Consider the following 46,491-nt stretch of genomic DNA (forward strand, 5'->3'; position numbering starts at 1 on the left):
AGATTTTTTCTCTCCGTAATTTCCCTCTGTGACAGTTAGGGGTGCGGAATGTGGGCTTTATTTCAAGGCTGGTGTTTTCCCCTGTCTAAAGAGTAGTAGAGAGGTGGTATTGCAAAACTTCACTCAACTGATAGATTTTGCTGGACAAAAATCAAAAATACGAACAATATTGACGTGAACTACCTACACCGTACCGTCAGGTCGGTGTAGGCTTCCCAATTCATTGGGGATTGCCTCAGCTGTCATGGATTTTTTACGTCCCGGCAGCTTTGGTCTTACATCCCCTCGGTGGGCAGAAGCGCTAGTTCCTAACGCCCATAATCGCAATCCTTCATTTCTAATATTCATTGCAGCATTGATGTCTCTATCATGCTGACTCTGGCAGTGTGGACAGTCTACAAACCTTACACCCAGCGAATCATATCCATTCTGTAGCATTGGGATTGGTAGTAGAGTCTCACTACAAAGTTGAGATGAAGGGAAGAAACGCCCTATCTCTTGGTAGGTATGACCAAATCTCTCAGCTTTGTATTTAAGCATGGTTAAAAACATCCCCCATCCTTGGTCACTTATTGATTTTGCCAAGTTAGGATTTTTAACCATATTCTTAACCGCCAAGTCTTCTACACAAATTACTTGATTTTCGTATGCCCGGACTGCGAGATAGCTTGTGTAGAAAGTCCTCTCTCACCCTAGCAATCTTGCTAGAGACTTTTGCAACTAGTTGTTTAGCTTTAAATCGTTTATTGGAAGTTTTGTCTGTTTTTCTGGACAACTTCTTTTGCTTACGCTTTCTATTCTTTTCTAAAGAAGCTAGTTGTTTTTTGGGTAGGTCATACTTAGAGCCATCAGAAGTTATAGCAAAGTTTTTTAACCCAAGGTCAACACCAATAGCTTCTCTAACTGCAACTACTGGTTCATCTTCTTGATTAAAAAGAATAGAGGCATAGTATCTACCGTCTGTATTTTTCGATATCGTTACACTCGTGAATTTTGCATTGCTGTATTCTTTGTGAAATACGGTTTTTACTATCCCTAAGTTACCAGGAAACTTAATATGGGTAGCGGCAATTATAACGAGCGCATTCAAGGCAACTATATCCAAGGAAATTACTACACTGCTGGGGAGAAACAAAACCTTGTTGAAGCAGCAGCAGAAATTCAAAAACTGCTTGAACAATTGGATAAGTCCTATTCTACTGATACAACTATGGGAAAGATGCAAGTAGCAGCCGAAACTATTAAGCACATTGAGAATAACCCCACTTTGGCAGAACGAATAATTAGTGCGCTAAAGGCAGGTGGTGTTCAAGCATTTGAGCAATTTCTTAACCATCCTGCAGCTAGTTTTGTAATTGGTGCTTTGGAAGATTGGCAAAAAACTAAGGACAGTTAAGTATTAACTCACTTTGTTTTTCTGTGAATTGTAGGCGTTTAATTTCCTTGACATCAAAGAGAACCACCGAGATTAGACCATGACAGAAAATAAAGACCCTGAAAATCGTAATATACCAATGGGCGATGGCAATTATAATGAGTCAATCGAGGGAGATTATGTCCAAGGTTACGCCTACAAATTAAATATCAAAAACTCAAAGATTATTCTTAGCGGGCAGACATTAGCACCTGTAGGCAACCCTGCTCGTTCAAAAAACAAGGGAATTTGGGCGAAATTGCTACCTATGCTAAAGTTACCTTCAATGTTGCAGAATCTGTTATTATTGATTCTCATTGGTTTTGGGCTAGCAATTACGGTTCATTTTATTCTTTCACTGAAACCAAAACTAGGAGTGATATCCTTGTTTGTGACGGTAATTTTAATATTGTTGCTGTTTATAAAAAGGTTTCTATCAAATTTTATAAATCAGATTTCAACAAAGTGGGATGCAGGTCAACAGCAACTGGCAGTAAATCTTGCAAATTTCATTTGGAACTAAGGTTGATGTGTAAAAAATCACGTGTGTAGAGACGCGCCATGGCGCGTCTCTACATTGTGTTCCTAATAAGGGTTACTCGCTTTTCATTTGTCAAAACATATCGCTCTTTTGTCACTCTAAGCGGAGGAAAAATAAAAATCAAACTCTCGTGAGGCTCTGTGGAAACAGCCTGCAATTTGATTCATCAGTACTAAAAACTGATGTATTCAACGATGTCCTAAAACGGGATGTGGTTTGTAAGGCTCTTCCAGATGAGCGCGTTCCTTGTCGTCGAGTTTGATATCCAAAGCGGCGATCGCATCTTCCAAATGTTGCAACTTGCTAGCACCAATGATCGGAGCAGTGACGCCAGGTTGATGCAACAACCAAGCTAGGGCAATCTGTGCTGGAGAGACACCGCGTCCTTTTGCTAAGTCTACAACTCGGTCAACAATTTCAAAATCCCCTTCATCGTAGTAAAGGTTATGGGCAAAGTCATCAGTTTTGGCACGCACAGTTTCGCCATAGCCTTCCTTTTGCCTATTACCAGCCAAAAAACCCCGCGCTAAAGGACTCCAAGGAATGATCCCGATTCCCTCAGCCCGACTTAGGGGAAGCACCTCTCGCTCTTCTTCTCTATAAACCAAGTTGTAATGGTTCTGCATCGAGACGAAGCGAGTCCAGCCATGTAGATCAGCTGTGTAAAGGGCTTTGGCAAACTGCCAAGCGTACATACTAGAAGCACCGATATAACGGACTTTTCCAGACTTGACGACATCATGCAGTGCCTCAAGAGTTTCCTCAATCGGTGTCTCATTGTCCCAGCGATGAATCTGGTACAAATCTACATAATCTGTTTGCAGTCTTTGTAGTGAGGCATCAATACTATCAAAGATGTGCTTGCGAGACAGTCCCCGATCATTAGGACCATCACCCATCGCATTGTAAACTTTAGTCGCAATGATGACTTGGTCTCTTTTAGCAAAGTCCTTCAGGGCTTGCCCAAGAATCTTCTCACTGACGCCTAGTGAGTACATATCGGCAGTGTCAAAGAAATTAATTCCCGATTCTAAGGCGCGTTTGATAAATGGACGGCTTTCTTCCTCCGTCAGCACCCATTCTCGCCATTCACGCGAGCCATAAGTCATAGTGCCAAGACACAAACGCGACACTTTTAATCCGGTTTTGCCAAGATTGACGTACTGCATAAATGAGTTACTAATTGTTAAATGGATGAATTGTGAGTGTTAATTTCGTGCTAATACCTGTCGTGAAGCTTGATAATGCTGTGATAACTCTAACGCACGACGGGATGCTTGATTGGCTTCATCAATTCGCCCCAGCTTGCTATATGTTAATCCCAAGGAGCGCTGAATTGCTGGAATATTGTTACGAGCCGTTGCACGCTTAGAAAGCAAATCAAGCGCTAAATGATTTTGTTCAGCATGAAGCAAGGCATCAAGATAGACTTGAGCGAATAAATCCCTCTGGGCATGGCTCCCGCCTGTTTCTTGCAACCTCGGTAGCACTGGTTCTAGTTCTGCCATCGCTCTTTGCCAGTTGCCTTGAGCATGAGCAATCATACCACGGGCAGCAGGTAATGCGACTTCTGTCCAAGTTCGTTGGATAGAAGGCAGCGCATTCTTGGCGTAAGCTTGCATACTCTCTAACATCTCTTTTGCCCAGTCATCTTTGCCGCCACGTACTAACGCATAGATATAGTGCAGATCCAGAAAACCTATGATGTGTTCGTGCAGTCGTGGCTGGAGGTAAGAAGCAATTTCTTGCCAGCGTGAACCCACATCTACGCCTCTTAAATCCAACCGCAGCAGCATCGAGATGGCGTTAATTTGCTCGCGTCCATTTTCTTTTCTGGCGCGTCCCCAAATGCGAGTGTCGTAAATGTCCAGCACCTTGCCAATATCCTCGGTATCAAGATGGTACAGTGCTGTGTGCCACCAAAGATGGCTGTAAAATGCTGGGTTGCTACCCTCCCAAGTCTCACACACACTCTCCATCCAGGCAATTCCCTCTTCAAGTCGCCCTTGTGTTTCCAACACATGAGCAACGGCATGATGCGCCCAACGGTTATTGTGTTTCATCTGCGTTGCCCGTCGCCCTGCTTCAAGAGCTTCTGTTAAGCGGTGACATTCTTCTAACCCAAAGGCAAGCATTCCGTACATATACGGACTTTCGCGATTGGCAGGCAGAACTTTTTGAGCAATCCGCAGCATCCCCTCGCTGTTGCCGGAATTTCTGTAGTGGTACTGGCAGATGTGCAGCGAGATTAAATCACGCTTAAACTTTTCAGCAATGGCTTCGTGATGGGCGATCGCCTCTTGAATATCACGCCTTATCCAAGCATCAATAGCAGCAACGTAAAGTTTTTCGCGATCGTTAGCGCGGTTAAAGTTTGCTTTGGCAGCATTGAGATAGCCTGTTGCTTGAGTCACAGCATCGCTTGTGCCAGAAAATAGGTGAAAAGCTGCTGCATAAGCATTGGCAAGGACACAGGTGGCATCAGCGTCAACAGCTTTGAGAATGACTTGTGTGTCATTCCCAACACTGAGTAACTGCTCGAAAAAGCTATCTATTGCACCTACCGCCTCATGAGAACTGGTGCTGACTTCGAGTTCTTGACAATCTTTCAACATCGCTGTTTCCAAACGATAGTATGGCTATAAGCACTTTTTGCCTCAAATCAAATTTTAATTTCCTTATTTTTTACCGATTTACCGTATTTTATAGCCAAATTAGAATGTTACACACATAGGCATCAAAAGCAAGAGATTTTTACAAAAAGAAGACACTTCGCTTGAGCAATCTTATTAAGTAACCTTTAAAATCCGAGTTGGCAGTTGTGCAAGTTTCGTGAAAGCCATTTGACTAAGCTGTCAGGCATATAAGAATGCATATAGCTGCTAGCACTGGTTTTCTTCATTTTGAATTTTGAATGCGTGAATTTTGAATTGCTTATGTCACCCTACCTTGCAGCGATTTCTATTTACCCGATAAAATCTCTCGACGGAATTGATGTCAATCAAGCTACAATTCTTGAAAGCGGCGCACTTCAGCATGACCGAGAGTTTGCCCTATTTGATGAGCAAGGTCACCCCTTCGGGGAAGTCAAAAGTCAAAAGTCAAAAGTCAAAAGTCATTTTGTGAATGGAAAGCGCAATGCTAAGGTTCACTTACTGCGATCAGCGTTTGATGCTAATTTCAAAACACTCTCGTTACACATTCAAGGGACTGACCAAAAAGCTATTTTTCACGTTGATAATGAGCGATCCCTGCTGGAAACCTGGTTAAGTGATTACTTTGGCTTTGCAGTTAAATTTGTGCAAAACACGATAACTGGCTTTCCAGACGACACTAATGCCAAAGGACCCACTGTGATTAGCACAGGCACACTTGAAGAAGTCGCTTCCTGGTTTCCTGAAGTCAGTGTTGATGAAATGCGACTCCGTATGCGAGCGAATATAGAGATTGGTGGAGTTCCACCGTTTTGGGAAGACCAATTATTTACAGAGACTGGGCGTTTTGTGCAGTTTCAAGTCGGAGAAGTCTTGTTTGAAGGCATAAATCCTTGTCAGCGTTGCATTGTTCCCGCAAGAGATTCTCAGACAGGGAAACTAACAACCAATTTTCAGAAGATATTTGTGGCTAAGCGCAAGGAGTCTCTACCACCTTGGACAACGTCAACCCGTTTTAATCATTTCTTCAGGTTAAGCGTGAATACAAATATACCCGTATCACAAGCAGGAAAAATTTTAAATCAAGGTGATGAGGTGAGAATTCTAGGTATCAGCGAAAACGACTAGATCTAGGTTTTTGAACCAAAGTATATTTAAAAACTTCATTTATCACAGATATTCCTGAAGTTAATAATAAGTTTGGTTAAAGAAACATAAACCTCTTTCCGAAGATAAAAGTATGTCGGTATGATGACTGACGCAGTACACTCGTAACTTAGACAACTAGTATGCAAGTCATTCACCAAATGTACTCATGGCATGACAAAATCGAAAGATTGACAAACTTGTATATGCAGAAACACGATGTAGAGGTTATGGTGTGAGTACATTCCTATCTAGTGTAGCTGTCTTACTCTCGACTTTGGCTTTATTATGCAGTGGCTATACCGCTTACCAAGTTTTTACCCTGCAACAGACGCTGAATGTTGCTAATGCTGGTAACAGTAGCGCCACCACTTCTACCCAAAAGACTTCCAGTGTAGAAACCAGTAATGCTCCTTCTAAAATCACGCCTAGTCCACTGGAAACGTCTTCATCTGGAGATAAAACGGCACAACCCACAACTGACATTGAAACCGTATCATCTTCAACGCCACAATCAAAACCTGGCAGTGGTGCTGCTATTAAACCTGGTGAATTTGTACAGCCTGCTTTTGGTAAAAAGGCAGAAGTGGAGTTACTTTCGGTAAAGCGGATTAAAGATCCAGAAACTGCCAATCGTGATGTGGTGAATGTGCAGATGCGTATCCGTCGTCTTGCTTCGGATGGAGTTGTTGGCGGTGATATTATATCGGTTGGTAGTACAACAGCCCGTAATCCTGATACGAGCGAAACCTATAAAGCAGTTAACTTGCAGCGCTCAACGGGTAGTGTTGGTCTATCTTCTTTGCGTCCCAACGCCTCAGCTGATGCCTATGTTTGGTTAAGGATTCCCGAGGGTGTTAACAGTTTAGACGTGTTTGTGCCAGATACAGCGGCATTTAATAATGTGCCAATTTCTAAGTAAAGCAAAACAATGAAGTATGAAGGATGAAGTACGAAGTGTAATTTTTACCTTCAGTCTTCATCCTGCTTACCACACTTATAGCCGTTTTCAATTGAGTGCAATACACGCGTTTGTAGGGGCACAGCAATGCTGTGCCCCTACGTGTGGTGTATGCAACGCCAGAAGCCCTATAAGGCAGAAGTTGTTAGCTCATCGAATAGCAGTATTCTCTTCTAGAGACAAACTGTCTGTACCCAGCGCGTTGAAAGGCGCGAACCATCGCTGCATTATTAACATCAGCATCACTGCGGATGCGTACAGCACCGTTGGACTTCAGAGTGAGGGTTCCCTGCTGTAGCAAATCGTTAACGTAGCCTTGTCCTCGGTGTTCTGGGACTACACCAATACACGCAATGATAGGTCCACCATCATTCTCCGCTGGCATAATCAAACCAACAAGAGTACCGTCCTGGGTGTAAGCTAGTTGCCACCACGTCGGTTTGTACTTGAAAGCTTTCGACTTATGAAAGCGTTCGAGTGCTTCTTGCTCTAAACCCAGTGTAGCCTGTTCATGCAAAATGGAGCGATCGCGAGTTTGTGACGATACTTGCATCATGGCATGAATGAAAGCATCTTCACCAACCTCATTAAGCGAACGGAAAGTCAGCCGATTTGATGGCGTGATCTGAGTCTGAGTATCTTTCCACTCAAAGCGGATCGTTTCCCTTTTTAGAGAAAATCCAAAGTTTTCCAGCAGATCAATTCGTTCCTCCAGAAATCTGGAAGACGGTGATGGAATATCGAGTTGATACTCCATACTGTCATTATCATGAAGGTGCAACTGTGTCAAGGTTTGTTGTAAAAGCTGTGTGCCGACTTCAAGATAGTTGGCGTTCCAAGGGAGTTCCAAAAAATCACAGATGAAAGGCTTGCCGAGTGATGGTAAACTCCAGTAAACAATACGCCCAAAAAACTCTCCTGCTTCTTCAGCGACAAAGCACCACTCCGGGCGAACGTAGCTTTCATCCCACATATCTCTCAAATAATTGAGAAAATGCTCATTTAGCTCAGCTTGCTCACTGAAATTAGCGAAGACTTCCAGTTCCTCGCGGCTAATGGGGCGAATATCCATGATGAATCTCCTAATGATGTAGCGATAGTTACTTGCTTGCTAAATGTCATCATAGGTATCACCCCCTAGGCAAGAATAATTATAATTACCAACATTAGATTATATCATCTTGAATGATGAGTATAGACAGTTCAACAGGTTTTGCGCTGGAACTTTCTGGCTACACAGTAAAGCGACTAGAGCCAAATGATGAAGAAGTTCTTCAGCGGCTCTACGAGGAGTGCGCGGACTTTGCTTATCTTACAGACGGGCATCCGCCCTCACCCTCTGCCGCTCGTGAGGAATTTCTCGCTCTTCCTGAAGGGAAAACTCTGCAAGACAAATTTATGTTTGGTCTTTTCGACGCGCACAACGTCTTGGTGGGATTAATTGAAGCAATTCGCCATTACCCTGATGACAGCAGTTGGTGGGTGGGCTTGATGATGCTTGCTCCCCAACAGCGAGGCAAAGGTTTAGGCTCTCAGTTTTATAGGGCTTTTGAGCGTTGGGTATCAACGCATAAAGTGCAGCAGGTGATGCTAGCGGTTATTGAAGAGAATGAGCAAGGGTTCCTTTTTTGGAAGAAAATAGGTTTCGAGGTGACACGTAAAACGCCACCTAGGGAATTCGGCAACAAAACGCACACGCTCTACGTTATGAAGCGGACTTTAGACGCAACTACTTAAACAGCGAGTCAACAAGACGCTGCGGAGTCAAAAAAAATGAGGGTGGGCAATGCCCACCCTGCGTTATTATTCCTTAACTGCGATATCGCTCTACAACTTAGTCCCGCACTCAGGGCAGAAGTTGTTATTATGTGAGTTTTTCGCACCGCAGTTGCTGCAAAAAACTGGCTCCGCTGAGGCTTTCTGTGGCGCTCGTGGTAAGCCAATCATCTGGGCATTACTCTTTCCAGGAGCAACCATTGGGTAACAGTTTTCGTCTTTGGTCACGTAGGCATTGACGATAACTGGACCATCATGTGCTAGCATTTCGGCGATCGCATCTTTCAACTCCTCCCGGCTTTTGATCACCATGCCTTTGATGCCATACGCCTTTGCCAAAAACTCAATGTCTGGCATTCCTACTTCCATATTCGAGCAGGAGTAACGCTCGCCGTAGAAGGCTTCCTGCCACTGGCGCACCATTCCCTGCCAGCCGTTATTGATAATCACAGTCTTGACATTTATGCCATACTGTGCTGCTGTTCCCAGTTCTTGTAAGTTCATCTGGAAACTAGCATCACCGCTAATACAGATGACTTGTTCATCGGGGAACGCCACCTTAGCGCCGATTGCTGCTGGTAAGCCAAAACCCATCGTTCCCAAACCACCACTGGAAATCCAGCGCCGGGGACCATTTTTGAGGAATTGTGCCGACCACATTTGATGTTGACCTACATCTGTGGTGTAGTAGGCGTGGGGCGCTTGGCGTGCGATTTCTACAATCACCTCTTGCGGCGACATACTATCAGCATGGTGCGGCACCTCCAGAGGATACTCTTCCTTCCAGCGGTTGATCAGATTCAGCCACTCTTGCGTTTGGTTGGGTGTATCTTTTGTACCTGCTTGCTGAACGCGACGCAACAAATCAAGCAACACTTTCCGCACATCGCCGACGATGGGTACATCAGGAACGCGGTTTTTGCCAACTTCCGCCGGGTCGATGTCGATGTGAATGACTTTAGCGCGGGTGGCGAATTCATCCAACTTGCCTGTCACGCGGTCATCAAATCTTGCACCAACACAAATGAGCAAGTCACAATCTGTAACAGCAAAGTTAGCGTAGGCGGTGCCGTGCATTCCCAACATTCCCAAAGACAGGGGATGATGTTCGTCAAAGGCACCGATACCCATGAATGTTGTGCTGACGGGGATATTGAATAATTCCGCCAGTTGTTTAATTTCTTCGTGTGCTCCTGAGGCGATCGCACCACCACCAACATACAGCAGTGGACGGCGACTTTGTCGAATCAACTGTATTGCTGCGTTAATCTGCCGTGGATTTCCCTTGACTGTGGGACGATACCCCGGTAACTTCACTCTTCCCGGTTCCACAGGCACATAGTCAAATTCCTCCAACGCCACATCTTTGGGAACATCAATCAAAACTGGTCCTGGACGTCCGGTGCTGGCTATGTGGAAGGCTTCGGCAACAATGCGTGCCATATCTCTGGGATCGCGCACGACATAGGAGTGCTTGACAATTGGTAGCGTAATCCCGTAAATATCGGTTTCCTGAAACGCATCCGTACCGATCACCGCCCGTGACACCTGTCCCGTGACAATAACCATCGGGATTGAATCCATATAAGCGGTGGCAATGCCGGTTACCAAATTAGTCGCCCCAGGACCAGAAGTCCCAAAGCACACACCTACCTTTCCCGTTGCACGGGCGTACCCATCAGCGGCGTGTGCTGCACCTTGTTCGTGTCTTACCAAGATGTGCTTAATGCCACCCTCGGTAGCTTCTACTTTGTATAAGTCGTCGTAAATCGGCAGGATTGCACCACCAGGATAACCAAAAATATACTCAACGCCGTGGCGCTTGAGGCTATCAAGCAGAGCGAAACCACCAGATGCACGTCTGGGCGTCACGACTGGCGAGATAGAAACTTGGGAGATGCTTTGGTTTTCGGTTTGTGGGAAACTAATTTCGGTAGGCGAGCGCACAGTCAAACCTCACGCAAGGGCTAAGTTGAAGCAGAAATTTTGTAGTTAGAAATTCATTTTAATTTAAAAGCTAAATAAAATTCTGACGGGATTTCCTGAATCAAAAGGGAGAATAGTCAGGATTTCTTCATTTTAAAATAATATTTCGCAATACTCGACGAGTATTTTGCCAAGCCCAAACGCCCACAAAGACTACTACAACACTCATACCCACCAGCACAATTCGCAACCCTAAAGCATCAGTGACTGGACCTGTGATTGCCAGTGGTGCGCTCAGGGCTATGTTAACGGCATGATTTTGAAACCCAAACACTTTACCATGCATTGTGGGTGGTGTTTGCTGTTGAATCAGAGTTTGCATCGGTACGCCAATGAAAGCAGCGCCTATACCCAACAATGCACAAAGTGCAAAAGCTAATAACAAGTTGTGGGTAAAACTGAACACTCCTAAAACCAGCGCCATGAGCAAAAATCCAATCAGGGGTAAGGGTTTCTGGTTGAGTTTGTCACCCCAATGACCTAAAATTCCTGCTCCTAATACCATACCTACGCCAGCCGCTGCCAAGAAAAAGCCAAATTGTTTCTCTTTTAAGCCAAACTCGTGTGCTAATCTAATCGCCAGTACTGTTAATGCTGCAAACACGCAGTACAAAGTCGTCAGTTGCAGCATGGCATTCAACACCAGACGGTTTTTCCTGAGATAACGCAAACCCTCTTTAAAATCAGTCCAAGGATTGATGACTGGCTGACTGTTGTCATGGGATACATTGTCTTTAAAGTTAATCGGTTGCATGATCCCGGCAGACACCAGGTACAATGCCGCTACCACAAGCTCTTGACCATATTCTGCTCCTACCGAGTTTTTTGCCCAACTCAATATCGGCTCCCCCACAGCAAAACCAACAATTAAAGCTCCCATCATGGTGCTGCTAAAGAGCGCATTGGCTGCCATCAAATTCTCTTTTCTCACCAATAGCGGAATAGCAGCTTGCTCAGCGGGTGCAAAAAACTGCGTCACAGTCGAAATGGCAAAAGTAAGTACTAGCAGAATGAGAAACTCTCGTGGCAAAAAAGGAATAAACAAAGTCAATAGCCCCCGCACCACATCAGAGCCAACCATAATTAGCTTTTTTGGGAAGCGATCAACAAAGACTCCACCAGCAGAACCAAACAATATCGCTGGTATTGTAAACGCCACCATCAAAGTCGAGTACATGGAGTTCTCTGCTAAGCCTGGAAGGGGTGGGTAGTTTTCCAGCAGGGCTACCATCAAAACGAAGAAGACTTTATCTGCTAGCTGGGACAACAACTGCCCAATCCATAGCAGCATAAAATTACGGTTTTTTAGCAGGGCACGAAACCCGTTATTAGAATTTGGAGGTTCTGTTGGAAACATCAGAACTAGGGATTAAGGGTTAGGGACTGGGGACTAGGGCGAGTGGAGGCTGTTGTGGGGGAAGCTGAGCCGCTTTGCGACACGCTGCGCTTACGGGGAGCAAGGAAAGCAGGGGAACAGATGACTCCCTCATCTTCCTCATCTTCCTCATCTTCCTCATCTTCCTCTACTCACTCCTCATTTCTCACTCCTGATTGGTAAATCTGTTTTCCGGACTAATTATCCTCATAATGCTTTAAAAGCAAGTGCAAAAACTCAGCAGCAGTCAGGCGCTCTTGAGGCGGTGATTCGCCAAAAAAAGAGTCTGCATAGCAACCCTGTACAGTTTGGGGCGATCGCCACATTTCTAGATGGTCAACAGGTGGGTCTGCATAAAAGTTATTTTGCCCACTTCCCAGCAGAGAAGAACTCCAGTGGGTGAAATAATCATGACTCATTCTGTGGATAGAAAAATTCCCCCAAAGGGGCACTCCCCATCCATCTATAGCAATAAAAGCTTTAACATGACCTCCAAATTGTTGCCATTTCTGAGCCGCGAGTATTGCCCCAACGACACCAGCACTAAAGCTAATGAATACAATTGGCGATTGTATCCTATTCTGCAAGTGTTTGTGTAAAAACTGCAATATATGAAACGCTGATAAAGCTAAACCACCCTCGACTGGTACAATCAGTATATTTGCTGAGAATTGACTTTTTTCTTTATCTACAACTTGCTCTAGTAATCCCGATACAAAACATTGAGTTAAAGCTGAATCATGGATACCAGGGCAAATAATTATACTCATCTGTCTTTGGGTTAGCGGCTTTTCCTTAAGGATATTGCAGTGTTACTGTCTTAAATCTAACATTTATGCACAACACTTCTCAGGGTGTATGACGTTGGTTTGAGCCGTCACAGGGTTTTGTGTCACTGGTCATTTTTCCTCACTGATGATCAATGACTCGTCCCCATATTAATAACTCAACATCGCAATTGCAGTCTATCAAGCGTGACACAATTTGCCAAATAGCTCCTCAACTGGTGGGAACCCGCACCTTCCCATAGATCCCGTAGGGGGCTTTCCGTAGGATATGATAGTGTGAAGTATTTTATTTTTCATCCTTTAGATTTTATTCGGTTACGCCTTAAGAGTAATTTTTTTGTATATACCTTTAGTAATTAATAGAGTATCTCATTAGAGAGATTGCTATTAATTGCTTTTTTATCCTCTCCCCCAGGATAGGATAGAATTTTACGAGTATGGAAAACAACAAATTAAGAACAGCACTGAGCCATGAGTGCTGAGTGCTGAGTCATTTCCACTCAGCACTCAGTACCAATGCAAGGCATTGCGCCCCTACACACTAAGAACTTTTGAAGTTGGATTGAGGAAGTATTGTGGTAGCCACACCAGAAAAACTACAGCCCACTGAGCAATTGTCAAGTCAAGACCGAGTAGCAGTATTGCTTATGGGTTACGGCGAAGTCGAAAGCTACGAAGATTTCGCTAACTATAATGAACAAGCTTTAAATCTGCTGACAGCAAAATTCGCACCCGTGCCAACCTGGATTTATCCTCCCCTAGCACGGCTTTTGGCATTATTTGACCGTCATGAGTGGGGACATCAACACCATGATTTTATTTCCCCACACAATGCCATTTTTGAAAAACAACGCGCTGGAATTGAAAAAAACCTACAGGCACAGTGGGGTGAAGGCGTTAAAGTTTTTAAAGCCTTCAACTTCTGCGCCCCTTTCCTTCCCAACCAAGTCTTGACAGAAATCAAAAACCAAGGCTTTGACAAAATACTCATCTATCCACTGCTGGTTGTCGATTCCATCTTCACGAGTGGTATTGCCATTGAGCAAGTCAACAACGCTTTTGCTGAGTTGACAGATGGTGATGAACACTGGGTTAAAGGACTGCGCTATATTCCATCCTTCTACAACGAACCAGCTTACATCAATTTGATAGCTCGTCTTGTGGAAGAGAAAATTAGCGCTGACTTAGCCAGTGCTTACCTACCTTCTCAGATTGGCATTGTGCTGATGAACCACGGTTGTCCTCACAAAGCCAAAGGATTCACCTCTGGAATTACCGAAAGTCAAATACTCTACGACTTAGTACGCGATCAGTTAATCAACCGCTACCCTCTCATTTCCATTGGGTGGCTAAACCACGACACACCCCTCATTGAATGGACACTACCAAATGTCGAACAAGCAGCGAAAAACCTAATTCAATTGGGTGCCAAAGCGGTTGTCTTTATGCCGATTGGCTTTGCTACAGAAAACCATGAAACTTTATTGGATGTGCACCACATCATTCATGCGCTACAGAAAAAACATCCTGATCTAAACTACGTGCAGATGCCGTGTGTTAACGACAATTCTGAATTCTTAACAATGGCAGCTCAATGGGCAAATGCTCATATCACCGAGTTGGTGTCAGAACAAACTGTGGCGGTTAATCCCCAGTTAGCTGTAGCGCATCATCATCATCACCATCACTAAAGTGAATTAATTTCGCGCCAAGACGCAAAGGCGCAAAGAGATTCTTAGCGTCTTGGCACGCCAGTCGCACGGGCGGGGGGAACCCCCGCACGGCGCTGGCTCATCTTTGCGCGAAACAACTAAGACACGCCTCTCAACTTGCGCGTATTGTCAATCAAACTCTGAGCAAATTGGTCGAAACGTTGAGAGAGTTTTTCATCCAACAACTTACCATCAGGACTAAAGGCTTTCCAAACTTGTCCAATGCCAATTTGCTCTGGAATTACCCAAGCGTGTACCCAACGCATAATTACCCGTAGATCATTTAAGGCGTTGCTGTTAGGCTGTCCCCCTAACACGCTAATCAATCCTGTCACTTTATCAGACAACTGGTCAAAACTCATTAAATCAAGGGCATTTTTCAGGACACCGCTCACGCCGCCATGATACTCTGGTGTCGCCAAAATTAACCCATCGGCGCTACTAACGACATGGCGTAACCGCTGAACATCTGGGTAATCTGGATATTCATTTTCCCCATTGCAAAATGGTAACTGCATTTGCCGCAAATCCAGAATTTCAACATCTGCACCCAGAGCTTCCACCCGTTGCGCGGCTATAAGCAAAGCCTTTTGAGTGTAGGATTCAGGTCTTAAGCTACCAGCAATACCAACAATTTTCACCATAGTCCAATTAAATTCCCGTAACTATAACTATCTTGAAGAAGAACAAGAGAACACAGAATGCAATGAGTGGGGGGACTGAACCCAATACTTCACCACGCAGTCGTACAGAACTCATGCACTCGTTCGGATCGATGATTCTGAGTTCATTCGTGTTCAGTAAAAAGCTTCTATAAAAAGTTTCACACGCCAAAGCTAAATTTTTCTAATCCGGAGTCATTACGACTATGTATATAATCTAGCGATTTGTGACATAATATGTCAAATTGCAGTTTGCTCCTAATTTTATGCTATGCGAGTGAAGACACAACACAGATAAAATGTAAAAGTAGTATTTTAAAAGGCTTTTTAGCAAAGAGTGCGACTAGCAAGGAATTCCTAAAGTTCCAGTTATGTTTGAAGGGTATAGCGAGGAAAAACTTGGGAATGGTTTTTTTGGAAGTTACACTAGAAGATTAGAAACCCCTGATTTCTACTCTTGGTAGAGGAAAAGGCATAGAAACGAGTGCTCGGTTATTGAGCAGCAAACAAAGGGTAATTATTATGAAAAATTTTGAGAAAAAGACATTGATGAAACAGCAAAAGGCAAAGCGTGCAGCTTTCACTGGAGCGCTAGCAGCTGGTTTAATCATGTTGCCAGGAATGTTAGGGAGTACTCCAGCGCTGGCGCAAAAAGTAGAGCGTGGCGATTCCCTATCCTATGGCGAATTAATCAGGAAAACCGAGAATAAGGAAGTCAAAAGAGTAGAGCTTGACGAAACCGATCAGGTAGCAAGGGTTTATCTAAAAGGGCAAAAGCAAGATGCACAACCGATACAAGTGCGGCTTTTGGAACAAAACGCTGAGTTAATTAGCAGGCTAAAAGAAAATAACGTTGATTTTGAGGAAGTTTCCTCTGCTAATGGTAGAGCGGCTGTAGGGCTTTTGATCAACCTGATGTGGATTTTGCCACTGGTTGCTTTGATGTTATTGTTCCTCCGCCGCTCTACGAATGCTTCTAGCCAAGCTATGAATTTCGGTAAAACCAGAGCTCGCTTCCAGATGGAGGCAAAAACCGGAGTGAAATTTGAGGATGTCGCCGGTATTGAAGAAGCCAAAGAAGAACTACAAGAAGTCGTTACCTTCCTCAAACAACCAGAAAAATTCACTGCAATCGGCGCACGCATTCCCAAAGGAGTGCTGTTGGTCGGACCTCCAGGAACAGGGAAAACGCTCTTAGCAAAAGCGATCGCAGGCGAAGCAGCCGTACCGTTCTTCAGCATTTCCGGTTCTGAGTTTGTGGAAATGTTCGTGGGTGTGGGTGCATCCCGCGTGCGCGACTTATTTAAGAAAGCCAAAGAAAATGCTCCCTGTCTCATATTTATTGATGAAATCGATGCTGTAGGACGACAGCGGGGTGCAGGGATCGGTGGCGGAAACGATGAGCGGGAACAAACCCTCAACCAACTGCTTACCGAAATGGACGGTTTTGAAGGTAACACCGGTATTATTATTATTGCTGCCACAAACCGCCCGGATGTGCTAGATACCGCGTTGCTCAGACCAGGACGGTTTGACCGACAAGTGATTGTGGATGCACCAGACCGCAAAGGTCGTCTGGAAATTTTGCAAGTCCACTCTCGTAACAAGAAAATTGACCCATCTGTTTCTTTGGAAGTTGTTGCTCGTCGTACACCAGGTTTTACAGGGGCGGACTTAGCAAACCTCCTCAACGAAGCGGCAATTCTCACAGCACGTAGACGTAAAGAGGCTATTACGCAGCTAGAAATTGATGATGCTATTGACAGATTGACAATTGGACTGACCCTCAACCCGTTGTTGGATAGCAAGAAAAAGCGGTTGATTGCTTATCATGAGATTGGACACGCTCTGTTGTCTACACTCCTGAAATATTCTGACCCCTTAAATAAGGTGACAATTATTCCCCGTTCTGGTGGAGTTGGTGGTTTTTCTCAGCAGATTCTGAATGAAGAAATGATTGACAGCGGGCTTTATACTAAGGCTTGGCTGCAAGACAACATCACCATGACCTTAGGAGGAAAAGCTTCAGAAGTAGAGGTTTTTGGGGAAGCTGAAGTAACAGGTGGAGCCAGCAACGACCTAAAAGTTGTGACAAATCTTGCTCGTAAGATGATAACGATGTATGGTATGTCTGAGTTAGGGTTAGTGGCCCTGGAAACTCAGAATAGTGATGTGTTTCTGGGACGAGATTGGGTTAATCGCTCTGAATATTCAGAAGAAATGGCGATCAAGATTGACCGACAAGTGCGAGCAATGGCAACTACCTGCTACCAAGAAGCTCGTCGCATTATACGTGAAAACAGAGCTTTAGTAGATCGGCTTGTGGATTTGCTCGTGGAACAGGAGACAATAGAAGGCGAGCAATTCCGTAAAATTGTCTCTGAATATACCCAACTGCCAGAGAAGCAACAATTAGTTGTGTCTGGTTAGGAACGATAATTGGCGCACCCACCCCTTGAAAGGGCAGGGCTGTTTCATTCGATAAGGAGGGAGGATTTGTCAATATCAAAGCGCGATAATTTTTGGGACATCCGTGATGGAAAACCTACATTTCGATCCAGAAAATTCAAATTTTTCCCAGGAAATAAGGAGCGATACGCCTTCAGCCGTCTGCTCTTTGGGCAATCGCGCTTAAGTAACCCTTGACATTATGAGCCTTTGAGGGAATGAAACAGCCCTCTCTTTATTACCTACAATTGCAAAATATCAAAAACGGGGGGGGGGAGACAATTCGCTGTGATGAGGTAGGGACAGAGCAAAATCACGTCAACCAAGGTGTCTATCTTCTTCCTAGGGATTTTGCTTATGTCCCCATCCTCCCGTTTATCCACCAGACACCCTATCATCCCTCTACGGCTCTCACAAAGCCAAATTACAACAAAATCCCCAGTACGACGACAAGGTACCGAGGAATTACTTGGATTAAGAACTTTGAAGGTGACTTGGTGCTGAGGATTTGGCGGTGATGCCTTGGATGCTATAAGTACTTCAGCACTACTCTAAATGCTAGATAGCACATCCCATGCAGCGGCTAAAGTTTGACCAATATCCTCTTCTGTATGAGCTAAACAACTAAACCACGCTTCAAACTGAGAAGGTGGCAGGTAAACACCACGTTCTAGCATGCCATGATGGAAGTGGCTAAATTTAACTAAATCTGATTTTTTAGCATCTTTGTAGTTACGAACCGGTCCTTCATTGAAAAACAAGCCAAACATACCGCTAATGTTACCGCCACAAACTGCATGACCAGTTTCTTCCGCAATTTGCAGCAAGCGATTGACCAGCTTCTTAGTAATGTGATCCAGATACTCGTAAGTACCTGGTTTCTGTAGTAATTCCAGCGTTTTAATTCCGGCAGTCATTGCCAAAGGATTACCAGAAAGCGTTCCTGCTTGATACACTGGTCCTGCTGGAGCAACCATTGACATAATGTCTAGGCGACCGCCGTAGGCTCCCACTGGCAAACCGCCACCTATAATCTTACCTAACGTTGTCAAGTCAGGAGTAACGCCAAACTTTTCCTGAGCGCCACCGTAAGCAATTCGGAACCCAGTCATGACTTCATCAAACACAAGTAGCGCCCCGTGTTCTTGGGTTAATGCTCTTAAACCTTGTAAGAACATAGGATCGGGGGTAATAAATCCAGCATTTCCTACCACTGGCTCGACAATGACACCAGCAATTTCCTCTGGATTTTCCTCAAATAAAGCTTTGACTGCTGTTATGTCATTAAAAGGCGCAACCAAGATGTTGTTGGTAACAGATTTAGGAACACCGGGTGAGTCGGGTAGACTGAGGGTGGCAACACCAGAGCCAGCTTTGACTAAGAACGCATCAGCATGACCGTGGTAACAGCCTTCAAACTTAACGATTTTTTCTCGTCCAGTGAAAGCTCGCATCAAGCGGAGAACTGCCATGCAAGCTTCAGTTCCAGAGTTGACAAACCGAACCATTTCAATGCTAGGAACGGCATTGATAACCATGGACGCCAGTACGTTTTCTAACACTGAAGGTGCACCGAAGCTGGTGCCTTTTTCTAGAGCTTCGTGTAGCGCACCGATGACTTCTGGATGAGCATGACCACAGATGGCTGGTCCCCAAGAGCCGACGTAGTCAATATATCGGTTCCCATCTACATCCCAAATGTATGCGCCTTCGACTCGGTCAAAAACTATTGGCTGTCCTTTTACAGATTTGAACGCCCTGACTGGAGAACTAACCCCACCCGGCATCAGCTTTTGAGCAGCGGTGAAGATCTGTTCTGATTGAGTTGTTCTGATTGTAGTATGAACCAAGGTTGTCTCCTTAGTAAGGCAGTATTATAGATTGGTTATTTAACTAACTCCGCTTTGAGACATTTGTCCCCTAAATGGCGGAAGATTTCCAGTTCACCCAATTTTGAGGTTTTAAGAAAGTTTCATACAACTCGGCTTCTGGCGTGTTGGGTTCCGGTTTATAGCCGTATTCCCAGCGTACTACAGGTGGTAGTGACATCAGAATTGACTCAGTGCGTCCATTGGTTTGAAGACCGAAGATTGTGCCACGGTCATAAACCAAGTTGAATTCTACATACCGACCTCTGCGATACATCTGAAAATTACGCTCGCGATCGCCATATTCCATTGACCGTCGCCGTTCCACAATCGGCACATAAGAAGGTCCAAACGTCTTTCCACAACTGTGCACAAATGCAAACACTTCTTCCCAAGTTCGCGGTGCTGGTGTGCCAATCTGGTTACTATAAATGGCAGCTGGGGTGTCTGAGTACGGTCCGTGATACAGTTGACCCTGACCATCTTGATAGTCAAAAAACAGACCCCCAACACCTCGAGTTTCCTGACGATGCTTTAAGTAGAAATATTCATCACACCAATGTTTAAAAACTTGGTAGTAATCTGGGTGATGGGTATCACAAGCTTGCTTGAGTACACAGTGGAAATGGGCGGCGTCCGAAGCATTGGGATAGTAGGGTGTCAAATCCGAACCGCCGCCAAACCACCAAACTGGTCCTGCCTCAAAGTAGCGATAATTGAGGTGTACAGTTGGTATGTAAGGATTGCGGGGGTGCAATACCATTGAAGTACCTGTGGCATAAAAGCCATGACCTGCTGCTTCTGGACGTTGAGCCAGAATAGAAGGTGGCAGATGAGAACCCCAAACCTCAGAAAAGTTGACTCCACCTTGTTCAAACACAGCGCCATCTCGGATTACGCGCGATCGCCCTCCACCCCCTTCAGGACGTTCCCATTCATCTTCCTGAAATGTACCTACGCCATCTAGCTGTTCCAAAACCTGGCAGATTTCGTCTTGCAATTGTTTCATCAACTGGCTGACTCTAGCCTTAGCATCAACTGGAGGTAGAGATTTGGATGGAGTTGTTTTAGGAGTTGAAGTAGCCGTCATAATGTCAACTTAATTTTCCTAAAAGTGAATATCTGAAGAAACTGGAGCATCGTGATGGTTCCAGTGGCAGAGGTGAATGCGACACCTACTTGATTGCATTCACCTAAAAATCGATCTGAGCGAAAACCAAGCTTATACCAAGTTGCAGTCATACAGACAATTTGTCATGCTGAGCGTAACGGTAGTAAAGCGTAAGCGCAAAGCGCAGGCTCCTTCATGTGCGCAGCGTGTCCCAAAGGGACTCAGCATCTCGCGAGATTCTTCCCTATGCCTGCGGCACGCACTCGCGTTCGGTCAGAATGACATATTTGAACCCAACTTGGTATTAACTTAACCAACGGGCAGCATCTTTGGCATGATAAGTCAAAATCAAGTCAGCACCAGCGCGTTTAAAACCTGTCAAAGTTTCTATCACCACCCGCTGTTCGTCAATCCAACCGTTGAGTGCAGCAGCCTTAATCATGGAATATTCGCCAGAGACGTTGTAGGCGGCAACTGGCAAGTTGCTTGCTTCTTTAACACGCCAGATAATGTCCATATAGGCTAAAGCTGGCTTGACCATCAGCATATCAGCCCCTTCAGCAATATCGAGTTCAATTTCTTTAATGGCTTCACGGGCATTACCTGGGTCCATTTGGTAAGTGCGGCGATCGCCAAATTGTGGTGTGGATTCTGCTGCATCACGGAAAGGACCATAGTAAGACGAAGCATACTTAGCAGCATACGACAGAATCGGCGTGTCTTCGTAACCAGCTTCATCCAATCCTGTCCGAATCGCCTGCACAAACCCATCCATCATTCCCGAAGGAGCGATGATATCTGCACCGGCTTTGGCTTGAGAAACCGCTGTTTTTTTCAGCAACTCCAGAGTTGGGTCATTCAAGACACGTCCAGTCAAATCACCAACTTCCAGATAGCCGCAGTGTCCATGACTCGTGTATTCACACAAGCAAGTATCAGCAATGACAATTAATTCTGGCACTGCCTCTTTCACAGCAGTGGCGGCTTTTTGCACAATGCCACAGTCATGCCATGCACCAGTTGCTTCTATATCTTTATCTTCTGGAATGCCAAACAGGATAATTCCGGGGATACCAAGGTCGTAAACAGCCTTAGCTTCTTCCACGATTTTGTCCACCGACAACTGGTAAACTCCTGGCATCGATTTAACTTCTTTGGCAATTGCTTCACCTGGTACGGCAAAGAGAGGGTAAATTAAATCACTAGTTGTTAAGACAGTTTCACGTACCATCCGACGTAGTTGGGAATGGCTTCTAAGGCGACGAGGGCGGTGGTTGGGAAACATAGCGTTTGTATATATGAAGGGAAAAAACTAACTATTGAAGGGCTTTGTCTCACCAATGCTTAGGCGTGTAATATCATGTCCGGTTAAAGACTTATCATTAAGACTGTAGGGGGCAGGGCGATTTATTGACAGGGTTTTAAGGTTTTTGCACAGAGCCACCGAATAATAACTAATCAACCGGACTTGATATAACGTAATGGCTTAGGTAATCCTTTAGCTTTCGCTTAACAATCCTTGAACAAACTTCTTTAGCCCCGTTGGACTGTCTCAAAAATTTCCGACAAAATTTCCTGCGCTCCTTGTTGCCGTAGACTTTGAGCCAGTTCAATACCTAGTTGTTCTGCTTGGGTAGTAGTACCAGTAACAGTATCTTTCACCAGATGTTGACCATCTAAACTGGCTACTATTCCTGTCAAAGTGAGTATATTCCCGTCAAGCTGAGTATTAACACCAATTGGCACTTGGCAACCGCCTTCTAGTTCCCGCAAGAAGGCACGCTCAGCGAGAACGCGATCGCGCGTTGGTACGTGTTCAATTGTTTTGAGTATTGACAGCACTTCCAGATCGTCAGCACGACATTCAATGCCCAAGGCTCCTTGTCCCACTGCATGAAGAGAAATTTCAGCAGGCAGAACTTGATGAATGCGATCGCTCATTCCCAGGCGCTGTAATCCAGCCGCTGCCAAAATAAGCGCATCATACTCACCAGCATCAAGTTTTTGCAGTCGTGTATTCAAGTTTCCTCGAATATCTTTAAATGTTAGATGAGGGAAGTGATGGCGTAGCTGAGCCAGACGTCGCAGAGAAGATGTACCTATGACAGCCCCAGATGGTAAGGTTTCAATTTGTTTATCTTGATGCTTAGCATGAACCACAAGGGCATCAGCTGGATTTTCCCGTTCCGTGACAACTCCTAGAACTAACCCCTCTGGCAGGCGAGTCGGCAAGTCTTTGAGAGAATGAACAGCAAAGTCAATTTCATGCCGAAGCATCCCGACTTCTAGTTCTTTGGTAAACAACCCTTTGTCACCAATCTTAGCTAAGGCGACATCCAGAATTTTGTCGCCTTGAGTAGACATTGTGCAGATTTCAAACGTATGCTCGGGAAAGTGTTTCTGAAGTTTTTCTCGTACGTAGTAAGTTTGTATTAAAGCGAGCTGGCTCTCACGAGAACCGATGCGGAGAGTGCGGGAAGGATGAGAAATGCTAGGCAACGCAGAGTTGAGTTGAGTCATACATCTTAGTTAGAGTTATTTAATAAGTTATGGGACTGCTTTACAGTCTCAAAAAAGAAAGCAACATTTTCTTCAGGTGTGTTCTGTAAAACTCCGTGACCGAGATTGAAGATATGTCCCTGATTTCCGGCTTTGCGCACAGTGTTGAGGATGCGATCGCGGATAAACTCTTGAGAACCAAACAAAACACAAGGATCTAGATTTCCTTGAACTCCAATATTTGCTCCGAGGCGCTGCCGTGCCACTGCGATGTCAACTGTCCAGTCTACACTAACGATATCTACCCCAGATTGTGCCATGAGTTCTAATATCCCAGCACTGCCGTTGATGTACAGGATGAGGGGTGTGTCTGGATGGGTTGCTTTGACCTGTTCGACGACGCGTTTTTGGTAAGGCAAAGCAAAAGTCTCGAAGTCTTGGGGACTGAGTTGTCCTGCCCAAGAATCGAACATTTGCACTACTTGAGCACCAGAATCAATTTGGTAACGAGCATAGATGGCGATCGCATCTGCTAGTTTACCTAAAAATTGGTGTAGCATCGCTGGCTCTGAGAAAGCCATGCTTTTGATAATCGAGTAGTCTTTTGAGCTTTTGCCTTCCACAGCATAAGCAGCTAGTGTCCAAGGAGCACCGACAAAGCCTAAGACAGTGGCTTGACCATTAACTTCTTGGCGCAGAGTTGTCAAGATTTCACGCACAAATGATAAAGAAGCTTCAGGGTCAAGAGGAGTGAGGGCATCAACTTGTGCCTGGGTTCGGATTGGATGTTCAAATACTGGTCCCTTACTTTCGATAATGTCAAAAGGGATACCAATACCGGGCAACGGTGTCAGGATATCTGAGAACATAATCACACCGTCGGGTTTGAAGGCATGAAAAGGTTGCAGAGAAATTTCCACAGCTAGATCGGGGGTTTCAGAACGCTCGCGAAAAGAAGGATACTTCTGACGCAAATCCCGATAGACTTTCATGTAGCGACCAGCTTGGCGCATCATCCATACTGGAGGGCGCTCCAGAACTTCACCTTGAGCTGCTTGTAGCAATCTATAATTTCCCATACATTTCTCCATGCATTAAGAAGCTTTGTTTGTATCAACTATTTCGTGAAATGGAATAACCCGATTCACTTGTTTAACTTCAGCAGAAAGAGTATTACTCTAGCTACTTCTGTACAAAGTGGTTTAAGACAATGTTTGCATCTAAGCTCAACGGTCAACTGTATCAAGAGTCATTGCAAAAACAGATTGCCCAGCAAGCATTTGCCTCGCTATTTCTGGATCAATACCTAAGACTTCTGTAGAGCTTAACTGGTTCACTACATTTGTCAAACTATACTCTGTCACATGAAATCCTTGTTCACAAGCAAATTGCAAGGCTTGCTCAGGTATTTCAAAACCATAATTTTCACTGTCAACTCTGTCTGTGAAGCTTTGAATACTTTGTATTTGTGCCTGCAATCCAACGTCATTTTGTAGAGCCTGCTTAAAACCCGCTTCAGATATAAAATCAGAAGTAATCCAGACCCCACTGTAAGCTTTAAGTATTTCTCGGACATTGGCACATACTTGTTGTTTTTCTGAGCGTGTGAGATACATGAGTAACCCCTCACACACAATCACAACAGGTTGTCCCGGCGTCAGATAATTAATACTCTTCAAAAACTCATTAGAAGGGTGAGTTGCATCAATTTGTAGAAAGTGTAGATTAGCACGTTCTCCAACAAGTTGTTGAACTTGTTGTTGTTTGTAAGCAATCATCTCAGGTAAGTCACTTTCAATAAACGTGATGTTGGGATCGCAAGACATCACAAGACCTCTTGGAAGTAACCCGGATGCAAGTTCTAAAACTTGCGTGGTTGGGTATTGAGCCATAACTTGGTTAATGGCTTTATAACGAGCTTCTAAATGTATCGCGAGCCCAACAGGTTTTTCCTTAAGTTGTGGCAGGGATTGGCCGCTTAACTGTGCTTCTGCCTGTTGAGCTAATTCTTTGGCATAGGGAATATCAGTTAACCCTCTAAATGAACTCACCATGAAAGCAGTAGGGCTAACTTTTTCAAAGTCACTTGTTTGCATTTGAATCATACCTTGATACCGTTTGTCTTAGTTATGTCAGCTCATCCAATTTCAAGCAATTATTTGTGTCTTAAAGCTAATTTTTTCTAATATCAAGTCCGGTTAATTAGTCAGGCTAAGTGCATCTCAAACGCTATTAACAAGGGCTTCAAAAGCATAATTATGTTGATATAAACAAGCCACAAGAATAGCAATCGTGTAATTATTATCCATTACTGCTCAAGATCGGCTTTTGGCGATTACTGACGTTTCAAAGATTGTTCAAGCTGTTCCACAGGTGCTAAATTCCTTCGAGTTTGCCAGTCGCCTATGGTGGATTTTCCGCGTGTAGCGTTGGAGTGAGCGACCACCATCCCGACGTTCTTCAGACCTACTCAATCAGATTGTTGATGCAAAGCTGGTAATTAATAAACACCGAATGCTCCAAACTTTTTTTAGGGTTAATCAGCTCCAAGACAAAGTTGTTAGATATTACGATCAGACCATCTGTGCAAAAACTTTAAAACTCTCCCTCTCTCCCTCTCTCCCTCTCTTTCTCTCTCCTTCTCTCCTTCTCTCCTTCTCTCCTTCTCTCCTTCTCTCCTTCTCTCCCTCTCTTCCTCTCTCCCTCCAAAAATGTTAACGATAACTACTTCTCTGGACATGATCAGGCTAGCGCTGGTACATTTGATTGACGATGGTGTTGTGCAGTCACAATCATACGCAAATTTCCCAAGGGTTGTAAACCTGGACCACGACGGATAGGATGAATTGGACGGGGATCAGCTAGTGTCATCTGATAACGTGTTAAGATACTAAACAGTACAAGCTTCATTTGATAATTTGCGAGAGCCTGCCCGATACAAATCCGAGTTCCACCACCAAATGGTAAATATTCATAAGGAGAAAAATGCCGTTCCAGAAAACGTTCCGGGTTGAACTTTTCGGAATCTGGGTAGACTTCCTCACGACGGTGAGCGGAATAAATATTGGGCCAAATTCGCGAACCTACAGGCAATTCATAATCCATCATCTTGATTGGGGTTTTGGCTACCCTTAAGAATCCAACTACAAGCCCTGGGCGTAAGCGCAGTGTCTCTTGACAGGTAGCTGTGAGATATGGAAGTTGAGAAATCGCTTTAGTATCTGATGGGTCTTTAATATTATTCAGTTCTTTGAGCAGTCGCTCACGTACGCTAGGCGTTTGGTGAATCCAGTACATTGCCCACATAAGGGCTGTTGATGTTGTGTCATAACCAGATACAAGTACTGTAATCAATTCATCGCGCAATTCCTCATTAGTCATCGGCTGACCCTCTTCATCACGAGCTGTCATTAACAAGCTAAGAATGTCAGTCCGTTCTGATTCAGGTTGCATACGGCGTTCAGTAATTTCAGCATAGAGAAGTTCATCTAGTTCATTCTGTATGCGGAGAAAACTTCCCCATGCACTCCAAGGTCCCAAATCTTTGCGTAAAGGTGGAAGCAAAGCATTGAGCGCAAAAAATGTAGAGGTAGTCATCTCTATTAACGCAAGCAATTTTTGGCGTAATTGTTCTGAACGCTCTGTTTTTGTGGAGCCAAAAACAACATGAAATAGAACATTCTGAGTGATTTTATGCATACATAAATTGATACTGACAGATTCTCCAACGCTCCACGTCTTCATCATCTGTTCAGTCAATCCACAAATGAGCTTGCCATAATGAGCCATGCGTTCTCCGTGAAAAGGAGGCATCATTAACTTACGTTGGCGTAGATGAGATTTGCCATTCATCATCAGTAAAGAATGCTCTCTGAAGATAAAATCCAATATTTGATTACCTTCTCTGAAGTCAAAAGATTCTGAAGGAGCGGTAAAAATATCCTTGAGGGCTTCGGGGTGACTAACAAATATGCTAGGTTGTTGACCAGGCAACTGTACTGTGAAAATATCGCCATAGCGCCTACTGCAAGCATCCAAAAAATTTGCAGGGTAGACAGTCCATTGCACCAAATCCCATAAAGATAATTTGTGAGGTGTATTCATTAACTTCATTGATTTTTTTTGAGAAAGCGAGGTAACAATAGTGAAAAGAGGTAAAAATTTCCTCGATAAGTACGCGAGTGCGCTAAACTGATGCAGCCTTTGTCTCATAAAAGCTTGGTCAAGCTTCTGTGCGATCAACTTATGACCAATATTTGCTTAGAGATTGTTCTACCTTTAGAAGGTGAGCGATCGGGATCAAGACTGCACCAATTAGCTTTTGGAGGAACAATGGGTGGTTGACTAATATGGAGTCTGATTTCTCGACAAGCAAAGCAAATTGTAACAAATTAGCACTCACCCCATTCCGAGCCATAGTGTACATACCTTTAATGAACTTCTCAAATTCCGCTGCAGGCTGTACAAGGGTTGTGAACGTTACCCACTCGTCAGATGCATTCCAGAAAGAATGATGCATACCCGGGGGAACTGGTACAACTTCTCCAGGACGGAGTGTCATTCTGTTTCTTTTTTCACTCAACTCCATCTCGAGTTCTCCGTTTAACACCTCGAACGTCTCTGTGATGGTGAGATGGTAGTGCGAGGGAACACTTGTGGCTTTTGGTGGAAGGTCAAAGCGGAGCAAGAGACGCTCTCCATCGCTATCGCGAGTAGAGCAAAGGACTGTTAAGCACTCACCTGTGACAGGATTTTGAATGGGTTCCGGTTGTGACAAACTTGTTGAAGCGTCTGTTAAACTTTCTTTAGTTGCAGCCAACGAAGTGTCAGGAGAGTGAGAATTTTGACGATTTGATACCATTTTTAGAAATTTCCTTATTTTCGTAAACTGGCACTTGCAATACTATTTCCCGAAAACCTGGCTACAGATGAAAGAAGGTTCTTAATTGCGCTTAAGCGCTACTACAAACAATGTGTAGCTAGTGCATTAACGAGGTAAAAACAGATTGCACTGAATGTCCGTTTGAGTTATTTGACGCACTATTAGATGGCTCTAGACCCCAGCCCTTCGCCAGATATTTTTGCCGAAGCTTACGATAAGAAAGATCGAGAGCATCAGCAGCAACATGAAGTTCTTCTGATATTCTGGGCATTGGTTGAGAGGTTAAAGTTTCGACAACTATGGTATCTTCATGAGCTAGTTTATAGTCCATATTTTTGACGAAACTATCTAGCCAGGGTTGTTTTAAAATGTTGCGATACAAAATACGTTTGGCAGAAGTCGTGTTTTCATCAATCGGAAAGAAGGCAACTAAAATACCGAACTTGATAGCAAATTTACCATCTCCGCCTACGTTAATTTCAGCTAAGGTAACGTTAGGTAAGTAAAAACTCAATCTTATTGTCAACTGCGGACGTCCACCCAGTAAAAAGTTTAGGAAACTTTTTGAGCTACCTAGAGAATCATAAGTGTATGTAGCAACTGCGCTCCAGTCGTCTTCCTCGACTCGATATCTAATAGTTTGGTCCAGTGGGATTCTCTGACCAAAAGATTTCTTATGGATGGCGATCACATGGGCAAAGTCAATATTAGCTTCTATGAGGCGAGCGTAATTAGCAGGCTCTATAGCCGAATGGCAAACGGGACGCAAAGATGAGAATAAGTATTCTGGAAGAGTTGGTAAGGGGTGGCGCTCTTGTTCTGGTAAGTCTCCATAAAAAAGCCAGACATAACCGTATTTTTCCTGCACTGGGTATGTCTGAACGCGAGCTTTTTTAGGAATAGGTGTTTCGGGTGCATTGGCAGGAATGTCAATGCATTTGCCATCCGCTTGAAATTTCCATCCATGATAAGGACAACGAATACAGCTATCTTCTACCCAACCTAGAGAGAGAGCAGCACCACGATGTGGACACTGGTCTTTGAGTGCTATGACTTGCCCTTGGGAATCACGGTAGAGTACAAATCTTTGATTTAACATCACGATTTGCTTAGGCTTGTTAGTAACATCTGCACTAAATTCACAAGCATACCAAAAGTTCTTTAACACTTTTAACTCCTACTTTTTGAAGAAATAAAACCGTTGTCAATTTAAATTGAATATTAACTCGAGTCAACTGTTGAGTGTTGAGTGTCAACAGTTAATAGTCAAAGACCATAACGAGTTTTTAAACAATTTCAACCTGCATCAGCTTATCTTGCCCATTGGAAACAAAGTTGCAGTCGCCATTTTGCTTACATAAGCATAAAATAAACAAAAACACAAAGAAGAAAATGATGAAGCAGAAAATCAGAAAACTTTTTCTGTGAAAGCAACTTAAGATGAGATATGAATCTACTTCACGACTAAAGTAGAAGAATGTTGTTCTAGATGACTATTGAAGTTGTTTGATTGACAATTATTAGACTTCAAACCCCAACCCATTGCTAAATATTTTTGGCGGAGTTTGCGATAGGCAAGGGGCAAGGCATCAGAAGGACAATGGACTTCGGCTGATAAACTGTCGGGTATGACTGCGGGATATTGTGACTCGCTTACTATTCTGTCTTCATTAAGAGATTTGTAGAGAGACTTCACAAATAAGCTGTCTGCCCATTGCTGTTTAAGAACATTGCGAAATTGAATCCGCTTAGTAATAGTTGTATTTTCATCAACAGGAAGATGAATAGCATAATTGATCATCTTGCCACGAACAAAGTCTACCTCAACTTTTGTAATATTAGGCAAATAGAAGGTGGTTTTTGTATTAAGCTCTGTGTATGATGGACTAAAAAAGAGCTTAAATATATTTTGGGGCTTAGTGAAATTTGCATATTTTATTTTGGCACTAATACCCCAATTCTCCTCTTGAACTTGATAATCTGGAACCCTTGGATCTTGCCTAAATCCTGCACCAAATGACTTAGCATGAACGATAGCTAAATGGGCTGAGTCAAGAGTATTTTCGATGCAGCGAGTGTAATGAGTCTGATATTTTAATTCCAAGAAAATTTGATTAAAAGTCGGATCTTCAAACTCTGGAAAGGGTGGGATTGGGGGGCGTTCTTCTTCTGGTAAGTCTCCATAAAAAAGCCAGACATAACCGTATTTTTCCTGCACTGGGTATGTCTCAATCCGAGCTTTTTTGGGTATAGGTGTTTCGGGTGCATTGGCAGGAATGTCAATGCATTTGCCATCCGCTTGAAATTTCCATCCATGATAAGGACAACGAATACAGCCGTCTTCTACCCAACCTAAAGAGAGTGCGGCACCGCGATGTGAACACTGGTCTTTGAGTGCTACGACTTGTCCTTGGGAATCACGGTAAAGGACAAATTTCTGATTTAACATCACGATTTGCTTAGGCTGACTAGTAACGGCTGAGCTAAATTCGCAACCGTACCAAAAGTTTTTTAACATTTTTAGCTCCTACTATCTCAATAAATGAATGTTGACACAGATAAAGTTAACTAATGAGGGCGTCCTTTGTACAATCATCAAATTAGGTTTGGGAACTCGTAACAGCACTAGGTTGCTTTTCTGCGTCTAACAGATGTCGTGAAATAACACAAGCTTCTAGGTTAAACAACATTTGCAGAGCTTCGCCAGCAAGGCGTTGCGTTTCCACATCCTGCTGCGTCCGCAGACACACCATCGGTTCGTGGAGAATTTTGTTCACAATACCTCGAGTTAGGGCTTCGACAGCTTTTTGATGTTTATTGGTAAATTCACTACCTAGGCGCGACAAAGCTTTTTCTAACTCTTGTTCGCGAATGCTTTCTATTTTTTCCCGTAAACAACTAATAATGGGAACAGTTTCCCGTGAATGCCACCAGGTGTGAAACGCTTTTAACTCCTCTTCTATCAACGCTTGCGCTTCCATTGCTATTTGTCGGCGGCTTTCTTGATTTTGGACAACGACGGTCTTCAAATCATCAACATTAAATGCTTGAACGTGAGTTAGCTCATTGACATCTGCATCAACGTTGCGAGGAACTGATATATCGAACAGCATCAAAGGCTGATTTGGTTTCAAACTGGCTTCGAGTTTAGCTCGATCCAGCAGTGGTTCTATAGAAGAAGTGCTAGTAAAGACTAAGTCCGATGCTGCAACTACCGTCATCATTTCATCAAGTGGATAACATTGCAATTGCGTATCGCTGAACTCATTCGCCAATTCTTTAGCTCGCTCGATAGAACGATTTACAATTGAAATCTGGGTTACTTTTTGCGCTAATAGATGTTGCACTAACCGTCGAGCCATGTTGCCTGCGCCCACAATTGTGACTCGGCACTCCGATAAATTCTGTACCTTGATTTGGGCTAACTCTACCGCAGCAGAACTAATCGAGACAGCACCTGTACCAATCGCGGTCTCTGTTCTAACCCGCTTTGCAGCCGTAATGGCTTGCTTGAATAAGTGATTGAGGATGCGTCTCGTGCAGCCATTATGTTGTTGGATTAACTTGTGGGTGTGTTTGACTTGAGCCAAAATTTGCCCTTCTCCTATCACCAAGCTATCTAGCCCAGAAGCAACCCACATTAAATGCTTAACGGCATCCTGCTGCCGTAGAGTAAATAGGTGTTGAGAGAGGTCGTCGGAAGGCAATTGACTATGCTCAGCCAGAAACTGAGCGACCTCCTGAGTTGCCTGCTCTGTCTTAGTAACGACAGCATAAATCTCTAGGCGGTTGCAGGTGCTAACAATAGCCGCTTCTTCAATGTGAAAACAGCTATGTAAATGCGCGATCGCCTTTTCAATTTTATCCTCTGGAATACTCAGTTTCTCACGAATTTCAACAGGAGCTGTCTTGTGGCTAAGACCTACAACAGCAATATCCATGCATCCTCCCTTTAAGTTTTTCCTTTCCTTTTCTTACTGCCAAGGTCTTACAGACGATTAGCATATTGCGCAGATTTTGGCTCTCATCTTGCTTATGCCAATACATAAGCCGAATTACTGTTCAAATCGGTCTGTGCAACCTGCTCGTACTGGAAAAAGCCAGGGTTGAGTATTGCCTTGGGGTCGTATTTCCTTTTCATCTCATTGACTTTAGGCCAGTAATCACCAAACTGAAGTCTCCATTGAGGAAGGTCAAATTCCACCCAACTAGCCATATATCTTTTACCGCCTGCTTGCAAACCGAGGTCACTAAGTAGATTTACTTGTTCTAAAACAGGTTGAAGCTGAGACTTAGGGATGGTGGGATACATTCCAAATCCGAGAATAAACTCTTCTTCCGGTAAAGGGAACATGGGCATATTGGTATTGCGAGAAAGCATACAAAAAGAACCCACCGGTGTATTTCTGAAGTCAATAAAACTAGGTATGCGCTTGAGTGCAGTTTCGATATATTCTTTGGCGACCGATCCTGGTAATATCACGTCTATCCAAGGATTTGCAGTGCCTACAGGATGAGGTACTTCTGCTATTGGTTGAACGAACTTTTCAAAGGTAAGGTCTTCAGTGTAGATATGACGATAGAACTTTAGACTAGAGAGAAGTTCTTCCTCATTAATATCGTTTGCAGAGTCCACCTCCAGAGTAATCTGCATCCTATAAAACCATTTAATCAGAGGTTGTATTCCATTTACCCCTGTCCTCGATACTCCCATCACACATGGGGAGAATAGAGAGAGCAAACCATCGACACGCTCTTCGAGTACGAGGAGACGCTCATCATTCAAGAGGAGTTCTAAGTCGTCATAGCAAAGAAAATAGGTACGGGTCAAAGGGCGGTATTGTCTGAGTTTATGCTGTATCTGGGTAATGATGCCAAACTGACCATAACCGCAAAGAACGTGATAAAAAAGTTCGCTGTTCTCTTCTGGCGTACACCAGACCAGATCCCCTGTTCCGGTTACAACTTCTAAACCAATGCAATTATCAGCTTGCGATCCATAACGAAAGGAGTTCCGCCCCAACCCACCGGCAGAATGGGTTCCTCCTATAGTTACGTCAAAGTTATTGGTGAGGACAGGAGGAATCAAGCCTTGTGGTATTGAGGCATCAACTACCTTCTTCCAAGTCACACCAGTATCAGCTTTAAACCACAATCGATCTGAGTCAAACTCATGAATTTGATTGAGGCTCCTCATATCCAAGAGGATTCCGTCTTGGTTCAAAGATTGACCACTTGATGTATGTCCTGCAGCCCGTGAAGAAATCGTTAACTCTTTATCAGCAGCATACTTGATTGCGTTAGCAACGTCAATAGAATTTTGAGGACGAACAACAACCTGAGGCTGTTTTTGAATAATGCCGCCAAAATCTTGAGAAACTGTTGCTAAATCCTCTTTTAGGCTACTAACATTGCCTTCAATAATATGTTTTAGATCAGATACAATACTATTCATCTAACAACCTTTTTTGCTGTATTTACAAGTAGGATTTCAGACTAAACTGCACAACAATTATCCTCATATAGCCAAAGCATCAGATGGTAATAAATGCAGCTGTTACTCAATTTTTAGACTAACTTCGGTTAGGAAAGCGTGTCGTCTAAAAATCATTTTTACGAGGACTAGATTGGTAACAGCTATAAAGTATGTATTTACCTAAGTAACTTATTTAGAGACCCGGATTTTGAGCATTTTAAGCCCAATCTTGAGCAGGATGGGAACTACTTGAAATAAATTTTTTACTTTAGAAAACGCACTTTGTGTATTCTGCGTTGATTTTGTTATTGTTTGAGCAGGTCTTTCATACTTGAATACACAAACGCAGTCACCTTCAGCTTGTTTACTGAGAATTTCAGCCTTCATCCCAGGAAAAGCTCTTCTAGCTGCTTCTTGTTCCATTTCACAGAGGAGATAACAGGGAGTCTCGAAACCATACTCTTTAGCAATGGACAAAGCTGGGCAAACTCTTTGAATTTCAATTGTAGCGTCTATTCCATTTTGGGAAATATCTACTATTTCCGTAATGAAGCCCATCATTCGCAGTAGAGGAATCGGTTTTTTGAAGCCTTCAGCTAGGGTGGCGTTATCAATGAAAGCGCCCATCAATGCCTTCTGTTGGTCAGGATATTTTTCCATCATTTTTTCAAAAGCCGCTTCATCTCCTATTTCTGCTGCTAGCTTTTTATATCTTATAAATCTGTTTCTAAACAAATTCAAAGCTTTTGATTCATTGATGTTCAGGATGTCTTCCATCCGTAGGTCACCTGCACCGATCTTATCATTTTCCATTTTCAGTTCAGTTGTCATTTTTATTCTCCCTTTTTTTGAATTTAGAACAAACAAGAAATCACTATATAGAACAGAAAAAAATTACAAGCTAGCCAATAGGCAAAGCATAATCATACCAACAAGAAGGTATCTGAGAGTATTACGGCAAACTAATATAATGTCGTCGGCTTCAAGTACGCTCATCATAAGCTCATTGTGTCGTTTTATCTTTTGAAAAACGATATTTTTTTCATGTAGCTTATTTCCTGTCACAGCTTTTTTTGAGTTTTTGAATCGATTCTCGAATCTAGTTTTAGCCTTTGATCGCCTTATGTCCAGCATTTGTATTCCCCTTATGTCACAAATATCTATTTCATTGTCTACGCTCAATTGTCCCTATTCCTATTGCTATTAATGCCAAGAATGTAACCGTTCATAAGGTAGCGATATAGTTTTGAGCAAGTGTGCTCTACTATCTGTGAATTTTGCAGTGGCTCACAAGAGACTTTCATCTCAATAAACTTTGTAGCTTGGGGAGTTTTGAAAGACTTGTTAGTCAACGGTATGAAATTATTTTGATACCCCTTGAACGGTTACCACAGAACCGAATCATCACCATCCAAAGAGCTACAGCCACTCTCGAGGAGTTTTCAGCACTTCTCTAAGCATTGCCTCCTGAGTGCCAAGAGTAGGTTGGTCATCATATTTCCAGTCAGCTACAGGAGGCATACAGTTGAACACACTTTGCACATTTACCATGCCGCTTGCTAAACCGAAGCGTGCACCACGGTCAGAGGTTAAAATGAACTCCACGTAGCGCCCACGAACAATACATTGCCAGTACTTGTTCTCCTCTGTAAAGGCCATATCCTTACGTCTTTCCACAAGCGGTATATAAGCAGGAACAAACGCCTCGGTACAATCTGTGACAAACGAAAGCAGCTCTTCTACAGTGCGATCGTTTAGATGGTCGAAGAAAATTCCACCGATCCCTCGGCTTTCACCCCGATGTGAGATATGGAAATACTCATCACACCCCTTTTTAAACCGTGGGTAATAGGAGGGATCGTGGCGATCGCAAACTTCTTTATGCGCCTTATGAAAATGAACTGCATCTTCTTCAAAAAGGTATGCTGGTGTAAGATCTGCACCACCGCCAAACCACCAGTAACCCGGTTGCGTACCATCACCAAGCTGGAAAAAGCGGTAGTTGACATGTGCAATAGGTGCCATCGGGTTATGGGGATGGATAACAAAGCTAGTACCTGTGGCAAAGTAGGGGGTGGCTTTGTCACCAGTTACTTGATCAGCTGCTCCTGTCGCGAGAGCACCCGACTTCTGGAAGCTCATTCCAGAAGGCATTTCACCCTTGATTGCTACGTAGTTGACTCCTATCTTTTCAAAGACATTTCCGCCGTGCAAAACCCGGTCAACATATACTGTGTCATCACTACTCTCACCAGATATCCAAATGCTTTTTTTGTCACGGGTCCAAGGCTGTTCGATAAACTTTTTGCCATCTAGTTGTTCAATAGCCTGACAAGTGTTCTCAAACATCTGTCTGAAAACTTTTTGTATTTTTCCATGCATATTTTGTTCTTTATGCACGGGTTTTTCTAGTGTTTCTATTATTTCGAGCATGGTCTATTTTTTCTCCAAAAGTCAATAATTACTGCTACGATTGACTACGGCTTTCTCCGACTGATTACAATTTCGCGTTGTCACTCAAAAACGCTAGTTCGACGAAGGTCTAAAATTTTTGAGATATTTTGCAATGACTCGTCAACAAATCGATTTGTTGAAATCTTGTAACTCTCTAACTCTCAAACTAGACTATCAATAAAGCAATCAAATACCCTGTTACGATTAAGACACTAACACAAATAAAAAATAGATGCAATACAAAACCCTACTTATTTATAACACTCATTAATACATACTCTAAATAATTTTTTTGAGCCTATTTCTTTAGACATATCTTGCATTTTTACTACCTCTAAATGTTCATTGATTTTTGTAAAATACAATAAATAATGGTTACATAAAAAACCTGAGCATACTTTGATAATGCTCAAATTCACACAACTTTTCTCTCTTAGTTAAAGTCTAAAAAAGAGATTGCAGAAATCTCATCTGAATGACAAACAGATGGTGTTTCTCACATATAAACACCGTTTTCCTCATATATATGCGAAATTTTCAGCGATATCTATCTAGTACACGATGGCGGAAATAAAGCTACCATACCCTACGGGAAGCCGCTACGCATCTACAAAATAACCGAAAAGCTTGTGATGTAAGCATGCGTGAATGAGCGAATTTCGCCAAGCGGTACTAGAGCGCTAAATTATTATTTCAATTAGGAAAAAGCATTTTTGTAGTTTAGTACAACTTTATAAGTTGCACTAATTGCAATAACAAAATGTTTGTAAGTGGGGTTACGCCATACATTGACCCAAATGTTTATTTTTAGGTTGTAAGACATTTGCCTTACCTACAGATATTAAAAATTGTGCAAGATTTAAGGTCAACTAAAAATTGCTCTTTCTAGGTACAAAACCTAATTTTTGAGATGGCTCTATCAGCGCTCTAAGGTTTGCTAACAAAGCTCCTTAGGAGTGGATAAAGCCGTCAGAAGTTAAAGGTTTGAATCAACAAATCTGTGAATTTCACAGATTTGTATATATCTAAGTAAATTTCCCTAAAATGCTGCTCGTACAAAAGCGAATACATTAAACAAAACCGACTTTTATTTATTAAGCCTTTATCTGTCTCCGTCTGCATCCAAATTATTTTGTTCTGACCAATCCCCTTGAGAGGCTTTGTTCCCCCCTTAAAAAGGGGGCAAAGAGGGAACCAAATCTTATTCAAACCGTTATCCGAGTGTTAATACTGCTTAATTAATAATGAGCTAACACTAACCGTAAGCATAAAAAAGCCTGCTTTTTAGATTAGCCTATATTGCTATTTTTCTAGTATCAAATTTAAATGAGTTGGAATCTCTATAAAAAACTTTACATCTTCTTAAAAAATTGTCATACTTGAATTCAAGAGTTGGAAGAAAACTTTCAAGTCTGGAATTTAGAAACCGCGACGATCCCAGAGAAAATCACCCAACAGGCGATTGGGCAAAGCCCAGTGCCAAACGCAATCGCAGAACTACAAGAATTTATCGCTCTTCGTCTGCGAAGCTCGTGAGGTAAGGAAAGCGTTGGCAGTTAAGCTGGTTTATCAAGGCTACAAGTATCTCGGAAATTCAAACGATTTTAGATGTGCCACTGGGTTCGATAACAGGGTGGAAACAAGCTTGTAAGCTACATGAAATATTAAGCGTTTATTAAATATTTTCTTAACTGTCTTAACTGTCTTAACTGTCCTTGTAATTCTACAATGCTCGTATTAGTATACAAACGACAGCATAAAACAGGGTCAGTAACTCAACCCTAAAGGAATTGAGCTTGTAAGAGAAATCAAGCAAGCTGTGCTGACCAGACCACTTAGAAATAGGTAGCCGATATTTGAGTCACGACACCCTGGAGTGCGTAGCTAGCTCCTTGCTCTGTCATCTGCAATTAAACAGTCTTAAAGTCACTGAGACAGTGTTGTAGGTCTAACAAGCTCCAATATCAAGGTCAAAGCTAACTTTACGTGAAAACAGAGGAGACGCAACAATGTCTAAATCTAATTTCGTTTTCGTTCTAGACGCTGACTTAAAACCGCTCACACCCTGTACACCAGGTGTTGCTCGGTCATTACTTAAGTCGGGTAAAGCATCAGTGTATCGTCAATATCCCTTCACGATAACTCTGAAAAAGAAAGTAGACGAAACCCCAGAATCAGTCACTATTAAGTTAGACCCTGGATCTAAAACAACTGGTATTGCCTTACTTCAGGGTTCAAAAGTTGTTTTTGGTGCAGAACTGACGCATCGAGGTCAAACAATCAAAGCTAGTTTAGAATCTAGGCGTAGTTTGCGACGAGGTCGGCGGAGTCGGCATACTCGTTATCGTAAAGCCCGTTTTCTAAATCGTGTGCGCCCTACAGGTTGGCTAGCCCCAAGCCTACAGCATCGCGTAGAGACAACTATGACTTGGGTGAACAAATTTATCAGGCTTGCACCTGTGAATTCCATTGTTCAAGAGTTAGTTAAATTTGACTTACAAAAGATGGAAAATCCAGAAATTAGCGGTATTGAATACCAACAAGGGGAACTTGTAGGGTACGAAGTTCGAGAATATTTGCTTAATAAATGGGATAGAAAGTGTGCGTACTGCGCGGTTGAAAATGTTCCATTGCAGATTGAACATATCCAACCAAAAGCCAAGGGCGGATCTAATCGACTTTCTAACCTTTGTCTTGCTTGTGAAAAATGTAACTTAAAAAAGGGGACGCAAGATATTGAGCAATTCTTGGTCAAGAAACCGGATTTATTGAAAAAAATCAAAGCACAAGCAAAGCGACCACTCAAAGATGCGGCAGCGGTCAATTCAACTCGTTGGGCGCTCAAAGAGCGACTTAAAGAGACGGGATTATCAGTCTCAACAGGGTCTGGTGGGCTGACTAAATTCAACCGCACTCGACTAGGATTAGCTAAAACTCACTGGTTAGATGCCGCGTGTGTAGGTACAGTTGAGATGCTTGAAATACTGACGGATAGATCTTTGAAAATTACAGCAACAGGTCATGGAACACGTCAAATGTGCCGTACTGATAAGTTTGGATTCCCTTGTCGCTACGTACCTCGAAACAAGTTTGTTAAAGGTTTTCAGACGGGTGACATAGTGAAAGCGGTTGTTACAAGTGGTAAAAAGATTGGAACGTATGTTGGTAGGGTTACGGTGCGTTCTACTGGAAGTTTCAACATTTCAACTGCAAACGGATTAATTCAAGGAATTGGCTATAAAAACTGTGTTTCAGTTCACAAAAAAGATGGTTACAATTATGGATTTTGAGAATACGACGGGCAATAAATTGCCCCGTGCCGCTTCCCTCCCAGGGCTAAAGCCGCAGGGTTTCCCGCATCCCGTGAGGTTTCTATGATTTCCATTTATTTGATGATGAGTTACACGGAAGGTTCATGCCGTCATTAACGGAATTCAAGCTCGAGGAGAACAGGGGAACTACAGCACAGAACGTTTTAAATTTTACTCAACTCAAACTGGTTAAAATTTCGTTACACGCTTACGATTTTTTCCACCGACTTACTTAGAATCAAATTTTTGATAAATTTACAGGGGGCTAACTGCTTATGTCTTTCAATCAATCACTGTTTAGTTCAACAAAGCAACTTTCTAATCAAGAAGAACAAAGTTTTGACTACTCAGTCTTAGACCCTAGAACAAAACTATTTCTTCAACTACATACTAAAGAAATCAAGAGTTTGATGAGACGAACAGCAGAGGATTTTATCAAAATTGGACAGAAGCTGCTGGAGGTTAAAGAAAAATTAGGACATGGACATTTTGAGGATTGGTTAAAAGCTGAGTTTAATTGGGGAATGTGGACAGCCAGAAAGTTTATGCAGATCACTCGAAGATTCAAAAGTGTGAATTTCACAGATTTGTCTATCGATGCTTCAGCACTTTATGTTTTAGCATCTCCATCCACTCCTGAGGTTGTTCTTCAAGAAGCCTTTAAACGTGCTGGACAGGGAGAGGTCATTACTCACGCTAAAGTTAAAGAAATTACCAACCAACATAAAGAATTAACCAAGCCTATAACTTCTAGTTACAATGCTATTGACATTACTACTGAAAGAATAATGAGGACAACATCTCATCCTACTGAGCCACTTCAAACGGCACCAGTTATAGGTACTCAAAGTACTAATGTTGTGAAAAAATCTAAAGATAAGCTACTTGACAAAAAAGTAGAAACACCAGCACAATTTCAGATAAGTAATCGGTTTAATGACATAGTTTCCAATGCTAATAGAAGTGATGATTTACCCAAAGAGCCAGTAGACATAAAAACTCAATTACCATTTGGAGTTGGTCATCTTCTTCACATCACTGACTTGAATCTCAAAGACGACAAATGGTTTGGGGAGGTAGCTGAAATTCAAGAAGCGACTGCGACTGACCTTAAAGTGGTTATCAGAATATCACTTCAGCCTCCAACAATTGAGGAATGAACAGTTGCTTTAAGAGTATAGTCAACATGAACCTCCATATATTATTAAAGCGTTTACATCGATGGAGGCTTGCCCTAATTCTCGGTGTGACTGCGATTACAGGCACAACAGTTTTTTATGGCATCTCCCCATTAACACAGACCAGTAAGCCAAGTAGAGTAGTAGAAGCTGCTCCAACCATTCGGCAAATCACTGCTTTAGGACGATTAGAACCAGTAACGGAAGTTATCAAAGTATCTGTACCTGCTACATTGACCAATGATCGTGTGACTAAATTGCTGGTACAACGAGGCGATCGCGTTAAAGCTGGTCAGGTCATAGCAATTATGGATGCACAAGCTCGTCTGCAAAATGCCTTACTTGAAACACAAGCACAGGTCAAGGTATTGCAGGCAGATCTGGCAAAAGTGAAAGCTGGTGCCAAATCTGGAGAGATTGCAGCTCAGGAAGCTGAAATTATTCGTACTGAGCAACAGCTAAAGGGTGAAATTGCAACTCAACAAGCCTCAATTACTCGCTGGCAAACAGAGGTCAGAACTGCTAATGCTGACTATAATCGCTATTTGTCACTATACAAAGAGGGAGCAACCTCTGCTTCAGAGCTAGACCGCAAGCGGCTTACTTTAGACACAGCACAGGCACAGCTTAACGAAGCTAAAGCTAGGCAAAACCAAAGTGCAAACACACTACAAGAGCAAATCAGACAAGCTAAAGCCACCTTAAACAAGATTGCTGAGGTACGTCCGGTTGATGTGCTCTCAGTTCAAGCCCAGGTAGAAAAGGCAATCACTACAGTCAAAAAGGCTAAAGCTGACTTAGCTGAAGCATACATCCGCGCACCGATTGCAGGTCGCATTCTCAATATTTACGCCAAACCTGGAGAAGTCGTTGGCGAAAAAGGCATCGCTGATTTGGGACAAACTGACCAAATGCAAGTCGTAGCAGAGGTCTATAAGACTGATATTGGTAAAGTTCGTGAAGGTCAACAAGCAATTATCACAAGCGAATCATTCCCCGGTCAAGTGCGTGGAATTGTTCGCCTCATTGGGCTACAGGTACTTCAACAAGAGGTTACGAGCGGAAAACCTGGAGAAAATCTTGATCGCAAGGTCATTGAAGTGAGGATTCGCCTCAATGTAGAAGATAGTCAAAAGGTTGCTAATTTCACCAACTTGCAAGTACAGGTCGCTATTCAACCGAATCTGCCATGAACTAATAGTCAGTAAGCACTTTAGTATCAATGAATTCATGTTTCGTAAATTATTCCGCAAAACGCCGTTAGCTTGGTTGCAAATGAGCCATGAAAAAGCACGCCTGCTGGTTGCTATAGCAGGGATTGCTTTTGCCGATTTGCTTATGTTTGTCCAACTCGGAATGAAGGATGCACTGAATGATGGACAAGTGCAATTTTATACTAAAATTCGAGGAGATTTATTTTTAGTCAATAAACTGTCTGATAACCTTACATCCCTCAAAAGTTTCTCAAGAGAAAATCTCTATCAGGCAAGGGGCATTGACGGTGTAGCGTCCGTTAGCTCACTGTATATTGGTCAGGTAACGTGGCGAAATCCTGAGAACCAAACCAGTCGCCAAATCTATGCTTACGGGATTGATCCAAATCAGTCAGTATTGAACTTCCCGGAAGTGAATCAACACTTGGAAGAACTTAAGTTATTAAATCGAGCACTGTTTGACAAAGCTGCAAGACTTCCTAAGCTTGGGGATGTTCCAACTTTGTTGAAAAAGGAAAATCCGCTTTCGGTTCAGGTTAATAATTTGGAAATTCAAATTGTTGGATTATTTGCGCTTGGTTCTTCTTTTGCTGCTGAGGGCAATCTCATCACTAGTGATTCTACCTTTTTGCGGCTCTTTACCGAGCGTCAACCTGACAAAATTGATGTGGGTGTCGTTAAAGTCAAATCAAACGCAACAATTAAGGGGGTACAGGCAAAATTACAAGCAATTGTGCCGGATGATTTACTCGTGCTAACCCTGGATGAATTTGCTGATCGTGAACGTGCATATTGGACAAAAGACTCTCCTATCGGTATCATCTTTGGTTTAGGCGTAGTCCTTGGCTTTTTAGTTGGGGTGGTGATTGTGTATCAAATTCTTTACACAGATATTTCTAATCATTTGCCAGAATACGCCACATTGAAGGCAATGGGCTACAGTGATGTGTATTTCATTGGAGTTGTGATTCAAGAGGCTCTTATCTTAGCAGCTTTGGGCTTTGTGCCAGGGGTTATACTCTCAACAGGACTTTACACCCTTACTCGATCCGCGACGCTTTTACCGATTGCCATGAAACTAAGTCGTGCGACATTAGTACTAGTGTTGACCATCGTCATGTGTATTGGAGCAGGAGCGATCGCCTTGCGGAAGTTACAGCAAGCTGATCCAGCTGACATTTTCTAAGCTCGTAGGACTAGCCCTTTTAAGGTGTTGTGTGATGGGTTGATTTGTAGTTTAGTTATAAGTACTGGGAAACAACTGCTGGCAATTTGAGAAACTGGCTACAGCAGATGAGAGCCCACAGCCATATCCCGCAAGTAATGATGTTGTTGAGGTTGTCAAAGAAAGTATCAATACTTTTATCGTCGGCAGTGTTTTGTTCAAAGTTTTTAGCACGAATGCTAGCTACCTTGAGCCAACGATAAAGGAATTTCTGAGCGCTCGCCGCTAAAATCAAAATACCAATGCTCTCTCGCTATACCTATTCCTAAAGTTACCCAAAATCCTGGTGGAACACGGTGAATCAACAAGAGTGTATATTGTTGAAGGTTTGCGCCTCGATACAGTAGAAAACCATTAGCACCCACAATCAAAATACACAGTACTAAACAAGTGGCTATCAACAACCCTGTAATGTTTTGACGCAGGGTTTTGATACTTCTTCCCTCGCTTTTAACTACAGAGTTTTTCAACAGTAGCTTGAAGACCTTACCCACAAGCCAGTTTACTAAAAAGAAAACGAAGATTACAAGACTGGCTTCAGCCAAGATAATTAATAAATCCATATCAAAACATAAAAGTTAAGCTGATCCAAAAGCACAAAATCACCCGTACTCATGTGGTACTTCCAAATCATCTCAATACAACAGACTCTTTCGCGGCTGTGTCCCCACCGATAACTTGAGCCGCAACGATAAAGCTCACCGACGGCAATGTGGAACGTGTCAGGTGCAACGCCCTGTTAGCTTTTATCCAGGTGTAGCTGCTGTATGCCCTTGCGCTTAACAGAAAGTTCGCCAGTCCGCGAGATCGCAACCATTGTTGTTGAGCCATGGCGTTGATGTCTGTCCCGGAAATGATCTCCATCTACTAGGAGCAATCTGAATTCAGGGTTTCCAAATTCCTTGAACTGGGCTTGCACATCTGTGCAAAATTGTTTTGGCTCCATCGTTGTCACGTTCCCGCTGCTGACATACAGTGAAGGAAATTGAAGGCATAACTGCTGTAATCCAGCCAAATGGGCAGCAAACAACAGAACATGATTTTTATTTAGGGAGGGTAGAAGGAATGCCGGCACCTCAATATCGTTCTTTACTGGACACAGCACTGTCATTTTTTGTTCAACGAGGCATTTTTCAGCTATTTCCATGCCGTATTGGTCGAGATTGAAATATTGTTTTACAGCCTCGAACCTGCCGATAAAAGAAGCCACGTATTGATCAATCGATCTACGTTTCAGGCTATTGATTATTACTGGAGAAACAGCCACTACCATATATGGTAAAGGAGAAGGGTTGGGCAAGATAACAGGTTGTCCTTCGCTCAGGTGCCGTTTGATTTCTAAAAGTGCTTCATCGTCATATTTAATAACAGTGATATCCATGTATTACATCTCCTTAACTAACCGGAGTAGTGTATCGTTAGATACTGTGCCTTCTGTCTCTGAAGCTTCCATAACTTTTGAGTAAAGAATATGAAAATTTATGGACGAGGTGTCTACACCAATCTCTTGCAGTTTGTTACGGAGGCCAACAATTCCGCTGTGTCTTCCAACAATAGACTCAATATTACGACCAATCACTTTCAGATCAAATGTGCTGTTTGGAATTTTTTCAGCAAGTGAATGGTGTATACCTGTTTCAACAGTAAAAGTGTCTGGGCCAATAAACGGTTGATTGGATGCAAACTGAAAACCAGTCAGCTTGCTCAGCTCACAGGCAATCTTGTAAAGGCTGTCAAGACGGCAGCCAGATTGGAATAAAGGATTATTTTTCTCAAAATAACTGGCGTACGCCAGAATCTGTTCAAGTGATGTATTTCCACCGGCATCACCCATTCCCCCAATAGTTGCTTCTACCTGATTGGCACCAGCTTTAATTGCTGCCACAGTATTGGTGAGGGCAAGCCCCATATTATTGTGACAATGAATAGATATGTCGATACTTGTCGGTAAGCTCTCTTTAATGAAACTCACCAAAGATGCGAGACTATCTGGATTGAGAGTACTCTGACTATCTGCAATCGTTATGCATGTAGCACCAGCATCCGCTACTTCGCAAGCCAATTCACGCAGAAAATCCTTGTCTCGGTTACCACAGTAAACCAAATAGTACTGTACAGCCGGAAAAATTTCTCGCCCATAGATCACTACCTTACGCGATGAATCAATGATCCTTCTGCGGATATTGAAGTCGTTTGCATGGCGAGTGTATAATTCGTACGGCATGACCCATGTCGCCAATCTAGAGCGGTCTATATGATGTTTTACCGCACTGTAGGCTGCTTTAATGTCCTTTGGTATATGTCTGGCCGCTACGCTTAACTGGACTTTGTTGGTTGCATCAGCGATCGCATAAGCACCCTCCCAATCAAGCGTTGAGGCGATGGGAAATCCTGCATCAATTATATCGACGCCCATCGCTTCCAGTGAAACTGCAATATCAGCTTTCTGCCTGGGCTCAAGATGAATAAACGCCGCTTGTTCTCCATCCCGCAATGTGGTTTCAAAAATTTTCATTTGCTTTTGTCTCTCAACTTTAGAAGCAGTAACTGCATTACGCAAGGCACTACTACAAACTGAGGTTTTAGCTTAATCGAGCAGAACCCCGTAGAAAAAACGGACAGTTATAGCTGACACCCGCGCATGATTTCGCTACACATACAAAGCCTGCGCAAGCAGGCTTTAAATTTCTAGACTGTGCAGGCAGACAGAAAATTTCCCTCTTCTTGAAGAAGAGTTCAGTTATAAAGGTGAACCATTAGGATACATCAGTGCTATCCGTTTTTGACGGATTTTGGCTTCCTCTAAACAAAATTCTTCAATTTGTTTAACTACGTCTTCAGAGATTCCAAGTTTCTTTGCTGCTATGAGTACTACATTCCGTTCTTGTTCACTATATTCTTTATCAGCAGAACAAGCTTTGATCGCATCATAAATTACCCAACGTCGCGATTCATTGGATGTATGAGAACGACTAACTAGTGCCTCTATATCTTCATCAGCTTCATAAACTTTGAGTTTTTCAAGAATTTCAGATCCGCAACCGCTGGCATCGGCAAGTCCAAGCACCCAATCTCTTTCTTCATCTGTTAGTGTCCCATCGCCGTTAGCACAAGCAAGAAGTGCTTTGAAGTAAACTTCATAAGCGTCTAATGGACGCTGTGTTAAACTGTACTGCTCATTCAAAAACCACAAAGCGCCTAAATCACTCTTTTTTTCTGAAATATTGGTAGCCATTTTATTTCCTTGAATTGTCCAATTCATTTTGGAAATTACAGATTTTATTTTAATCTTTATTACTCTTAATTAATCAATGATTAATTATTTTTATATTCTTAAGCTTTTTAATCACTTTGGAATCTCTAAAGATTAGAGGCATAAGAAGGATAATTTATGAAAAGGAGTCAGAAGTCAGAACTCAGAATTCAGAATATCCCCACGGATGAATCCGGGGGTTTCAAATACGATGCTCCGCATTTTTACGAATCCATACTTATAAGTAGGGGCTTTAAACCTCGACTCATCTGCGGCTTCGTAATTGTGTCATTCTGGCTCTTGAGTCCTGACTCCTGAGTTCTTCTTGGTAAAAAAAACTGAGTTTGGTATCGTAAGTCAATTTTTTTTGTTAATATTTTGGATTTTTCCCTGTAGGTATATTAGCAATAACTTGGTTTTTTGTAAATATAAATAAAAGGTATCAAAAGGTATCAAACATCCTACTTTTCTTACTTTTCCCACTTTTTTTGAGACAAGCTTGAAACTGTCTTAACTGTCTTAACTGTCTTAACTGTCTTAACTGTCTTAACTGTCTT

General features: G+C 42.9%; 41 protein-coding genes and 1 pseudogene. 14 read left to right on the forward strand and 28 right to left on the reverse strand.

From position 1 onward, the window contains the following. Nucleotides 1–183 precede the first annotated feature (183 nt). Entirely contained in the window at nucleotides 184–603 is a 420-nt protein-coding gene (locus tag AACT52_RS41620) for a zinc ribbon domain-containing protein (protein WP_443216681.1), read from the reverse strand. Nucleotides 604–607: 4 nt separating this feature from the next. After that, the gene (locus AACT52_RS41625; RefSeq protein WP_443216682.1) at nucleotides 608–1,090 is read right to left on the reverse strand and encodes an RNA-guided endonuclease InsQ/TnpB family protein; all 483 of its coding nucleotides are present in this window, start codon (nucleotides 1,088–1,090) and stop codon (nucleotides 608–610) included. On the opposite strand from AACT52_RS41625, the gene AACT52_RS35360 reads away from it, so the two are divergent. Continuing rightward, nucleotides 1,058–1,396 (forward strand): hypothetical protein, encoded by a 339-nt coding sequence (locus tag AACT52_RS35360; protein WP_073635090.1) that lies wholly within the window; start codon nucleotides 1,058–1,060, stop codon nucleotides 1,394–1,396. The two genes, AACT52_RS41625 and AACT52_RS35360, sit on opposite strands and share 33 nt — an antisense overlap. A 79-nt stretch (nucleotides 1,397–1,475) precedes the next feature. Next, nucleotides 1,476–1,937, forward strand: a complete 462-nt coding sequence (locus AACT52_RS35365) for a hypothetical protein (RefSeq protein ID WP_073635091.1) — start codon at nucleotides 1,476–1,478, stop codon at nucleotides 1,935–1,937. A 206-nt stretch (nucleotides 1,938–2,143) separates the two neighbouring features. Here AACT52_RS35365 and AACT52_RS35370 read toward each other — a convergent pair whose 3' ends face one another. Both AACT52_RS35370 and AACT52_RS35375 read right to left on the reverse strand, forming a co-directional pair. Further along, nucleotides 2,144–3,124, reverse strand: a complete 981-nt coding sequence (locus AACT52_RS35370) for an aldo/keto reductase (RefSeq protein WP_073635092.1) — start codon at nucleotides 3,122–3,124, stop codon at nucleotides 2,144–2,146. A gap of 39 nt (nucleotides 3,125–3,163) precedes the next feature. Then, nucleotides 3,164–4,570, reverse strand: coding sequence for a tetratricopeptide repeat protein (locus AACT52_RS35375; RefSeq protein WP_143172952.1), 1,407 nt, complete (start codon nucleotides 4,568–4,570; stop codon nucleotides 3,164–3,166). A gap of 321 nt (nucleotides 4,571–4,891) precedes the next feature. Here AACT52_RS35375 and AACT52_RS35380 point away from each other — a divergent pair, with 321 nt between their 5' ends. Next, nucleotides 4,892–5,737, forward strand: a complete 846-nt coding sequence (locus AACT52_RS35380; protein WP_073635093.1) for an MOSC domain-containing protein — start codon at nucleotides 4,892–4,894, stop codon at nucleotides 5,735–5,737. A 253-nt stretch (nucleotides 5,738–5,990) separates the two neighbouring features. Further along, the gene (locus AACT52_RS35385; protein WP_073635094.1) at nucleotides 5,991–6,677 is read left to right on the forward strand and encodes a hypothetical protein; all 687 of its coding nucleotides are present in this window, start codon (nucleotides 5,991–5,993) and stop codon (nucleotides 6,675–6,677) included. A gap of 184 nt (nucleotides 6,678–6,861) precedes the next feature. Here the strand turns inward: AACT52_RS35385 and AACT52_RS35390 are convergent, their stop codons facing one another. Next, entirely contained in the window at nucleotides 6,862–7,788 is a 927-nt protein-coding gene (locus AACT52_RS35390) for a GNAT family N-acetyltransferase (RefSeq protein ID WP_073635095.1), read from the reverse strand. A 113-nt stretch (nucleotides 7,789–7,901) separates the two neighbouring features. On the opposite strand from AACT52_RS35390, the gene AACT52_RS35395 reads away from it, so the two are divergent. After that, nucleotides 7,902–8,453 carry a GNAT family N-acetyltransferase gene (locus AACT52_RS35395; protein ID WP_198941053.1) on the forward strand — a complete coding sequence of 184 codons (552 nt, stop codon included), beginning with the start codon at nucleotides 7,902–7,904 and terminating at the stop codon, nucleotides 8,451–8,453. A gap of 90 nt (nucleotides 8,454–8,543) precedes the next feature. On the opposite strand, the gene ilvB is transcribed toward AACT52_RS35395, so the two are convergent. After that, nucleotides 8,544–10,439, reverse strand: coding sequence for a biosynthetic-type acetolactate synthase large subunit (ilvB, locus tag AACT52_RS35400; RefSeq protein WP_096549506.1), 1,896 nt, complete (start codon nucleotides 10,437–10,439; stop codon nucleotides 8,544–8,546). A gap of 127 nt (nucleotides 10,440–10,566) precedes the next feature. Further along, a complete protein-coding gene (locus tag AACT52_RS35405; RefSeq protein ID WP_073635097.1) occupies nucleotides 10,567–11,835 on the reverse strand; it encodes an MFS transporter in 1,269 nt (422 codons plus the stop codon). Nucleotides 11,836–11,877: 42 nt separating this feature from the next. Here AACT52_RS35405 and AACT52_RS35410 point away from each other — a divergent pair, with 42 nt between their 5' ends. Next, nucleotides 11,878–12,036: a hypothetical protein gene (locus AACT52_RS35410; protein WP_158054909.1), complete on the forward strand. Its 159-nt coding sequence runs from the start codon at nucleotides 11,878–11,880 to the stop codon at nucleotides 12,034–12,036. 14 nt (nucleotides 12,037–12,050) lie between these two features. Here AACT52_RS35410 and AACT52_RS35415 read toward each other — a convergent pair whose 3' ends face one another. Next, nucleotides 12,051–12,623 carry a hypothetical protein gene (locus tag AACT52_RS35415; protein ID WP_073635098.1) on the reverse strand — a complete coding sequence of 191 codons (573 nt, stop codon included), beginning with the start codon at nucleotides 12,621–12,623 and terminating at the stop codon, nucleotides 12,051–12,053. Nucleotides 12,624–13,216: 593 nt separating this feature from the next. Here AACT52_RS35415 and AACT52_RS35420 point away from each other — a divergent pair. Continuing rightward, nucleotides 13,217–14,332: a ferrochelatase gene (locus AACT52_RS35420; protein ID WP_073635099.1), complete on the forward strand. Its 1,116-nt coding sequence runs from the start codon at nucleotides 13,217–13,219 to the stop codon at nucleotides 14,330–14,332. A gap of 119 nt (nucleotides 14,333–14,451) precedes the next feature. On the opposite strand, the gene AACT52_RS35425 is transcribed toward AACT52_RS35420, so the two are convergent. After that, the gene (locus AACT52_RS35425; RefSeq protein ID WP_073635100.1) at nucleotides 14,452–14,997 is read right to left on the reverse strand and encodes an NADPH-dependent FMN reductase; all 546 of its coding nucleotides are present in this window, start codon (nucleotides 14,995–14,997) and stop codon (nucleotides 14,452–14,454) included. A gap of 540 nt (nucleotides 14,998–15,537) precedes the next feature. Here AACT52_RS35425 and ftsH point away from each other — a divergent pair. After that, nucleotides 15,538–17,445 carry an ATP-dependent zinc metalloprotease FtsH gene (gene ftsH, locus AACT52_RS35430; protein WP_198941054.1) on the forward strand — a complete coding sequence of 636 codons (1,908 nt, stop codon included), beginning with the start codon at nucleotides 15,538–15,540 and terminating at the stop codon, nucleotides 17,443–17,445. Nucleotides 17,446–17,681: 236 nt separating this feature from the next. Then, the gene (locus tag AACT52_RS35435; RefSeq protein WP_073635102.1) at nucleotides 17,682–17,981 is read left to right on the forward strand and encodes a hypothetical protein; all 300 of its coding nucleotides are present in this window, start codon (nucleotides 17,682–17,684) and stop codon (nucleotides 17,979–17,981) included. Between the two features lie 33 nt (nucleotides 17,982–18,014). On the opposite strand, the gene hemL is transcribed toward AACT52_RS35435, so the two are convergent. The 15 genes from hemL to hemF (AACT52_RS35510) all read right to left on the reverse strand — a co-directional run bounded on the left by hemL (nucleotide 18,015) and on the right by hemF (AACT52_RS35510) (nucleotide 35,732). After that, nucleotides 18,015–19,313 (reverse strand): glutamate-1-semialdehyde 2,1-aminomutase, encoded by a 1,299-nt coding sequence (gene hemL, locus AACT52_RS35440; RefSeq protein WP_073635103.1) that lies wholly within the window; start codon nucleotides 19,311–19,313, stop codon nucleotides 18,015–18,017. Between the two features lie 70 nt (nucleotides 19,314–19,383). Next, the gene (gene hemF, locus AACT52_RS35445) at nucleotides 19,384–20,421 is read right to left on the reverse strand and encodes an oxygen-dependent coproporphyrinogen oxidase (RefSeq protein WP_073635104.1); all 1,038 of its coding nucleotides are present in this window, start codon (nucleotides 20,419–20,421) and stop codon (nucleotides 19,384–19,386) included. Between the two features lie 325 nt (nucleotides 20,422–20,746). Continuing rightward, entirely contained in the window at nucleotides 20,747–21,727 is a 981-nt protein-coding gene (gene hemB / locus AACT52_RS35450; protein WP_073635105.1) for a porphobilinogen synthase, read from the reverse strand. 248 nt (nucleotides 21,728–21,975) lie between these two features. Then, nucleotides 21,976–22,962, reverse strand: a complete 987-nt coding sequence (gene hemC, locus AACT52_RS35455) for a hydroxymethylbilane synthase (RefSeq protein ID WP_073635106.1) — start codon at nucleotides 22,960–22,962, stop codon at nucleotides 21,976–21,978. A gap of 5 nt (nucleotides 22,963–22,967) precedes the next feature. Then, a complete protein-coding gene (gene hemE / locus AACT52_RS35460) occupies nucleotides 22,968–24,020 on the reverse strand; it encodes a uroporphyrinogen decarboxylase (RefSeq protein ID WP_233154154.1) in 1,053 nt (350 codons plus the stop codon). Between the two features lie 147 nt (nucleotides 24,021–24,167). Then, entirely contained in the window at nucleotides 24,168–25,037 is an 870-nt protein-coding gene (locus AACT52_RS35465; RefSeq protein ID WP_233154155.1) for a class I SAM-dependent methyltransferase, read from the reverse strand. Nucleotides 25,038–25,501: 464 nt separating this feature from the next. After that, nucleotides 25,502–25,681, reverse strand: a complete 180-nt coding sequence (locus AACT52_RS35470) for a hypothetical protein (protein ID WP_073635109.1) — start codon at nucleotides 25,679–25,681, stop codon at nucleotides 25,502–25,504. A gap of 2 nt (nucleotides 25,682–25,683) precedes the next feature. Then, nucleotides 25,684–27,054: a cytochrome P450 gene (locus AACT52_RS35475; protein ID WP_073635126.1), complete on the reverse strand. Its 1,371-nt coding sequence runs from the start codon at nucleotides 27,052–27,054 to the stop codon at nucleotides 25,684–25,686. 130 nt (nucleotides 27,055–27,184) lie between these two features. Then, nucleotides 27,185–27,802: a cupin domain-containing protein gene (locus tag AACT52_RS35480; protein WP_083630730.1), complete on the reverse strand. Its 618-nt coding sequence runs from the start codon at nucleotides 27,800–27,802 to the stop codon at nucleotides 27,185–27,187. A 118-nt stretch (nucleotides 27,803–27,920) separates the two neighbouring features. Then, nucleotides 27,921–28,991 carry an aromatic ring-hydroxylating dioxygenase subunit alpha gene (locus AACT52_RS35485; protein WP_073635110.1) on the reverse strand — a complete coding sequence of 357 codons (1,071 nt, stop codon included), beginning with the start codon at nucleotides 28,989–28,991 and terminating at the stop codon, nucleotides 27,921–27,923. Between the two features lie 285 nt (nucleotides 28,992–29,276). After that, nucleotides 29,277–30,341, reverse strand: a complete 1,065-nt coding sequence (locus AACT52_RS35490) for an aromatic ring-hydroxylating dioxygenase subunit alpha (RefSeq protein WP_073635111.1) — start codon at nucleotides 30,339–30,341, stop codon at nucleotides 29,277–29,279. 82 nt (nucleotides 30,342–30,423) lie between these two features. Then, nucleotides 30,424–31,764 (reverse strand): glutamyl-tRNA reductase, encoded by a 1,341-nt coding sequence (locus AACT52_RS35495; protein WP_073635112.1) that lies wholly within the window; start codon nucleotides 31,762–31,764, stop codon nucleotides 30,424–30,426. A 92-nt stretch (nucleotides 31,765–31,856) separates the two neighbouring features. Further along, complete coding sequence (locus AACT52_RS35500; RefSeq protein WP_083630731.1) at nucleotides 31,857–33,278, reverse strand: FAD-binding protein; 1,422 nt, start codon at nucleotides 33,276–33,278, stop codon at nucleotides 31,857–31,859. Between the two features lie 210 nt (nucleotides 33,279–33,488). Further along, nucleotides 33,489–34,130: a hypothetical protein gene (locus AACT52_RS35505; protein ID WP_073635113.1), complete on the reverse strand. Its 642-nt coding sequence runs from the start codon at nucleotides 34,128–34,130 to the stop codon at nucleotides 33,489–33,491. A 588-nt stretch (nucleotides 34,131–34,718) separates the two neighbouring features. After that, on the reverse strand, nucleotides 34,719–35,732 hold the full coding sequence (gene hemF / locus AACT52_RS35510; protein ID WP_073635115.1) for an oxygen-dependent coproporphyrinogen oxidase: 1,014 nt from the start codon (nucleotides 35,730–35,732) through the stop codon (nucleotides 34,719–34,721). 1,500 nt (nucleotides 35,733–37,232) lie between these two features. Between hemF (AACT52_RS35510) and AACT52_RS35515 the strand changes: the two are divergent. The 5 genes and pseudogenes from AACT52_RS35515 to devC all read left to right on the forward strand — a co-directional run. Next, nucleotides 37,233–37,399: pseudogene (locus AACT52_RS35515) on the forward strand (helix-turn-helix domain-containing protein); the annotation flags it as partial. 363 nt (nucleotides 37,400–37,762) lie between these two features. After that, nucleotides 37,763–39,043: an RNA-guided endonuclease IscB gene (gene iscB, locus AACT52_RS35520; RefSeq protein ID WP_073635117.1), complete on the forward strand. Its 1,281-nt coding sequence runs from the start codon at nucleotides 37,763–37,765 to the stop codon at nucleotides 39,041–39,043. 296 nt (nucleotides 39,044–39,339) lie between these two features. Beyond that, the gene (locus AACT52_RS35525) at nucleotides 39,340–40,224 is read left to right on the forward strand and encodes a DUF3102 domain-containing protein (RefSeq protein ID WP_073635118.1); all 885 of its coding nucleotides are present in this window, start codon (nucleotides 39,340–39,342) and stop codon (nucleotides 40,222–40,224) included. 26 nt (nucleotides 40,225–40,250) lie between these two features. Continuing rightward, complete coding sequence (locus tag AACT52_RS35530) at nucleotides 40,251–41,435, forward strand: ABC exporter membrane fusion protein (protein WP_073635119.1); 1,185 nt, start codon at nucleotides 40,251–40,253, stop codon at nucleotides 41,433–41,435. Between the two features lie 37 nt (nucleotides 41,436–41,472). After that, a complete protein-coding gene (gene devC / locus AACT52_RS35535; protein ID WP_073635120.1) occupies nucleotides 41,473–42,642 on the forward strand; it encodes an ABC transporter permease DevC in 1,170 nt (389 codons plus the stop codon). Nucleotides 42,643–42,860: 218 nt separating this feature from the next. Here devC and AACT52_RS35540 read toward each other — a convergent pair whose 3' ends face one another. From AACT52_RS35540 to AACT52_RS35555, 4 genes are all read right to left on the reverse strand, one after another. Further along, nucleotides 42,861–43,244, reverse strand: coding sequence for a hypothetical protein (locus AACT52_RS35540; protein WP_073635121.1), 384 nt, complete (start codon nucleotides 43,242–43,244; stop codon nucleotides 42,861–42,863). 176 nt (nucleotides 43,245–43,420) lie between these two features. Continuing rightward, nucleotides 43,421–44,062: a hypothetical protein gene (locus AACT52_RS35545; RefSeq protein WP_073635122.1), complete on the reverse strand. Its 642-nt coding sequence runs from the start codon at nucleotides 44,060–44,062 to the stop codon at nucleotides 43,421–43,423. Nucleotides 44,063–44,065: 3 nt separating this feature from the next. Then, on the reverse strand, nucleotides 44,066–45,241 hold the full coding sequence (locus AACT52_RS35550) for a LeuA family protein (RefSeq protein WP_158054917.1): 1,176 nt from the start codon (nucleotides 45,239–45,241) through the stop codon (nucleotides 44,066–44,068). A 180-nt stretch (nucleotides 45,242–45,421) separates the two neighbouring features. After that, complete coding sequence (locus AACT52_RS35555) at nucleotides 45,422–45,916, reverse strand: hypothetical protein (protein WP_083630732.1); 495 nt, start codon at nucleotides 45,914–45,916, stop codon at nucleotides 45,422–45,424. Nucleotides 45,917–46,491 lie beyond the last annotated feature (575 nt).

This window comes from Scytonema sp. HK-05, from assembly GCF_963872035.1.
Lineage (GTDB): Bacteria > Cyanobacteriota > Cyanobacteriia > Cyanobacteriales > Nostocaceae > Kalymmatonema.

Excerpts from the sequence above, each read along its gene's own strand:
- AACT52_RS41620 (WP_443216681.1), bottom strand. The coding sequence starts at position 603 with ATGGTTAAAAATCCTAACTTGGCAAAATCAATAAGTGACCAAGGATGG.
- AACT52_RS35360 (WP_073635090.1), top strand. The coding sequence starts at position 1,058 with ATGGGTAGCGGCAATTATAACGAGCGCATTCAAGGCAACTATATCCAA.
- AACT52_RS35365 (WP_073635091.1), top strand. The coding sequence starts at position 1,476 with ATGACAGAAAATAAAGACCCTGAAAATCGTAATATACCAATGGGCGAT.
- AACT52_RS35370 (WP_073635092.1), bottom strand. The coding sequence starts at position 3,124 with ATGCAGTACGTCAATCTTGGCAAAACCGGATTAAAAGTGTCGCGTTTG.
- AACT52_RS35375 (WP_143172952.1), bottom strand. The coding sequence starts at position 4,570 with ATGTTGAAAGATTGTCAAGAACTCGAAGTCAGCACCAGTTCTCATGAG.
- AACT52_RS35380 (WP_073635093.1), top strand. The coding sequence starts at position 4,892 with ATGTCACCCTACCTTGCAGCGATTTCTATTTACCCGATAAAATCTCTC.
- AACT52_RS35390 (WP_073635095.1), bottom strand. The coding sequence starts at position 7,788 with ATGGATATTCGCCCCATTAGCCGCGAGGAACTGGAAGTCTTCGCTAAT.
- AACT52_RS35395 (WP_198941053.1), top strand. The coding sequence starts at position 7,902 with ATGATGAGTATAGACAGTTCAACAGGTTTTGCGCTGGAACTTTCTGGC.
- AACT52_RS35405 (WP_073635097.1), bottom strand. The coding sequence starts at position 11,835 with ATGTTTCCAACAGAACCTCCAAATTCTAATAACGGGTTTCGTGCCCTG.
- AACT52_RS35415 (WP_073635098.1), bottom strand. The coding sequence starts at position 12,623 with ATGAGTATAATTATTTGCCCTGGTATCCATGATTCAGCTTTAACTCAA.
- AACT52_RS35425 (WP_073635100.1), bottom strand. The coding sequence starts at position 14,997 with ATGGTGAAAATTGTTGGTATTGCTGGTAGCTTAAGACCTGAATCCTAC.
- ftsH (WP_198941054.1), top strand. The coding sequence starts at position 15,538 with ATGAAAAATTTTGAGAAAAAGACATTGATGAAACAGCAAAAGGCAAAG.
- AACT52_RS35435 (WP_073635102.1), top strand. The coding sequence starts at position 17,682 with ATGAAACAGCCCTCTCTTTATTACCTACAATTGCAAAATATCAAAAAC.
- hemF (WP_073635104.1), bottom strand. The coding sequence starts at position 20,421 with ATGACGGCTACTTCAACTCCTAAAACAACTCCATCCAAATCTCTACCT.
- hemB (WP_073635105.1), bottom strand. The coding sequence starts at position 21,727 with ATGTTTCCCAACCACCGCCCTCGTCGCCTTAGAAGCCATTCCCAACTA.
- hemC (WP_073635106.1), bottom strand. The coding sequence starts at position 22,962 with ATGACTCAACTCAACTCTGCGTTGCCTAGCATTTCTCATCCTTCCCGC.
- hemE (WP_233154154.1), bottom strand. The coding sequence starts at position 24,020 with ATGGGAAATTATAGATTGCTACAAGCAGCTCAAGGTGAAGTTCTGGAG.
- AACT52_RS35465 (WP_233154155.1), bottom strand. The coding sequence starts at position 25,037 with ATGCAAACAAGTGACTTTGAAAAAGTTAGCCCTACTGCTTTCATGGTG.
- AACT52_RS35470 (WP_073635109.1), bottom strand. The coding sequence starts at position 25,681 with ATGTCCAGAGAAGTAGTTATCGTTAACATTTTTGGAGGGAGAGAGGAA.
- AACT52_RS35475 (WP_073635126.1), bottom strand. The coding sequence starts at position 27,054 with ATGAAGTTAATGAATACACCTCACAAATTATCTTTATGGGATTTGGTG.
- AACT52_RS35480 (WP_083630730.1), bottom strand. The coding sequence starts at position 27,802 with ATGGTATCAAATCGTCAAAATTCTCACTCTCCTGACACTTCGTTGGCT.
- AACT52_RS35490 (WP_073635111.1), bottom strand. The coding sequence starts at position 30,341 with ATGTTAAAAAACTTTTGGTACGGTTGCGAATTTAGCTCAGCCGTTACT.
- AACT52_RS35495 (WP_073635112.1), bottom strand. The coding sequence starts at position 31,764 with ATGGATATTGCTGTTGTAGGTCTTAGCCACAAGACAGCTCCTGTTGAA.
- AACT52_RS35500 (WP_083630731.1), bottom strand. The coding sequence starts at position 33,278 with ATGAATAGTATTGTATCTGATCTAAAACATATTATTGAAGGCAATGTT.
- AACT52_RS35505 (WP_073635113.1), bottom strand. The coding sequence starts at position 34,130 with ATGACAACTGAACTGAAAATGGAAAATGATAAGATCGGTGCAGGTGAC.
- hemF (WP_073635115.1), bottom strand. The coding sequence starts at position 35,732 with ATGCTCGAAATAATAGAAACACTAGAAAAACCCGTGCATAAAGAACAA.
- iscB (WP_073635117.1), top strand. The coding sequence starts at position 37,763 with ATGTCTAAATCTAATTTCGTTTTCGTTCTAGACGCTGACTTAAAACCG.
- AACT52_RS35525 (WP_073635118.1), top strand. The coding sequence starts at position 39,340 with ATGTCTTTCAATCAATCACTGTTTAGTTCAACAAAGCAACTTTCTAAT.
- AACT52_RS35530 (WP_073635119.1), top strand. The coding sequence starts at position 40,251 with ATGAACCTCCATATATTATTAAAGCGTTTACATCGATGGAGGCTTGCC.
- devC (WP_073635120.1), top strand. The coding sequence starts at position 41,473 with ATGTTTCGTAAATTATTCCGCAAAACGCCGTTAGCTTGGTTGCAAATG.
- AACT52_RS35540 (WP_073635121.1), bottom strand. The coding sequence starts at position 43,244 with ATGGATTTATTAATTATCTTGGCTGAAGCCAGTCTTGTAATCTTCGTT.
- AACT52_RS35545 (WP_073635122.1), bottom strand. The coding sequence starts at position 44,062 with ATGGATATCACTGTTATTAAATATGACGATGAAGCACTTTTAGAAATC.
- AACT52_RS35555 (WP_083630732.1), bottom strand. The coding sequence starts at position 45,916 with ATGGCTACCAATATTTCAGAAAAAAAGAGTGATTTAGGCGCTTTGTGG.